The 54,759-nt window shown below is 73.0% G+C and carries 60 protein-coding genes (1 of these 60 only partly in view); 19 read left to right on the top strand and 41 right to left on the bottom strand.

Annotated elements, in window-relative coordinates; genetic code table 11:
• The 11 genes from ABD811_RS37885 to clpS all read right to left on the bottom strand — a co-directional run.
• Window positions 1-269: hypothetical protein (locus ABD811_RS37885; RefSeq protein ID WP_344957458.1), on the bottom strand; the 269-nt coding region annotated here is incomplete at its 3' end.
• A 105-nt stretch (window positions 270-374) separates the two neighbouring features.
• The gene (rdgB, locus tag ABD811_RS37890) at window positions 375-1,016 is read right to left on the bottom strand and encodes an RdgB/HAM1 family non-canonical purine NTP pyrophosphatase (protein WP_344957460.1); all 642 of its coding nucleotides are present in this window, start codon (window positions 1,014-1,016) and stop codon (window positions 375-377) included.
• Window positions 1,013-1,732, bottom strand: coding sequence for a ribonuclease PH (gene rph, locus ABD811_RS37895; RefSeq protein ID WP_344957462.1), 720 nt, complete (start codon window positions 1,730-1,732; stop codon window positions 1,013-1,015). Before rph ends, rdgB begins: the two co-directional genes overlap by 4 nt.
• A 26-nt stretch (window positions 1,733-1,758) precedes the next feature.
• A complete protein-coding gene (locus ABD811_RS37900) occupies window positions 1,759-2,508 on the bottom strand; it encodes an MBL fold metallo-hydrolase (RefSeq protein WP_344957464.1) in 750 nt (249 codons plus the stop codon).
• A gap of 30 nt (window positions 2,509-2,538) precedes the next feature.
• Window positions 2,539-3,351 (bottom strand): glutamate racemase, encoded by an 813-nt coding sequence (murI, locus tag ABD811_RS37905; RefSeq protein ID WP_344957466.1) that lies wholly within the window; start codon window positions 3,349-3,351, stop codon window positions 2,539-2,541.
• Window positions 3,352-3,517: 166 nt separating this feature from the next.
• Window positions 3,518-4,318, bottom strand: coding sequence for a thioesterase family protein (locus ABD811_RS37910; RefSeq protein WP_344957468.1), 801 nt, complete (start codon window positions 4,316-4,318; stop codon window positions 3,518-3,520).
• A 182-nt stretch (window positions 4,319-4,500) separates the two neighbouring features.
• Window positions 4,501-5,448, bottom strand: coding sequence for a PLP-dependent cysteine synthase family protein (locus ABD811_RS37915; protein WP_344957470.1), 948 nt, complete (start codon window positions 5,446-5,448; stop codon window positions 4,501-4,503).
• Window positions 5,449-5,466: 18 nt separating this feature from the next.
• Complete coding sequence (locus tag ABD811_RS37920) at window positions 5,467-5,739, bottom strand: MoaD/ThiS family protein (protein ID WP_344957472.1); 273 nt, start codon at window positions 5,737-5,739, stop codon at window positions 5,467-5,469.
• Window positions 5,740-6,131: 392 nt separating this feature from the next.
• Window positions 6,132-6,548, bottom strand: coding sequence for a M67 family metallopeptidase (locus ABD811_RS37925; RefSeq protein WP_344957474.1), 417 nt, complete (start codon window positions 6,546-6,548; stop codon window positions 6,132-6,134).
• A 75-nt stretch (window positions 6,549-6,623) separates the two neighbouring features.
• Complete coding sequence (locus tag ABD811_RS37930) at window positions 6,624-7,154, bottom strand: DUF2017 domain-containing protein (protein ID WP_344957476.1); 531 nt, start codon at window positions 7,152-7,154, stop codon at window positions 6,624-6,626.
• 12 nt (window positions 7,155-7,166) lie between these two features.
• Entirely contained in the window at window positions 7,167-7,463 is a 297-nt protein-coding gene (clpS, locus tag ABD811_RS37935) for an ATP-dependent Clp protease adapter ClpS (protein WP_344957478.1), read from the bottom strand.
• Window positions 7,464-7,586: 123 nt separating this feature from the next.
• Between clpS and ABD811_RS37940 the strand changes: the two genes are divergently transcribed.
• Entirely contained in the window at window positions 7,587-8,945 is a 1,359-nt protein-coding gene (locus tag ABD811_RS37940; protein WP_344957762.1) for a nicotinate phosphoribosyltransferase, read from the top strand.
• 50 nt (window positions 8,946-8,995) lie between these two features.
• Window positions 8,996-9,574 carry an isochorismatase family protein gene (locus ABD811_RS37945; protein ID WP_344957480.1) on the top strand — a complete coding sequence of 193 codons (579 nt, stop codon included), beginning with the start codon at window positions 8,996-8,998 and terminating at the stop codon, window positions 9,572-9,574.
• A gap of 66 nt (window positions 9,575-9,640) precedes the next feature.
• Here ABD811_RS37945 and ABD811_RS37950 read toward each other — a convergent pair whose 3' ends face one another.
• The 6 genes from ABD811_RS37950 to ABD811_RS37975 all read right to left on the bottom strand — a co-directional run bounded on the left by ABD811_RS37950 (window position 9,641) and on the right by ABD811_RS37975 (window position 14,048).
• Entirely contained in the window at window positions 9,641-11,395 is a 1,755-nt protein-coding gene (locus tag ABD811_RS37950) for a DEAD/DEAH box helicase (protein ID WP_344957764.1), read from the bottom strand.
• 36 nt (window positions 11,396-11,431) lie between these two features.
• Window positions 11,432-12,232: a zinc metalloprotease gene (locus ABD811_RS37955; RefSeq protein WP_344957482.1), complete on the bottom strand. Its 801-nt coding sequence runs from the start codon at window positions 12,230-12,232 to the stop codon at window positions 11,432-11,434.
• 372 nt (window positions 12,233-12,604) lie between these two features.
• Window positions 12,605-12,853 carry a DUF3039 domain-containing protein gene (locus ABD811_RS37960; RefSeq protein ID WP_344957484.1) on the bottom strand — a complete coding sequence of 83 codons (249 nt, stop codon included), beginning with the start codon at window positions 12,851-12,853 and terminating at the stop codon, window positions 12,605-12,607.
• Window positions 12,850-12,984, bottom strand: coding sequence for a hypothetical protein (locus ABD811_RS37965; RefSeq protein ID WP_344957486.1), 135 nt, complete (start codon window positions 12,982-12,984; stop codon window positions 12,850-12,852). Before ABD811_RS37965 ends, ABD811_RS37960 begins: the two co-directional genes overlap by 4 nt.
• Before the next feature lie 9 nt (window positions 12,985-12,993).
• Window positions 12,994-13,569 (bottom strand): YqgE/AlgH family protein, encoded by a 576-nt coding sequence (locus ABD811_RS37970; RefSeq protein ID WP_344957488.1) that lies wholly within the window; start codon window positions 13,567-13,569, stop codon window positions 12,994-12,996.
• A 119-nt stretch (window positions 13,570-13,688) separates the two neighbouring features.
• Window positions 13,689-14,048, bottom strand: coding sequence for a hypothetical protein (locus ABD811_RS37975; RefSeq protein ID WP_344957490.1), 360 nt, complete (start codon window positions 14,046-14,048; stop codon window positions 13,689-13,691).
• A 10-nt stretch (window positions 14,049-14,058) separates the two neighbouring features.
• Here ABD811_RS37975 and ABD811_RS37980 point away from each other — a divergent pair, with 10 nt between their 5' ends.
• A complete protein-coding gene (locus ABD811_RS37980; RefSeq protein WP_344957492.1) occupies window positions 14,059-14,472 on the top strand; it encodes a hypothetical protein in 414 nt (137 codons plus the stop codon).
• 63 nt (window positions 14,473-14,535) lie between these two features.
• Here the strand turns inward: ABD811_RS37980 and ABD811_RS37985 are convergent, their stop codons facing one another.
• The 3 genes from ABD811_RS37985 to ABD811_RS37995 form a co-directional block, all read right to left on the bottom strand.
• On the bottom strand, window positions 14,536-15,939 hold the full coding sequence (locus ABD811_RS37985; protein ID WP_344957494.1) for an NAD-dependent malic enzyme: 1,404 nt from the start codon (window positions 15,937-15,939) through the stop codon (window positions 14,536-14,538).
• 108 nt (window positions 15,940-16,047) lie between these two features.
• Window positions 16,048-16,734, bottom strand: coding sequence for a cytidylate kinase-like family protein (locus ABD811_RS37990; RefSeq protein WP_344957496.1), 687 nt, complete (start codon window positions 16,732-16,734; stop codon window positions 16,048-16,050).
• A gap of 141 nt (window positions 16,735-16,875) precedes the next feature.
• Window positions 16,876-17,784 carry a tetratricopeptide repeat protein gene (locus ABD811_RS37995; RefSeq protein ID WP_344957498.1) on the bottom strand — a complete coding sequence of 303 codons (909 nt, stop codon included), beginning with the start codon at window positions 17,782-17,784 and terminating at the stop codon, window positions 16,876-16,878.
• Between the two features lie 634 nt (window positions 17,785-18,418).
• On the opposite strand from ABD811_RS37995, the gene ABD811_RS38000 reads away from it, so the two are divergent.
• Window positions 18,419-19,276 (top strand): ATP-binding cassette domain-containing protein, encoded by an 858-nt coding sequence (locus ABD811_RS38000; protein ID WP_344957500.1) that lies wholly within the window; start codon window positions 18,419-18,421, stop codon window positions 19,274-19,276.
• Window positions 19,269-20,675 (top strand): hypothetical protein, encoded by a 1,407-nt coding sequence (locus ABD811_RS38005; protein ID WP_344957502.1) that lies wholly within the window; start codon window positions 19,269-19,271, stop codon window positions 20,673-20,675. The genes ABD811_RS38000 and ABD811_RS38005 overlap by 8 nt, the downstream gene beginning before the upstream one ends.
• A gap of 70 nt (window positions 20,676-20,745) precedes the next feature.
• Here the strand turns inward: ABD811_RS38005 and ABD811_RS38010 are convergent, their stop codons facing one another.
• Window positions 20,746-21,051: a DUF3817 domain-containing protein gene (locus tag ABD811_RS38010; protein ID WP_344957505.1), complete on the bottom strand. Its 306-nt coding sequence runs from the start codon at window positions 21,049-21,051 to the stop codon at window positions 20,746-20,748.
• Between the two features lie 145 nt (window positions 21,052-21,196).
• On the opposite strand from ABD811_RS38010, the gene ABD811_RS38015 reads away from it, so the two are divergent.
• The gene (locus tag ABD811_RS38015) at window positions 21,197-21,910 is read left to right on the top strand and encodes a DUF4230 domain-containing protein (RefSeq protein WP_344957507.1); all 714 of its coding nucleotides are present in this window, start codon (window positions 21,197-21,199) and stop codon (window positions 21,908-21,910) included.
• A gap of 85 nt (window positions 21,911-21,995) precedes the next feature.
• Here ABD811_RS38015 and ABD811_RS38020 read toward each other — a convergent pair whose 3' ends face one another.
• Window positions 21,996-23,186: an acetyl-CoA C-acetyltransferase gene (locus ABD811_RS38020; RefSeq protein WP_344957510.1), complete on the bottom strand. Its 1,191-nt coding sequence runs from the start codon at window positions 23,184-23,186 to the stop codon at window positions 21,996-21,998.
• A gap of 132 nt (window positions 23,187-23,318) precedes the next feature.
• On the opposite strand from ABD811_RS38020, the gene mce reads away from it, so the two are divergent.
• The 3 genes from mce (at window position 23,319) to ABD811_RS38035 (ending at window position 27,104) form a co-directional block, all read left to right on the top strand.
• The gene (mce, locus tag ABD811_RS38025) at window positions 23,319-23,744 is read left to right on the top strand and encodes a methylmalonyl-CoA epimerase (protein WP_344957512.1); all 426 of its coding nucleotides are present in this window, start codon (window positions 23,319-23,321) and stop codon (window positions 23,742-23,744) included.
• Between the two features lie 488 nt (window positions 23,745-24,232).
• Window positions 24,233-25,546 carry a DivIVA domain-containing protein gene (locus ABD811_RS38030; protein WP_344957514.1) on the top strand — a complete coding sequence of 438 codons (1,314 nt, stop codon included), beginning with the start codon at window positions 24,233-24,235 and terminating at the stop codon, window positions 25,544-25,546.
• Between the two features lie 172 nt (window positions 25,547-25,718).
• Window positions 25,719-27,104 carry an AI-2E family transporter gene (locus ABD811_RS38035; protein WP_344957516.1) on the top strand — a complete coding sequence of 462 codons (1,386 nt, stop codon included), beginning with the start codon at window positions 25,719-25,721 and terminating at the stop codon, window positions 27,102-27,104.
• Window positions 27,105-27,154: 50 nt separating this feature from the next.
• Here the strand turns inward: ABD811_RS38035 and ABD811_RS38040 are convergent, their stop codons facing one another.
• The 3 genes from ABD811_RS38040 to ABD811_RS38050 all read right to left on the bottom strand — a co-directional run bounded on the left by ABD811_RS38040 (window position 27,155) and on the right by ABD811_RS38050 (window position 30,101).
• Window positions 27,155-27,946: an alpha/beta fold hydrolase gene (locus tag ABD811_RS38040; protein ID WP_344957518.1), complete on the bottom strand. Its 792-nt coding sequence runs from the start codon at window positions 27,944-27,946 to the stop codon at window positions 27,155-27,157.
• A 153-nt stretch (window positions 27,947-28,099) separates the two neighbouring features.
• Window positions 28,100-28,432, bottom strand: a complete 333-nt coding sequence (locus ABD811_RS38045; protein WP_344957520.1) for an ATP/GTP-binding protein — start codon at window positions 28,430-28,432, stop codon at window positions 28,100-28,102.
• A 40-nt stretch (window positions 28,433-28,472) separates the two neighbouring features.
• Window positions 28,473-30,101, bottom strand: coding sequence for a 3-hydroxyacyl-CoA dehydrogenase family protein (locus ABD811_RS38050; RefSeq protein ID WP_344957522.1), 1,629 nt, complete (start codon window positions 30,099-30,101; stop codon window positions 28,473-28,475).
• Between the two features lie 55 nt (window positions 30,102-30,156).
• Between ABD811_RS38050 and ABD811_RS38055 the strand changes: the two genes are divergently transcribed.
• Entirely contained in the window at window positions 30,157-31,146 is a 990-nt protein-coding gene (locus tag ABD811_RS38055; RefSeq protein ID WP_344957524.1) for an LLM class flavin-dependent oxidoreductase, read from the top strand.
• Between the two features lie 106 nt (window positions 31,147-31,252).
• On the opposite strand, the gene ABD811_RS38060 is transcribed toward ABD811_RS38055, so the two are convergent.
• On the bottom strand, window positions 31,253-31,639 hold the full coding sequence (locus ABD811_RS38060) for an SCO5389 family protein (protein ID WP_344957526.1): 387 nt from the start codon (window positions 31,637-31,639) through the stop codon (window positions 31,253-31,255).
• 183 nt (window positions 31,640-31,822) lie between these two features.
• A complete protein-coding gene (locus ABD811_RS38065; protein WP_344957528.1) occupies window positions 31,823-32,314 on the bottom strand; it encodes a GNAT family N-acetyltransferase in 492 nt (163 codons plus the stop codon).
• A gap of 41 nt (window positions 32,315-32,355) precedes the next feature.
• Between ABD811_RS38065 and nucS the strand changes: the two genes are divergently transcribed.
• The 5 genes from nucS to ABD811_RS38090 all read left to right on the top strand — a co-directional run bounded on the left by nucS (window position 32,356) and on the right by ABD811_RS38090 (window position 36,487).
• The gene (gene nucS / locus ABD811_RS38070; protein ID WP_344957530.1) at window positions 32,356-33,036 is read left to right on the top strand and encodes an endonuclease NucS; all 681 of its coding nucleotides are present in this window, start codon (window positions 32,356-32,358) and stop codon (window positions 33,034-33,036) included.
• A 59-nt stretch (window positions 33,037-33,095) separates the two neighbouring features.
• Window positions 33,096-33,503: a DUF3224 domain-containing protein gene (locus ABD811_RS38075; RefSeq protein WP_344957532.1), complete on the top strand. Its 408-nt coding sequence runs from the start codon at window positions 33,096-33,098 to the stop codon at window positions 33,501-33,503.
• Between the two features lie 119 nt (window positions 33,504-33,622).
• Window positions 33,623-34,207, top strand: coding sequence for a TetR/AcrR family transcriptional regulator (locus tag ABD811_RS38080; protein WP_344957534.1), 585 nt, complete (start codon window positions 33,623-33,625; stop codon window positions 34,205-34,207).
• A gap of 73 nt (window positions 34,208-34,280) precedes the next feature.
• The gene (locus ABD811_RS38085; protein ID WP_344957536.1) at window positions 34,281-35,096 is read left to right on the top strand and encodes a site-2 protease family protein; all 816 of its coding nucleotides are present in this window, start codon (window positions 34,281-34,283) and stop codon (window positions 35,094-35,096) included.
• A gap of 74 nt (window positions 35,097-35,170) precedes the next feature.
• Window positions 35,171-36,487: a sensor histidine kinase gene (locus tag ABD811_RS38090; RefSeq protein ID WP_344957538.1), complete on the top strand. Its 1,317-nt coding sequence runs from the start codon at window positions 35,171-35,173 to the stop codon at window positions 36,485-36,487.
• 260 nt (window positions 36,488-36,747) lie between these two features.
• Here the strand turns inward: ABD811_RS38090 and ABD811_RS38095 are convergent, their stop codons facing one another.
• Window positions 36,748-37,743: a DUF1702 family protein gene (locus tag ABD811_RS38095; RefSeq protein WP_344957540.1), complete on the bottom strand. Its 996-nt coding sequence runs from the start codon at window positions 37,741-37,743 to the stop codon at window positions 36,748-36,750.
• A 93-nt stretch (window positions 37,744-37,836) separates the two neighbouring features.
• Entirely contained in the window at window positions 37,837-38,694 is an 858-nt protein-coding gene (locus tag ABD811_RS38100; RefSeq protein ID WP_344957542.1) for a maleylpyruvate isomerase N-terminal domain-containing protein, read from the bottom strand.
• A 216-nt stretch (window positions 38,695-38,910) separates the two neighbouring features.
• Between ABD811_RS38100 and ABD811_RS38105 the strand changes: the two genes are divergently transcribed.
• Both ABD811_RS38105 and ABD811_RS38110 read left to right on the top strand, forming a co-directional pair.
• Window positions 38,911-40,413 carry an aldehyde dehydrogenase family protein gene (locus ABD811_RS38105; protein WP_344957544.1) on the top strand — a complete coding sequence of 501 codons (1,503 nt, stop codon included), beginning with the start codon at window positions 38,911-38,913 and terminating at the stop codon, window positions 40,411-40,413.
• A 123-nt stretch (window positions 40,414-40,536) separates the two neighbouring features.
• Complete coding sequence (locus ABD811_RS38110; protein WP_344957546.1) at window positions 40,537-41,436, top strand: N-acetylmuramoyl-L-alanine amidase; 900 nt, start codon at window positions 40,537-40,539, stop codon at window positions 41,434-41,436.
• A 392-nt stretch (window positions 41,437-41,828) separates the two neighbouring features.
• Here ABD811_RS38110 and ABD811_RS38115 read toward each other — a convergent pair whose 3' ends face one another.
• Window positions 41,829-43,415 (bottom strand): GMC family oxidoreductase, encoded by a 1,587-nt coding sequence (locus ABD811_RS38115; protein WP_425549505.1) that lies wholly within the window; start codon window positions 43,413-43,415, stop codon window positions 41,829-41,831.
• A gap of 98 nt (window positions 43,416-43,513) precedes the next feature.
• Between ABD811_RS38115 and ABD811_RS38120 the strand changes: the two genes are divergently transcribed.
• Window positions 43,514-44,188 (top strand): cob(I)yrinic acid a,c-diamide adenosyltransferase, encoded by a 675-nt coding sequence (locus tag ABD811_RS38120; RefSeq protein ID WP_344957550.1) that lies wholly within the window; start codon window positions 43,514-43,516, stop codon window positions 44,186-44,188.
• 133 nt (window positions 44,189-44,321) lie between these two features.
• A complete protein-coding gene (locus tag ABD811_RS38125; protein WP_344957552.1) occupies window positions 44,322-45,260 on the top strand; it encodes a DUF4097 family beta strand repeat-containing protein in 939 nt (312 codons plus the stop codon).
• Between the two features lie 37 nt (window positions 45,261-45,297).
• On the opposite strand, the gene ABD811_RS38130 is transcribed toward ABD811_RS38125, so the two are convergent.
• The 11 genes from ABD811_RS38130 to ABD811_RS38180 all read right to left on the bottom strand — a co-directional run.
• On the bottom strand, window positions 45,298-46,839 hold the full coding sequence (locus tag ABD811_RS38130; RefSeq protein ID WP_344957554.1) for a M28 family peptidase: 1,542 nt from the start codon (window positions 46,837-46,839) through the stop codon (window positions 45,298-45,300).
• Between the two features lie 54 nt (window positions 46,840-46,893).
• Entirely contained in the window at window positions 46,894-47,325 is a 432-nt protein-coding gene (locus ABD811_RS38135) for a DUF2550 domain-containing protein (RefSeq protein WP_344957556.1), read from the bottom strand.
• A 93-nt stretch (window positions 47,326-47,418) separates the two neighbouring features.
• A complete protein-coding gene (locus tag ABD811_RS38140; RefSeq protein WP_344957557.1) occupies window positions 47,419-47,808 on the bottom strand; it encodes a F0F1 ATP synthase subunit epsilon in 390 nt (129 codons plus the stop codon).
• Window positions 47,809-47,850: 42 nt separating this feature from the next.
• A complete protein-coding gene (gene atpD, locus ABD811_RS38145; protein ID WP_344957560.1) occupies window positions 47,851-49,281 on the bottom strand; it encodes a F0F1 ATP synthase subunit beta in 1,431 nt (476 codons plus the stop codon).
• Window positions 49,282-49,283: 2 nt separating this feature from the next.
• The gene (locus tag ABD811_RS38150) at window positions 49,284-50,183 is read right to left on the bottom strand and encodes a F0F1 ATP synthase subunit gamma (RefSeq protein ID WP_344957562.1); all 900 of its coding nucleotides are present in this window, start codon (window positions 50,181-50,183) and stop codon (window positions 49,284-49,286) included.
• A gap of 7 nt (window positions 50,184-50,190) precedes the next feature.
• The gene (gene atpA / locus ABD811_RS38155; RefSeq protein ID WP_344957564.1) at window positions 50,191-51,837 is read right to left on the bottom strand and encodes a F0F1 ATP synthase subunit alpha; all 1,647 of its coding nucleotides are present in this window, start codon (window positions 51,835-51,837) and stop codon (window positions 50,191-50,193) included.
• Between the two features lie 36 nt (window positions 51,838-51,873).
• Window positions 51,874-52,692 carry a F0F1 ATP synthase subunit delta gene (locus ABD811_RS38160; RefSeq protein WP_344957566.1) on the bottom strand — a complete coding sequence of 273 codons (819 nt, stop codon included), beginning with the start codon at window positions 52,690-52,692 and terminating at the stop codon, window positions 51,874-51,876.
• Entirely contained in the window at window positions 52,689-53,261 is a 573-nt protein-coding gene (locus tag ABD811_RS38165) for a F0F1 ATP synthase subunit B (RefSeq protein WP_344957568.1), read from the bottom strand. Before ABD811_RS38165 ends, ABD811_RS38160 begins: the two co-directional genes overlap by 4 nt.
• Window positions 53,262-53,299: 38 nt before the next feature.
• Window positions 53,300-53,524: an ATP synthase F0 subunit C gene (gene atpE / locus ABD811_RS38170; protein WP_344957570.1), complete on the bottom strand. Its 225-nt coding sequence runs from the start codon at window positions 53,522-53,524 to the stop codon at window positions 53,300-53,302.
• A gap of 116 nt (window positions 53,525-53,640) precedes the next feature.
• Window positions 53,641-54,441, bottom strand: a complete 801-nt coding sequence (atpB, locus tag ABD811_RS38175) for a F0F1 ATP synthase subunit A (protein ID WP_344957572.1) — start codon at window positions 54,439-54,441, stop codon at window positions 53,641-53,643.
• Window positions 54,442-54,595: 154 nt separating this feature from the next.
• Window positions 54,596-54,759 carry the 3' portion of an AtpZ/AtpI family protein gene (locus ABD811_RS38180; RefSeq protein WP_344957575.1) on the bottom strand. It continues 25 nt past the right edge of the window, so only the last 164 of its 189 coding nucleotides appear in the window; its start codon lies off the right edge, out of view — the gene reads right to left on this strand; the stop codon is at window positions 54,596-54,598.

The following is a 54,759-nucleotide window of genomic DNA, read 5'->3' on the forward strand; positions in this document are numbered from 1 at the left end:
GTCGTCGGCGGCTGCGGCGCGGCCGTGGGCTGGGGCGGCGCCGACGGGCGGGCGGACGGCGTGGCGGGCCGGTCCGGGCGGACGGGCGGCGCCGACGGCCCGAGGGTGCCCCTGGCCGCGACCTTGGCCGCGTCCGTGGTGTCGGCGGCGTCCGTGCCCGCCGCCGCGCCGAGCCAGATGCCCGTGCCCAGCACGCCGGCACCGACGACGCCCGCGACCGCCATCGTGACCCGCCCGCGCGGACGCCGGAAACGCCCTTTTTCGCTCATGTTGCTCCTCGGGGTGAACAGAGTGACACCCCTTGAACCCGCGCGGCGCGCCGTGAGGTTGTCACGGCGCCGCTCTTTTTTTCGGCGGGTGCGGGCGAGGAGCCGTCAGCGGGACGTGGCGGCGAGGGCCTCGGGAAGCAGGGCGGCGAGGTCGCGGAAGGCGCGGCCGCGGTGGCTGATCGCGTTCTTCTCCTCGGGCGCCATCTCGGCGGTGGTGCGGGTCTCGCCCTCGGGCAGGAAGATCGGGTCGTAGCCGAAGCCGCCGCTGCCGCGCGGGGCGTCCAGGAGGCGGCCGCGCAGCCGTCCCTCCACGCAGTGCTCGGCGCCGCCGGGCAGCACCAGCGCGGCGGCGCAGACGAACGCGGCGCCCCGGTGCGGGGCGGCCACGTCGGCGAGCTGGTCCAGCACCAGGTCGAGGTTGGCGCGGTCCTTGTCGCCCGTCGCCTCGCCGAACCGGCCTGACCAGCGTGCCGACAGCACGCCGGGCATGCCGTTCAGGGCGTCCACGCACAGCCCGGAGTCGTCGGCGACGGCGGGCAGGCCGGTGTGCGCGGCGATCGCGCGGGCCTTGAGCAGGGCGTTGCCCGCGAAGGTGGCCTCGGTCTCGGGGACCTCGGGCGCGTCCGGGAACTCGGCCAGGCCGACGACCTCGACGCCGGAGCCGTCGGCGGCGCGCAGGCCGGCCAGGATGTCGCGCAGCTCGGCGATCTTCCCCTGGTTGCGTGTGGCCAGGACGAGCCGGGTCATCGGCCGAGCGCCTCCTGCTGCAGGACGGTCAGCTCGGCGCAGCCGCCCGCGGCCAGGTCCAGCAGGGCGTCCAGCTCGGCCCGGTCGAACGGCCGCCCCTCGGCGGTGCCCTGCACCTCCACGAACCGGCCGTCGCCGGTGCACACCACGTTCATGTCGGTCTGGGCGACGACGTCCTCCTCGTAGCACAGGTCGAGCCGGGCCTCGCCGTCGATGACGCCGACGCTGACCGCCGCGACGGAGGTGATCAGCGGCTCGCCCTTGGTCATGCCGCGCCCGCGCATCCAGGCCACCGCGTCGGCGAGCGCGATGTACGCGCCGGTGATCGCGGCGGTGCGGGTGCCGCCGTCGGCCTGCAGCACGTCGCAGTCGAGCTGGACGGTGTTCTCGCCCAGCGCCTTGTAGTCGACGCAGGCCCGGATGGACCGGCCGATCAGCCGGGAGATCTCCTGGGTGCGGCCGCCCGGCCGCCCCTTGACCGACTCGCGCTCGTTGCGGGTGTTGGTGGCGCGCGGCAGCATGGCGTACTCGGCGGTCACCCAGCCGAGGCCGCTGTCGCGGCGCCAGCGCGGCACCGAGTCCTGCACGGAGGCCGCGCACAGCACGCGCGTGCCGCCGAACTCGATGAGCACCGAGCCCTCCGCGTGGTCGAGCCAGCCGCGCTGGATGCGGACGGGACGGAGCTGGTCTGGTGCGCGATCGTCGGGGCGTGCCATGGGGACCACCCTAGTCCCCGGGCGCGTCACAGGTCGTAGGCGGCGCCCACGTGGGCCAGTTCGATGGTGCCCCCGAACGTGCTGGCCTTGGCCTCGGCCAGCGAGCGGTTCGCGTCGTTCCACGGCACCAGATGGGTCAGCACGAGCCGGCGGGCGTCGGCCCGGGCGGCGTGCTCACCCGCCTCGCGGGCGGTGAGGTGCAGGTCGTTGGGCAGGTCGGGCTGCTCCAGGAAGGACGCCTCGCACAGGAACAGGTCGGCGTCGCGGGCCAGTTCCACCAGCGCGGCGGACCGGCCCGTGTCGCCCGAGTAGGCCAGGACCTTGCCGTCGTGCTCGACGCGGAAGGCGTACGCCTCGACGGGGTGCGGCATCTGCGCGGTGGTCACGCGGAACGGCCCGATCTCGAACGGGCCGCGCAGCAGCGGACGGAAGTCGAACGCCTCGGCCATGCCCGGCTCGGGCTCCAGGTCGTAGGCCTTGGCCATGCGGGCCGCGGTGCCCTCGGGCCCGTAGACGGGGATGCGGGGCGCCGGGCCGTCGGGACAGTACCTGCGCGCCACCCAGTAGCCGCACAGGTCCAGGCAGTGGTCGGCGTGCAGGTGCGACAGGCACACGGCGTCGATGTCGTAGAGGCCGTGGTAGCGCTGCAGCGTGCCGAGTGCTCCGCTGCCCAGGTCGAGCAGCAGGGAGTAGTCCTCCGCCTGGATCAGATAACAGGACGCGGGGCTCTCCGGCCCCGGGAAGCTGCCGGAGCAGCCGATCACAGTGACCCGCACGCTCACTCCTCCTCTTGTGTTCCCGAGGAATCAGGTGGTCAGAGCCTTGTTCGCGGTGGGCTCCACGAGGCCGATCTCCGGGCCCAGGAATCGGCGGCCGAGCGCCGCGAACACGGCCGGGTCACCGGTCGCGCGGAACCGGTGGACGGGCGGGGGCGCGGCCTCCGCCCGGGCCAGCCCCTGGTCGTGCAGCACTCGATAGACGTCCTTGGCGGTCTCGTCGGCACTTGAGACCAGTGTGACCCCGTCTCCCACGACATACGAGATGACGCCGGTAAGCAATGGGTAGTGGGTGCACCCAAGGATGAGGGTGTCGCAGCCGGCGTCGACGACGGGCCGCAGGTATCCGCGCGCCGCCTCCAGCAGCTCGTCGCCCATGGTCACCCCGGACTCGACGAACTCCACGAAACGGGGGCAGGCGGCGGCGGTCAGCTCGATGTGCGGGGCGGCGGCGAAGGCGTCCTCGTAGGAACGGCTGGTCACCGTCGCGCGGGTGGCGATCAGCCCGACCCGGCCGTTGCGGGTGGCGCGGGCGGCCCGCCGCACCGCCGGGTTGATCACCTCGACGACCGGCACGTCGTAGCGTTCGCGGGCGTCGCGCAGCATCGCCGAGCTGGCGCTGTTGCAGGCGATGACCAGCATCTTCACGCCCTCGTCCACCAGCTGGTCGAGCATCTCCAGGGCGAAGGCGCGCACCTGCGCGATGGGCCGCGGCCCGTACGGCTGGCGCGCCGAGTCGCCGAGATAGACGATCGACTCGTTCGGCAGCTGGTCCAGGATGGCGCGGGCCACGGTCAGCCCGCCGAAACCGCTGTCGAAGATCCCGATCGGCGCGTCAGACATGAGACTCAAGGCTAGGCGAACGGACGCCGCCGAGGCGCGTCATGCGTCGGACATCACACGGTCACATGCTCGAAACCGCCGTGCGCGCGCCCCGGGCGCCCACTCCTGTGATTCCGGGCGTGTCCCGTGCCGGGTGTGACGGTCGCCGGCCCGGGATCCGCGCGGCTCAGCTGGACGGGGGGCGGCCGACGCGGGCGAGCTGGCGGCTCTGCGCGACCAGGCGGCCCGCCGAGTCCCAGACCTCGACCTCCTCGTCGAACCAGCCGCCGGTGACCATGCGGCCGCTGCCGTGCAGCGCCAGGGGGCCGGGGGCGGGGACGGCGCGCATGTGCCAGGTCATCTCGACGGTCGGGGCCCAGCCCTTGGCGCCGGTGTTGAGGACGATGGGCGGCAGCGCGTCCACGGCCAGGGCCAGGGCGAACGCGTCGGGCTCGTGCGGGTCGCGCAGCCGGAACCAGGCGCGGCACTCGGGCCGTCCGCTGGGCCGCCCGTCCAGCCAGCCCAGCGTGGCGGGGTCGAAGTGCATCTGCACCTGGTCGGCGAAGCCGCGCTCGCGGTCGCCTCCCTGGAAGTGGGTGCACCGCTCGATCGGCGGCAGCGGCGGCGTGGGCGGCTCGCCGACCCACTCGGGCTCGGCGCCGGCCTCCAGGTCGGCGGTGGTGATCAGGGCGTCCACCGCGACCCGGCCGTCCTGGACGAGGCTGACGTGGGCGGCGCTGGCGGTGCGGCCGGCCTTGCGCGGCTCCACCAGCACCTCGGCGGGGCCCGCCTTGGCGACCCGCAGGAAGTTGGCGGCGGTGGCGACGGGGTGGCGGTGCGGGGCGGCGTCGACGGCGGCGCGGGCCAGCACCGCCATCAGGTAGCCGCCGTTGAGGGCCTCGGCGAACCCGAACGCGCCGTCGAGATCGATGCGGTACCTGCCCTCGTCCACCCGCGTGACCGCCGTCGCGTCGCCGAACCTGCTCATCCGCCCTCCCGGCCGCCGCCCTGTCCCGGCTCCGTGCCGGCGCGCGGCCGGCACGGATCTAGAATGTCGTTCGAGTATGAACTCTATCCCTCAGGGCAGCCGCCACCGGCCCCGGCAGGGCGGCCGGAGCGCGCCGAGCACGCAACTTGCGGTGCAACGGACACTCCGCCGGACCTGCCCCGTCAGGCCCAGAGCTGGCCTTCGAGACGCTCCTCGGCCTCCTCCAGCGTGCCGGAGTACGCACCCGTCGACAGGTACTTCCATCCGCCGTCGGCGACGATGAACACGATGTCGGCCCGCTCCCCCGCCTTGACCGCCTTGGCGGCCATGCCGAGGGCGGCGTGCAGGGCGCCGCCGGTGGAGATGCCGGCGAAGATGCCCTCCCGCTCCAGCAGCTCGCGGGTGCGGCGCAGCGCGTCGGCCGAGCCCACCGAGAACCGGGTGGTCAGCACGGTGTCGTCGTACAGCTCGGGCACGAAGCCCTCGTCGATGTTGCGCAGCCCGTACACCAGCTCCCCGTACCGGGGCTCGGCCGCCACGATCTTGACGTCGGGTCGCTGCTCGCGCAGGTACCGGCCGACGCCCATGAGCGTGCCCGTGGTGCCCAGCCCGGCCACGAAGTGGGTGATCGTCGGCAGGTCCGCGAGGATCTCCGGGCCGGTCGTCTCGTAGTGGGCCAGCGCGTTGGCCTCGTTGCCGTACTGGTAGAGCATCACCCAGTCGGGGTGCTCGGCGGCCAGGCCCTTGGCCACGCGGACGGCCTCGTTGGACCCGCCCGCCGCCGGCGAGAAGATGATCCGCGCCCCCCACATCTCCAGCAGCTGGCGCCGCTCGGCGGAGGTGTTCTCCGGCATCACGCAGACCATGTTGTAGCCGCGCAGCTTGGCGACCATGGCCAGGGAGATGCCGGTGTTGCCGGAGGTGGGCTCCAGGATCGTGCAGCCGGGGCTGAGCAGGCCCTCCTTCTCCGCCTTGGCGATCATCCAGAAGGCGGGCCGGTCCTTGACCGAACCGGTGGGGTTGCGGTCCTCCAGCTTGGCCCACAGCCGCACCTCGGGGCTCGGCGACAGCCGGGGCAGGCCGACCAGGGGGGTGCGGCCCAGGGAGTCCAGCAGGGAGTCGAAACGCATCGGCACGGCGTCCCGGGGTCAGCCGCCGGCGACGGCCGGCAGGATGGTGACGTTGTCACCGTCGGCGACCTCGGTGTCGAGACCGCCGAGGAAGCGCACGTCCTCGTCGTTCAGGTACACGTTGACGAACTTGCGCAGCCCCTTGTCGTCCACCAGCCGCTCGCGCAGGCCCGGGTGGCGGGCGTCCAGGTCGGAGAACAGCTCGTCGAGCGTGCCGCCCTTGCCCTCCACGGACTTGGCGCCGCCGGTGTAGTTGCGCAGGATCGTCGGGATCCGGACCTCGATCGCCATCGCGATGATCTCCTTCGGGTCGTGTCTCTCTGTGGGGGGACCGCCCCCCACGCCCCCGGCTCGAGGTAAGGGCTCCCCGCCCGAGGCATCACAACCGGGCGGGAGGCGGGGGAATTCCAGGCGGGATCAGGCGCGTCAGCGACAGTCGTAGACGACCTCGGCGCGCGAGTGCCCGAACAGGAAGCTCTGCACGGGACAGGGGGACGCGGCACCCCGCGGGAACCCGGCGAGTGCGGAGCGGGCCGCCCGCGGCGGCGGCGCGAAACCGGCCGGCGCACGGCGCGCCGCGCCCGGCCCCGACCGCCCGCTCGTCCACATGACGGCCAGTTTACCGGCCGTGTCCGCGGCCCCGATCGGCCGCCCGGGCACGCCCGTCCGCATCGGAACGCCGCTCACTCGTCGCCGTCGACGATCTTCACTTCCTCTTCGGTGATCTCGCCGTCCACGATCCGGAAGGAACGGAACTCGATCTCCTCGGGGTCGCGCGTGGACACCAGCACGTAGTGCGCGTTCGGCTCGGAGGCGTAGGCGACGTCCGTGCGGGACGGGTACGCCTCGGTGGCGGTGTGGGAGTGGTAGATGACCACGGGCTCCTCGTCCCGGTCGTCCATCTCCCGCCACACCTTGAGCTGCTCGATGGAGTCGAACCGGTAGAACGTGGGGGAGCGCTCGGCGTTGGTCATCGCGATGAACCGGGTCGGCCGGTCCGATCCGGCCGCACCGGCGATCACGCCGCATGCCTCGTCGGGGTGGTCGGCGCGCGCATGCGCAACGATCTTGTCAACCAGGGCACGCTCGATCGTCAGCATGCCCCGAAGGCTACCCGCCGCCGCAGGCCGACCCGGCCCCCGCCCCACCTGCGGCCCGATCCCCCGGCCGGGCGGTCACCACACGGCTCGGACGAGGCTCTCCTGCAGCATCGTCAGCCAGTCGTAGGCGGCGAACATGGGCGTGCGCGGGTCGGCCGGGTCCAGCTCGGCGGCCTCCTCGTACCACTGCTCGGAGATGTCGAGCCGGGTGCCGAGCGCCAGCCGCACGTCGTTGAGGGCCCGCAGCCAGATCTGCGCCTCCTCGTCGTCCAGGACCGTCCGCGGGCCCCGGTCGAGCGTCTTGAGGACCGTCTGGGCGGCCTCGCGCTTGCCGTCGCGCAGGCCCAGCTCGGTGTAGCGGCGGAACTCGCCGGCCGCGCGGTCGTCCTCGCGGTAGCCGTCCGGGAACAGCCGCGCCAGCACCGGGTCGTCCGGCGGGGAGGTGCGCTCGGAGATGCCCACGGCGGCCAGCTCGTCGCCCCGGCCCGGCGCGTCCTGGTCCAGCAGCGCCAGCAGCTGCTCCATCAACGCCCGGACCAGCGCCGCCTCCTCGGGCTCCAGCCGCACGCTGACGCCGCCGCCTCGCACCCTCTTGACCGCACTCATGGATCTCGATTCTCAGTCGTCTCGTTTCACCGTCGCCCACAGGCCGTAGGAGTGCAGGATCTCCACGTCCCGCTCCATCTCCTCACGCGTGCCGTTGGCGACCACGGCCCGGCCCTTGTGGTGCACGTCCAGCATGAGCTTCTCGGCCTTGGGCCGCGTGTAGCCGAACACGGTCTGGAACACGTACGTGACGTACGACATGAGGTTGATCGGGTCGTTCCAGACGATCGCCAGCCAGGGCCGGTCGGCGCTCTGGCCCTCTCCGACGTCCGGCCGTTCGAGCTCGACCGGTGCGGGTGCTGTGCTCATCGGCTCCTCACGTCTCCCTCGTTCCCCGCGGAGTCGATTCCGCCACCGTTCCCGATGCTATGCGCGATGCCGTCGGCCGCGTTCGCCCCTCGGCCGCCGCGGTCCGCGGCGGCCCGCATCTCCATGGTGCACACACCGGGCCTTAAGGTTCCACTTGTGGACCTTGGTGACGGCACGGCTCTGCTGACCGACCATTACGAGCTGACGATGCTGCAGGCGGCGCTGCGCGAGGGCACCGCCGGACGCCGCGCGGTGTTCGAGGTGTTCGCCCGCAGCCTGCCGAACGGACGGCGCTACGGCGTGGTCGCGGGCACCGGACGGCTGCTGGACGCGATCGAGCGCTTCACCTTCGACGCCGCCCAGCTGGAGTTCCTCACCGCCCATGGCGTGGTGGACCAGCCGACCGCCGAATGGCTGGAGAAGTACCGCTTCACCGGGAACGTATGGGGTTATCCCGAGGGCGAGTGCTATTTCCCCGACTCGCCGATCCTGGTGGTGGAGGGCACGTTCGCCGAGGCCGTCCTGCTGGAGACGGTGGCGCTGTCGATCCTCAACCACGACTGCGCGATCGCCTCGGCCGCGTCCCGGATGGTGCAGGCCGCGGCGGGCCGTCCGCTGATCGAGATGGGCTCGCGCCGCACCCACGAGCGGGCCGCCGTGTCCGCCGCCCGCGCCGCCTACATCGCGGGCTTCGCCACCACGTCCAACCTGGAGGCGGGACGCCGGTACGGGGTGCCGACCGCCGGTACGGCCGCGCACGCGTTCACTCTGCTGCACGACAGCGAACGGCACGCCTTCAAGGCCCAGCTCGCCTCCCTCGGCGAGAGCACGACGCTGCTGGTCGACACCTACGACGTCGAACGGGCCGTGCGCACCGCCGTGGAGCTGGCCGGGCCGGCCCTGGGCGCGGTGCGCATCGACAGCGGCGACCTGGGGGTGATGGCGCGGCGCGTCCGCGAGCTGCTGGACTCGCTCGGCGCCACCGACACGCGCATCGTGGTCACCGGCGACCTGGACGAGTACGGCATCGCGTCGCTGGGCACCGCCCCCGTCAACGGCTACGGCGTCGGCACGTCCCTGGTGACCGGGTCGGGGGCGCCCACCGCGTCCCTGGTCTACAAGCTGGTGGCGCGGGCCGACGGGCCGGAGCCGGACGCCCCCATGCGCCCGGTGGCCAAGCGGTCCGCGGGCAAGCCCACGCGCGGCGGCCGCAAGGCGGCGGTCCGCCGCGTCGACGCGCACGGCACCGCGACCTGCGAGCTGATCACCACGGGCGAGCCGACGCCGGGGCCGCGCGACCGGCTCCTGCACGTCCCGCTGATCAAGGACGGCGAGGTGGTGGGACGCGAGCCCCTGGCCGACGCCCGCGAGCGGCACGCCCGCTCCCTGCGGGAGCTGCCCCCGACCGCCGTGCAGCTGTCGCGCGGGCAGCCCGCCATCCCCACCGAGTTCGTCGACGGCGGCGTGCGCCCGCTGGAGTAGCGTTCGCGTTGTCCGGGGACATACCGGGGGAACCTCATCGAGGAGCGCTCATGGGCAAGGCCCTGATCATCGTTGACGTCCAGAACGACTTCTGCGAGGGCGGCTCACTGCCCGTCGGCGGCGGCGCGGACGTGGCCGCCGCCATCTCCGCGCACGTCGCCGCGCACCGTGACGAGTACGCCCACGTCGTCGCCACCCGCGACTTCCATCTCGATCCCGGCGACCACTTCTCCGCCGACCCGGACTTCGTCGACACCTGGCCTCCGCACTGCGTGATCGGCACGCCCGGCGCCGACTTCCACCCCAACCTGAACCTCGCCCCGATCGAGGTGGTGTTCAGCAAGGGCCGCACCGACGCCGCCTACAGCGGGTTCGAGGGCGCGACCGACGACGAGGTGCCGCTGGCCGAGTGGCTGATCAGCCACGAGGTGGACGAGGTCGACATCGTCGGCATCGCCACCGACCACTGCGTGCGGGCCACGGCCGTGGACGCCGCGCGCGCCGGGCTGCGCACCCGCGTGCTGCTCGACCTGACGGCGGGCGTCGCCAAGGACACCGTCGACCGGGCCCTGGAGGAACTGCGCCGCGAGGGCGTCGACCTCGTCGGCAGCCCCGTCACCCGCGCCTGACCGGCCGCCGCCGCGGACGCAGGTGCAGACACGGGCGCAGGCGCGGACGCCGATCCGGCCGGCGGGTCAGGAGCGGCGCCGGGCGGCCCATTCGCGGATCTTGGCGATGCGGCGGCGGATGTCCTCGGCGCTGGCCTGGGCGATGGCGGGGCCGCCGCAGACGCGGCGCAGCTCGGCGTGGATCACGCCGTGCGGCTGGCCGGTGCGGTGGTTCCACGCGCCGACCAGGCCGTTCAGCTCCTTGCGCAGGGCGTGCAGGTCCTCGGCGGTGGTGCGGTCGTCGGCGCCGTCGGCGCGCGGGTCGCCGGTCTTGTTCTTGCGGCGGGCGCGCAGCTGGTCGGCCTGGCGCTTGCGCAGCAGCGCACTGACCTGCTCGGGCTCCAGCAGACCGGGGATGCCGAGGAACTCCTCCTCCTCGGCCGAGCCGGGCGTGGCCTGCATGCCGAACTCGCCGCCGTCGTACAGCACCCGGTCGAAGGTGGCGGACGCCTCGACGGTCTCGAAGGAGAACTCCTCCCCCACCGCGTCGGGGTTGTCGCGGCGCCGGTTGGCCTCGGCCAGCAGGTCGTCGTCGAGACCGTCCTCGCGGAGGGGTTTGTCGAGCACGTGGTCGCGCTCGGCCTCCATCTCGGCGGCGTGGCCCATCAGCGTCGGCACCGACGGCAGGAACACCGAGGCCGTCTCGCCGCGCTTGCGGGCCCGGACGAAGCGGCCGATGGCCTGGGCGAAGAACAGCGGCGTGCTGGTGGACGTGGCGTACACGCCCACGCACAGCCGCGGGATGTCGACGCCCTCGGACACCATCCGCACCGCCACCATCCAGCGCTCGTCGGTGCCGGCGAACTGCTTGATCTTCTTGCTGGCGGTGGGGTCGTCCGACAGCACCACGGTGGCGCCCTGCCCGGTGACCGCGCGCAGCATCGCCGCGTACGCCCGGGCCGACTCGTGGTCGGTGGCGATGACCAGGCCGCCCGCGTCGGGGATGGCGCGCCGCAGCTCGGTGAGCCGCTTGTCGGCGGCGACCAGCACCTGCCGGATCCAGTCGCCCTTGGGGTCGAGCGCGGCCCGCCACGCCTGCGACATCTGGTCCTGGGTGAGCGGCTCGCCGAGGGTGGCGGTCAGCTCCTCGCCCGCGCGGGTGCGCCAGCGCATCTCGCCCGCGTACGCCATGAACAGCACCGGCCGGACGACCCCGTCGGCCAGGGCCGGGCCGTAGCCGTAGGTGTAGTCGGCGCGGCTGCGGCGGATGCCGTCGGAGCCCTCCTCGTACTGCACGAACGGGATGGGGTTGACGTCGGTGCGGAACGGCGTGCCGGACAGGCACAGCCGCCGGGTGGCGGGCTCGAACGCCTCGCGCACCGCGTCGCCCCACGACAGCCCGTCGCCCGCGTGGTGCACCTCGTCGAAGATCACCAGGGTCTTGCGGGCCTCGGTGCGGTTGCGGTGCAGCGCCGGACGGGCCGCGACCGTGGCGTAGGTGACGGCGATGCCGTGGAAGTCCTTGCCGACGCGCCCCTGGGCGTTCTGGAACTCGGGGTCGATCCTGATGCCGACACGGCCGGCGGCCTCGGCCCACTGCCGCTTGAGGTGCTCGGTGGGGCACACCACGGTGACCCCGACCACCACGCGGCGGTCGAGCAGCTCGCGGGCCAGCCGCAGCGCGAAGGTGGTCTTACCGGCGCCGGGCGTGGCGACGGCGAGGAAGTCGCGCGGGCCGGTGCCCCCGTCCGCGCCGAAGTACGCCTCCAGAGCCTGCTGCTGCCAGGCACGCAGGGACGAGGCGGTCCCCCAGGCGGCCCGCTCGGGGAAGGCGGGGGGCATGCTGGAAGCGGCGAAAGTGCTCACGGTCATCGAAGGCTACCTAGACTCACCGACAAATCGCGCCCCACCGCGCGCGGAACCCGTCCGGCGCGGCTCCCGGTACGCGGCCCACAACGTGCGCAAACGTCGTCCCTGACCAGCGGTGAACTCCCGCATGCAGTCGTCCCATCCGTAGTTCATGAAATTGCGCACAGGGTCGCTGCCCGGCTCGGGGCAGGTGTCCTTCCGCCGCGGGCAGCCCTGGGCGGGCCACGCCTCGTACGGTGTGTCGCCCACGTCGTCGCCGGGGACCTCGCAGCCGTTCTCGAACGTGTGGAACAGCCCGATCCAGTGCCCGACCTCGTGCACGACGGTGTAGCCGCGGTCGAAGTGCTGGAAGGAGCCGTTGGTCACGCTGCGGTGGTCGACGACGACGCCGTCGTTGCCCGGTTCCCCCCGGTACCACTGGGGGAAGGTGGAGAAGCCGAGCACGTCGGTGCCGACGGCGGCGGTGAACAGGTTGAGGGTGCCGGGCCCGCCGCCGCGTAGATGGTGTTTGATGGCCCGTTCGTGCGCGTGCGGCTCGGCGAACCACCCGGGTTTCACGGTGACCTCGTAGCTCTTGAGCCGGAACCTGATGCCGGTGTCGGCGCCGCCCCACCTGCCGCCGTAGGCGGCGTTGAGTGTGGCGACCTGCTGCTTGGCCCTGGCCCGCGACAGGCGTCCGTTCCTGCCGTCGGTCACCACGTGGAACCGGACCGGGATGACGATCGGCCGGCGCCGCCACCGGGACTCCAGCAACCGCTCGTCGTCGGTGCCGAACCGGGCGCGCAGGGTGCGGCGGAAGTCGTCCAGCATCGCCCGCACCTGGGCGCGCCCGAGGTCGGCGCGGTCACGGACGGGGGGCTCGCCCGGTTGGCCCGGTTCGCCCGCGCTGCGCAGCGCGCCACGGCCCGGCGGTGTGCGGCCCTGCGTCCGGCCGGGCGTGTCGTCGCAGGCGGCCGTCGCCGGCGCGGCCCGGCGGACGACCCGCGCGTCGCCATACGTGAGTGAAGCACCACACAGAGTAATGACAAGTGAGCAGCAGAAGACCCTGCCGAGCCGCTTCATCGATCCCCCGAATCAGAAATTCATGATCTCGCGGCCGGTCTGCCCGCCGGCCGCGAGATCACGTCACGCCCGCCCTTGCGCCGCGCCGCCCGTCAGCACCCCGGGCGGCGCGGGCCGCGCTCACTGGTCCCCGTCGTCGCCCTTGGCCATGCCCTCGTAGATCTCCTTGCACTCCGGGCACACCGGATACTTCTTGGGGTCCCGGTTCGGCACCCAGACCTTGCCGCACAGCGCGATCACCGGGGTGCCGGTCACCGCGCTCTCGGTGATCTTGGCCTTCTTGACGTAGTGGGCGAACCGCTCGTGGTCGCCGTCGCCGTGCGAGAGATCCGGCCGGGTGTCGCTCTCGGGAAGGATCTTCGTGCTCACGTGGCCTCCTCGCCCAGCGGCTCCGAAGCCGCGTCCGCAGGGGTGCTGTGCTCATCGTGCTCGATCGGACCGACGCGGCCGATCGGCCGGGCTCGGCTGCGCGCCGCCCGGCGGCCCGTCGCCTCGCTCACCCCATCACCTTAGTTGAGGGTCGGGTCGTCGGGGAAAGTGGAGACGAACGCCAGGTCACCGCCCTGACGGCGGAGCACCTCGCGCCACAGCCGGGCGGGGTCGCCGGCGAACACGTCGCCCGCCTCGGCCGGGACCACGTACCACGCGCCCTCCTCGATCTCCGCGTGCAGCTGCCCGGCCGACCAGCCGGAGTACCCGGCGAACACGCGCAACTGGAGCAGTTCGGGCGCCAGCAGGCCGGGCGGGGCGTCCAGGTCCACCAGGCCCACCCGGGCCACCTCCGACCCGCCGTCCAGGGCGCGCCATCCCAGCGGCTCGCCCTCGCCGGGCAGCCGCGCCAGCGCCAGCGCGTTGTCGAGCGCCACCGGCCCGCCCTGGAACACCACCGACGGCCCGGTCACCAGTTCCGCCCACGGCGGCAGCACCCGGTCGACGGGCACCTCGGTCGGCCGGTTGAGGACGACGCCGAGCGTGCCGCCCTCGATGTCGTGCTCGACCACCAGGACGACGCTGCGCCGGAAGTTGGGGTCGTCCAGCTGGGGGGTGGCCACGAGCAGCTGCCCCACCCTTATGCCGTCTTCCATGGCAACCATCATGCGTTGCCCGGAGCCCCGGCGGCACGCCCCCCGCACCGTTAGCCTGTTACGCATCCCTATCGCCCGGGGTATCGGCAGAACGCGGGGCCGGGTTAAGAATGATCTACTCAGGATCGCCGAGCGCCGGGAACCAGCCGACGGGCCGGGAGGAACGCGATGCAGTTGCCGAGGGTCCTCATCGCCGCCGTATTCTTCGTCATCGGGTTGCTGCTCGCGCTGCCCTGGCTGACCGACTTCACCGGGATCACCCGGTCGGGGTCGCCCGCCGCGTCCACGTCATCGCCCAGCCCGGACGACTCGGGCTCGGCGAGCCCGACGCCGTCGGGCACCCGCACCGGGCGTGACGGCGACGGCTCGGCCAGTCCCAGCCCGAGCCGGACGACGTCGTCGCCGAGCCGCAGCGCCTCGCCGAGCCCGACGCGCACCACGCGCACCTCCGCGCCCGGCAACGCGCCGCTGACCGTCACGATCGGCGCGGTGGACTGCCCCGGCCGCACCGTGGACGTGACCGTCCGCAACACCGGCAGGGGCACCGAGGACTACGCCATCGAGCGCAACGACGGGTCGGCCGCCACGGCCGGCCGGCTCGGCGCCGGCGCGTCCCGCACCACCGAGATCACCCTGCGCGAGGACCGCCGCACCCGCGTCGAGGTCACCTGGCGCAACCGGCCGGTGCGGGAGCGGACGATCACCGCCAACTGCCGCCGCGGCACCCCCGCGCCGAGCCCGAGCGACGAGCTGCCGCGCACGGGCTCGGACTCCACGGTGCTGTGGGCGCGCGCCGCGACCGGCACCGCCGCCATGCTCACCGGCGCGATCATCTTCTGGTACGGCGGCATCTGGCCGCGGCGCCGCGAGCAGATCTTCGCCAAGAAGACCGGCGGCGAGTGACCCGTCCGGAACCCCGTCCCGAGCCCTGTCCGGAACCCCGTCCGGACGCTCGGGCGGCGGCCCTCACGCCTCGGTGCGGGGGCGGCCGCCGGCGGCCTCCCGGACGGCGCCCGCGACGCGGCCGCTGACCTCCGGGTGGAACACGCTCGGCACGATGTAGTTGGGGCCGAGCTCCTCGTCGGTGACGACCTCGGCCAGCGCCTTGGCGGCCGCCAGCAGCATGTCCTGGGTGACGCCGTCGGCCTGGGCGTCCAGCAGGCCGCGGAACACGCCCGGGAAGGCCAGCACGTTGTTGATCTGGTTGGGGTAGTCGCTGCGCCCGGTGGCGACCACGGCGGCGTGCTCGCGCGCCTCGTCGGGGGACACCTCGGGCTCGGGGTTGGCCAGCGCGAACACGATCGCGTCGTCGTTCATGGCGGCGATGTCGGCGCCGGTCAGGATGCCCGGCGCGGACACCCCGATGAACACGTCGGCGCCCTTGACCGCGCCGCGCAGGTCGCCGGCGTAGCCCTCGTCGTTGGTGTGCTCGGCGATCCAGCGCAGCGACTCGTCCAGGTCGTCGCGGCCGGTGTGCACCGCGCCGCGGTAGTCGCACACCACCACGTTCTTGGCGCCCGCGTTCAGCAGCAGCCGCAGGATCGCGGTGCCCGCCGCGCCCGCGCCCGCCATCGCGATGCGCACCGCGCCCAGCTCCTTGCCGACCACGCGCAGCGCGTTGGTCAGCGCGGCCAGCACGCAGATCGCGGTGCCGTGCTGGTCGTCGTGGAAGACGGGGATGTCCAGCAGCTCGCGCAGCCGGGCCTCCACCTCGAAGCAGCGCGGCGCGGAGATGTCCTCCAGGTTGATGCCGCCGAACGCGGGGGCCAGGATCTGCACGGTGCGGACGATCTCGTCGGTGTCCTGGGTGTCCAGGCAGATCGGCCAGGCGTCGATCCCGGCGAACCGCTTGAACAGCGCGGCCTTGCCCTCCATGACCGGCAGCGCCGCCTCCGGGCCGATGTTGCCCAGGCCCAGCACGGCCGACCCGTCGGTCACCACGGCCACGCTGTTGCGTTTGATCGTCAGCCGGCGCACGTCCTCGGGGTTGCGGGCGATGGCCAGCGACACCCGCGCCACGCCCGGCGTGTAGGCCATGGACAGCTCGTCGCGGGTGCGCAGCGGCACCTTGGACTGCATCTCGATCTTGCCGCCCAGGTGCATGAGGAACGTGCGGTCGCTGACCTTGTGGACGGAGATGTCGTCGAGCTGCTCCAGGGCGCCGACGATCGCCTCGGCGTGCTCGGTGTCGCGGGTGGCGATGGTGACGTCGATGCGCAGCGTCTCGTGCCCGGCGGTGTTGACGTCGAGGGCGGTCACGATGCCGCCGGCGTTCTCGACCACGTGCGTGATCTGGCTGACGGCCTTGCCGCCGGCCGGCACCTCCAGCCGGACGGTGATGGAGTACGACACGCTGGGCACGCTGGCCACGACTGCTCCCTCTGCTGTGGGGTCCCTCTTCGTCCGCCCCATCGTCCCATGTCAGAACGGTATGGGCGGTTCCGTCGCCCGGCCTCGCGGCGCCGCGGACCCGCCGCCTCAGAACGCCAGGGCCGCGGTCACGACGAGCTCGACGACGGTGGGCTCGGGGATGCGGGTGCTGTCGATCAGGAGGTGGTAGAGCCGCGGATCGGCGGGGTCGGCCCCGTAGAAATGCTTCACGTAGGCCGCCCGGGCGCGGTCATCGCCTTCGAGGATACGCTCAACATCGCGTTCGGAGGGCACAGTCATCGTGCTCTGTTCCGCGCGTTCGCCCCCGGCCCGCCCGCCGCGTTCTCGCCACCGCGCCCTGGCCCTGGCCAGCCTGCGCTGGCGCGAGCCGTCCAGGCGCACGTGCAGAGCCCGCGGGTGGTGGGCGAGCACCAGGGCCCCGGCGCGGCCCAGCACCACGCCGCCCCCCTCGTGCGCGACGCGCCGGATGGCCTCCTCGGTGCGTGTGACGAACTCCTCTTCCGGGATCGCCCCGCGCTCGGGCAGGGAGACGTCCATGCCGCCGAGCGACACGCCGGGCAGGCGCGCGGCGTCCACCAGGAGCCGGCCGATGCCGCTCTCGGCGCGGTCGTCGTGCGCCAGCGCCTCCTCCAGCGAGCAGCCGATCTCGGCGGCGACGGCGACGGGCACGGCGCGGTCGACGAACGGCAGCCCCAGGCGCCCGGCGACGGCGTGGCCGATGGCGGCGCCTCCGGCGCCGAACGTGGCGGAGAGGGTGACCACACGCGCGGCCATACCGACATCATGCCCATTTCGGGCACTGTTCACGGGCCAGCCGCCCGGCGCCCGCACGCCGTTTCGGCACCCGACCGGCCGGACCGCCGGAGCCGGTCCGCCTCCGGACCGCCCGGCGGGCGCCGGAAACGGCCGGGACCGTCAGAACAGGGCGGACTGCAGGCTGCGACGCGCCTTGCCGACCCTGGGGTCGTCCGGCGAGAGCAGGTCGAACAGCTCCACCAGGTGCTTGCGGACGGCGTCGCGGTCGTCGCCGGCGGTGCGCCGGACCGCGCCCAGCAGGCGGTCGAAGGCGGCGTCGATCTGGCCCGAGACCATCTCCACGTCGGCGGCCAGCAGCTGCGCCCGGACGTCGTCGGGCTTGGCCTCGGCGTCCCGCAGCGCGTCCTGGGCGTCGACCCCGCGCACGCGCAGGCTCAGCTCCACCAGGGTCATGCCGCGCTTGGCGCCCTCGTCGCGCGGGTTGCGGTCGAGGATCCGCTGGAACGCCGCCTTGGCGCCGTCCAGGTCGCCCCTCTGCAGCGCCTCCTCCGCCTCGCCGTACACCTGGTCGGCGGCGGACACGCCCGGCGCACCCGCACCGGCCTCGGCGCCCTCGGGGGCCTCCGGCAGGATGCCCTCCTTGCGCAGGGCGTCGAACAGCTGGTCGAGGGCCTGGCGCACCTGCGGCTCGGGCGCGGCGCCGTTCAGGAACGGCAGCAGCTGGCCCGCGACCACCACGGCCACGAACGGGATGCCGCGCACGCCCATCTGCTGCATGTACGCGGCCAGCTGCGGGTTGGCGTCGATGTCGACCTTGGCCAGCACCCACTGGCCGGCCGCCTCGTTCGCCAGCTTCTCCAGGATGGGGCCGAGCTGCTTGCACGGTCCGCACCACTCGGCCCAGAAGTCGACCAGCACCGGAACGGTGCGCGACCGGTCGACCACCTCGGCGTTGAAGGTCTGGTCGGTGACGTCCACGACGTACGGGCCGCCCGCGGCGCCGTTCGCGCCGCCGGCATCGCCGCCCGCGGCCTCCGCGGCCGCCTGACGCTCCTGCTGCCGCTTCACGGCCGCCTGACGGGCACCCAGATCGATGGCCCCGTGCAACGAAAAGTCCCGAGAAGGCATGGGTCCATCCTGCCCCATCGGGGCCCCGGTCCGTACGCCCGTCCGCTCCCAGCGGACCGCCCGGCGCGGCGGCCCGGCGCCCGCGGCGGGTCCCGGCCGGCCCGGCTTCTGCCGGGAATTCACGCCATATCGATCGGACGGGCGGCCGGCGGGCGATCAGCCCGGCGCGTTTTCCGACATTTCGGCGGCCGTCCGGGCGGCGCGCGCCGCGCCCGGCCCGGACAGAGCGGAACATTCTCCGAAGTCTGCTCTTGGTACGCAGAGCAAAGAATCCAGGCCGTTCCGCGCGGCAGCAAAAAGACGGCTGACAGCTATCGCCAAGCGTGGTTATAGTCACGATGTCGATGCATGGCGCGACGGCAAAGAGGCGCGCCGCCCGCCCCCGTGAGGGGTTCGGAGCGGGCGCGGCCGCGGCATCGGAGGAGACGCCGACCGGCGTCGCGCCGCGGGGGCTCGTCCCCGCGTTTTCCGGCCGCACCGTCCGCCCGCGGGGATCGTCCCGCAGGAACGGCACGACGCGACAACGGGGGGTAAGAGTTTGATCGCGGAGCATTCCGCGATCGTGGCCCGAGGGATGGGAGTCCGCCGCGGGGGGCGGTGGCTCCTGCGCCCGGCGGCCTTCGGCATCGCCGGGGGCGTGACCGGGCTGGCCGGACCGCCGGGTACCGGTAAATCCACTCTGCTGGCCACGTTCGCGACACTGCGCAGACCGCAGGCCGGGGCGCTGCGGATTCTCGGCCGCGACACCGGGAATTGCGCGGATCTGCGTGCGGCCCGAGCGCGGATCGGTTATCTTCCCGGCCGATTCCGCTGGGCGGATAATCTGACCGCCGCGGAGTTCGTCGCCTATGCCGCGTATTACAAAGGGATGCGCGGCACGGCCGTACGGCCGGCGCTGCGGCGTTTCGACATCGCCGACACCGCGGCCACCGAACTGGCGCTGCTTCCGCCCGACGTGCGGCTGCGCGCGGGGCTGGCGGCGACCTGCGTGCACGAGCCGGAACTGGTGCTGCTGGACGACCCGCTGGGCGTCGCGTCCGCGCGGCGCGGCGTGCCGGCACGGGGCTCGTCCTCCCGGCGGGGCGGCGGGGCGCACGCACGCGCGGGCACGGACGCCGACGCCCCTTACGGCGACCCGGCGGAACTGGCGGATCTCGCCGACCTTGCGGAGCTCATGCCGCTGCTGCACTCGCTGGCGCCCACGGTCGTCATCACCGCCCCCGCCCCGCAACTGCTCACCGGGTGGTGCGACCGGCTTCTCGCCCTGTCGCGAGGGCGGATCACGGATCTGCCGACGCGTTCGCACCGTCCGGTCCCCGGCGCCGGCGTGGGCGAGGCGCCGGCACCGGTAGACGCCTCCCGGGCGTCCTGGCCGGAGGTGCTGCGCGACCGCGTGCCACGGCTGCCCCTGAGGACGGGCGCCGGTGTCTGAGCTCGGCCGCGTGTCCGAGCTGGGACGGGTGCTTCGCCTGGACGCCCGCCGTACGGCGCTGCTGCTGGCCGTACCGGTGCTCACCGGCATCGGGACGGTCACCGCGTGGCTGAGCCTCGGCCCCAACGTCGGCTACTGGGACAACTCCGTGGTGGCCCTGGTCAACACGGTCCGTGTCCTGGGCCCGGCGGCGGCGGCGCTGGCGGCGTGGGCGGCCCTGCGGGAACGCAGGCTCGACTTCCTGCGCGACCTCACGACCCGGTCCCCGGCCACCGGCGCGTTGCACGACCTGTTGCTGCTGGCGGCGGCGGCGCTGACGGCGTACGGGACGGTGACCGTCGTCATCGTGGTGGAGACGCTGCTCCGTGGCGAGGCGGGCCGTCCCCATCCCCTCGGGGCGGTGGCGGGGGCGGCGGCGCTCGTCCTGCACGTGGTGCTGGGCTACCTGGCCGGACGCTTGTTCCCCCGTCCCCCCACAGCCGTGACCGTGGCCGTGGTGACGTGCCTGTGGGCCGTGTCGCGCGCCCCCGGATCGTCGTGGTGGAGCCTCCTGCCGCCCGCCGCGCTCCCCCAGGTGCCGTTGTTCACGGGCCTGCGCACGCGTGTGCTGGCCGACCAGACGCTGTGGTCGCTGGGGCTGATCGCGGCGCTGGTGCTGGCGTACGTGGGGTGGGCCACCCGGCGCGTCGTGGTGGCGGTGCCGGTGGCCGCCGCGCTGGCGCTGACCCTGGTGGGCACCGCCGGGCTGCGTTCCTCCCACGGGCAGGCGGCGGCTCCCGCGCCCGTCGCGCTCGCCTGCCGGGAATGGCCCCTCACCGTCTGCGTCCACCCGGCGTTGCGCAGTGCCCTGCCCGCCCTGTCCAACGCGACGACCCCGCTGGCGGCCCGGCTGGCGGGCACCCCGTTCGCGTTCAACCGCGTCGAGCAGCGGCCCGAACGGGAGCCCGCGCGTGTCACGGACGGCGTGGCCGTCGTCCACCTGACGGACCTGTCCCCCGGATTCGAGACGCGCGCGGTACGGCAGATCCAGGACGCCCTGGTGGACGCCCGGGCGTGCGCGGCGTCCCTCGACCCCGCGGCCGCCGAGTACCGCGCGCTGGTGGACGCCTGGCTGCTGGGACGTGAGCCGCCGGCCATCTCCGACCGGACGGCCGCGCGGCGCTTCCGCAGCTGGCGCGAGGAGACGCGCCGCGCCTGGCTGCGCCACCACTACACCGACTACCGGCACTGCGCGCTCGGCCCCGGGCACTTCCGGCCGTCCGTGACACGCCCCGGCCTCATGCGACCGTCCCTGACACGACCGTCCCTGACGCGGCCGTCGCGCCGGGCCGTGGTCCACCCCAGGGGGACCATGACGCGTCCCGGTGTGGTGACCCGCCCGTACAGCGGTCCCCGTTAGCCGGAGTTCCCCCGCGTGACCACGTCGAGCCCCCGAGCCCCGTCGTGGTCACGCGGAAGCCGGTGGACGCTCAGGCGGCCTCCTTCACCGGCGCGCCCTCGCCGGTGGGCCGGATCCAGTACCGCTCGACCAGGAACGGGGCGACCGGAAGGACCGCGGCGACCAGCGCGAGGACCGTGCGCCTGAGGTCCCAGCCGAGCTGCTCGCGCGCCACGAAGACCAGGCCGACGTAGGCCAGGAACAGCACCCCGTGGATGGGGCCGACCACGGACACGCCCTGCGGCATGTCGCCCATGTACTTGAAGGGCATGGCGATCAGCAGCAGCACCAGGAACGAGGTCGCCTCGGCGATCGAGACGACACGGAGAGCACGCACGATGTCCACGTCCGGCCAACGTCCCGGCCCCGCCGCGGGGTTTCGGCCACGGCTATGGTCCTGGTCACAGCCGTCCGGGCGGGCCGTGGCGCGATACCGCGCCGAAGTGAGGTGACCATGGGGGCACGCCGGGAATGTCCTGTGCATGGCACGCTCGGAGCCCCCCTCGAACACCAAGGACGCCCCCGAGTCGCGACCGGCCGCCGCCCCCCGGCGCGCGTCCCGGCGCGGTATCGGCGCGTCCGTGCTGCTCATAGTGGCGACCGTGGCGGTCGTGCTGGTCGCCCAGCAGGCGCTGCGCCTGCTGCCGGACTCCCTCAACCCGTTCGAAGAGGAGACCAAGGACCGCAGCGGCCCGGTGCTGCTGCAGTCCATCCGCGACCTGTCCCGCTACGAGGCCGCCAGCGGAAACTTCCAGGTCATCGTGGACCTGGAGAAGGACGCCAAGTTCCTGCCCAGCTCGGTGCGCGGGTCCCGCACGCTGTTCGTCGGGCAGGGGTCGGTGGACGCCTACGTCGACTTCTCCCGTCTCGGCTCGGGCGCGATCACCGTCAACGCCGACCGGACGGCCGCCACCGTGCGGCTGCCGCGCGCCCAGCTCGACACCGCCGCCCTCGATCCCAAGCGCAGCCACGTGTTCGCCACCGAACGCGGGCTGATCAACCGGTTCGGCGACTTCTTCAGCGGCAACCCCAACGACCAGCAGCAGCTGTACGTGCTGGCCAGTCAGAAGATCCAGGAGGCCGCGGCGCAGAGCGGGCTGCGCGAGCGCGCCGACCAGAACGCCAAGCTCATGCTGGAGAACATGCTGCGCGCGCTGGGCTTCAGGACCGTCAACGTCCAGGCCGCCGCGCAGTGACGCGCTCCGGCCCGCGCCGCCGGTTCCGGCGGCGCGGGCCGTTCCCCGCCTGAGGTGGCCGGGAACGGGCGTCAGGAGGCGGGCGTCAGGAGGCGGGCACGCGCAGGACGAGCGCGTCGCCCTGTCCGCCGCCGCCGCACAGGCCCGCGGCGCCGACGCCCCCGCCGCGCCGCTTCAGCTCGTGGGCCAGGTGCAGCGCGATGCGGGCGCCCGACATGCCGACGGGGTGGCCCAGCGCGATGGCGCCGCCGTTGACGTTGACCTTCTCGGGGCCGACGCCCAGGTCGCGCATGGACTGCACGGCGACCGCCGCGAACGCCTCGTTGATCTCGACGAGGTCCAGGTCGGCGACGTCCAGCCCCTCCTTGCCGAGCGCGTGCTTGATCGCGTTGGCGGGCTGGGACTGCAGCGAGTTGTCCGGCCCGGCGACGTTGCCGTGCGCGCCGATCTCGGCCAGCCACGGCAGGCCCAGCTCCTCGGCCTTGGCCCTGGACATCACCACGACCGCGCAGGCGCCGTCGGAGATCTGCGACGACGACCCGGCGGTGATGGTGCCGTCCTTGGCGAACGCCGGGCGCAGCCGGGCCAGGGTCTCGGCGGTGGTGTCGCCGCGCACGCCCTCGTCAGCGGAGAACACCACCGGGTCGCCCTTGCGCTGCGGGATCTCCACGGGGACGATCTCGGCGTCGAAGAGCCCGTTCTTGATCGCGTCGGCGGCGCGCTGGTGCGAGCGGGCGGCGAACTCGTCCTGCTCCTCGCGGGTGATCCCGAGCCGGGCGTTGTGGCGGTCGGTCGACTCGCCCATCGAGACGTGGTCGAAGGCGTCGGTGAGCGCGTCGAAGGCCATGTGGTCCAGGACCTCGATCGACCCGTACTTGTAGCCGCCGCGCGACTTGGGCAGCAGGTGCGGCGCCTGGGTCATCGACTCCATGCCGCCGGCCACCACGATGTCGAACTCGCCGGCCCGGACGAGCTGGTCGGCCAGCGCGATCGCGTCCAGCCCGGACAGGCACACCTTGTTGATGGTGATCGACGGGACGTTCATCGGGATGCCCGCCTTGACCGCGGCCTGCCGGGACGGGATCTGCCCGGCGCCGGCCTGCAGCACCTGACCCATGATCACGTACTGCACCCGGTCGCCGGTGATGCCGGAGCGCTCCAGTGCGGCCCTGATGGCCAGGGCGCCCAGGTCGGCGGCGCTGAAGTCCTTGAGCGATCCCATCAGGCGGCCGATGGGGGTGCGCGCTCCCGCGACGATCACGGACGAAACGGTCATGACAGGGGCCTCCACAGACGTCGGCGGCGACGTTTGTCACCATACCCAGCGGAACCCTTTCGTCCTGGGGGCGGCCCCAGGCGTCCGTCCGCCGGACGGAGAGCCCGGACGGAGAGCGGAGGAGAGGCGCGCATGCTGACGCGTATCGACCACATCGGCATCGCCTGTCACGACCTGGACGCGACGGTGGAGTTCTACCGGTCCACCTACGGATTCACCGACGTCCACTTCGAGGTGAACGAGGAGCAGGGCGTCCGCGAGGCCATGCTCAAGATCAACGAAACGGGGGACGGCGCGGCCAGCTACCTGCAGCTCATCGAGCCGATCCGGGACGACTCGCCGGTCGCCAAATGGCTGGCCAAGAACGGCGAGGGCGTGCACCACATCGCCTTCGGCACCGACGGAGACGTCCAGGACGAGGCGGACGGCATCGCGGGCAAGGGCGTGCGCGTGCTGTACGAGGCCCCGCGGCGCGGCTCGATGGGCTCGCGCATCAACTTCCTGCACCCCAAGGACTGCCACGGGGTGCTCACCGAGCTCGTCCAGAAGAAGTCCTGAGGACGTCCTGAAGACATCCTGAAGAAGTGCTGTAGACATCGGCCGCCCGCGTCCGTACGCACCCGCGGATCGCGACGGACGCGGGCGAGGCGGCGGGACGACGAGGCGCACGCGACCGCGCGCCGGGACGCGCGCAAGTGCGGCGCCGCACCTGAGACGCGGCGGCCGGCGGTGATGTTCGGCCGAACCCCCAGATCGTGATGTGTTTGATATCACCCGGCCGGAATAAGGGACGCCGAGCTCGATTCTGTGACGATTCGACCACGTTTGGTGTGTTTGGGGAGTAGACGCCCACGTATCCGGGGCACCGCGGGGCGGAGCGACAAAAACGACAAACTACGCAGCGCGTTAAGATGAGCCCCCAACACGGCAGTGGCGGGAGTACGCTTCTTTCGCCGGAAGAGGTCTGGGGCCCGCGTGCCCGTTCAGCCAGGCGATCAACCGGTCCCGGAACCCCACGTAGCCCCGTCACATCAGGATTGAGCCCTATGCAGTCCGACATCGACGCCCAGCTCAGCAACTTTTTCGAAGACACGCCCCCGCGCGAGTTCGACGTGGTGCTTCGCGGCTACGACCGGCACCAGGTCGACGAGCACATCAAGGCGCTCGACAACGAGGTCCGCCAGGCCCGCGAGCAGACGCAGGCGCTGCAGCGGGAGTTGTCGGACGCGCATCGTCAGCTGCAGGAACAGGAGCGTCCGACCTACTCCGGCCTCGGCGCCCGGATCGAGCAGCTGCTGCGGCTCGCCGAGGAGCAGGCCACCGAGCTGGTGCAGGCCGCCCGGTCCGAGGCCAACGAGATCAAGGCCGCGGCCAAGGTGGACGCCGCCGAGCTGCGCGCCACCGCCGAGAACGACGCGGCCGAGCTGCGCGCCACCGCCCAGCGCGAGTGCGACGACATGCGGGGCGCCGCCGAGCGCGAGGCCGAGGAGGTGCGCACCGCGGCCCGCCGCGAGGCCGACGAGCTGACCTCCACCACCGAGCGCGAGGTCGCCAAGCTGCGCGCCACCGCCGACCACGAGGTCGCCGAGAAGCGCGCCGCCGCCGAGCGCGAGATCGCCAAGCTGCGCACCACCACCGAGCGCGAGGTGGCTCAGCTGCGGGCCTCCACCAAGCGCGAGCGCGACGAGATCCTCACCACCGCCAAGCGGCAGGCCGACGAGATGCGCGCCCAGGCCCAGCGGATCCTGGAGGAGAGCGAGGCCCAGCGCGCCCAGGCCGAGGCCGAGTTCGAGATCCAGCTCGCCGCCCGGCGCGAGGAGGCCGACCGGCAGGACGCCGAGCGGCACGCCGCCGCCCAGGCCGCCACCCAGAAGCTGGTCGCCGAGGCCGAGCAGCGCGCCGCCTCCGCCGAGCAGCGCGCCGCCAAGGCCACCCAGCAGGCCGAGCAGACCCGGCGCGAGGCCGACTCGCACGCCAAGCAGCTCATGGCCAACGCCCGCAAGAACTCCGACCAGGTCATCGCCGAGGCCAAGGCGCAGGCCGAGCAGCTGCTCGCCGAGACCAAGGCCGAGGCCGACCGCATCCGCACCGCGGCCCAGCGCCAGGTGGACGAGCTGACCCGTCAGCGCGACAGCATCACCAGCCACCTCAACCAGCTGCGCCAGCTCATCGGCGGCGTCGCCCCGGCGATGGGCGGCGTGGACGAGATCTCCGCCCCGGCCCCCAAGCCGGAGCTGTCGGCCTCCGAGCCCGCCAAGCCCGCCTCGTCCCAGGGCCAGCAGGCGCAGGCCAAGCAGCAGCCCGCCAAGGGCCAGGCCAAGAAGTCCGACGAGGAGGACGAGGACTGGTGGCAGGAGTGACCGCCCGTCCCTGACCTGTGACACGGGCCCGAGCCCGCGACCCGCGAAAAGCCTGGAGGCGCCGGACTGCCTCTAGGCTTTTCGTCGTGTGAGCGGATGTTCGCGCAGGCCCGCCCCGCGCGAGCGCCCACGTCCCGCGCGTATCGGTTGGACTGAGCAGAAGGAGAGCGGCGTGCCCGACCAGACGCCACACGACGACCGGCCGGCGCCCCCCGCGGATCCGGGCGACCCGAGCGCGCAACCGCCGCTCCCCTCGCCCCGCCCCACCGCGCCCGGCCGCACCCCTTCCGGCGCGGGGCCCGGAGCGGCGTCCAACGGCCCGGCCGGCGCGGCCGACGCCACGTCCACCAAGACCGACGCGCCCACACAGACGGCGTCCAGCGCCTCGAACGGCGGCACCGCGACCAAGACGTCGTCCGGCGGCGGCGCGGGCGGCGACGTGGCGCTGCCGGATCCGGTGACGGACGTGGACGTGCGCAAGCAGGAGGCCGGGGTGGACGAGACGGCGCCGTTCGGGCGGCCCGGGCGGCCGCTGGGGCAGGCGCATCCGTTCGTGTTCGGCTTCACCGGGGCGCTCGGGGTGCTGACGGCGTGGCTGCTGGTCCAGGCCGTCATGAACGTGCGCCAGGTGCTGGTGCTGATCATCGTGTCGATGTTCCTGGCCGTCGGGCTGAACCCGGCCGTGGAGTCGCTGCAGCGGGGCCGGATGCCGCGCGGCGCGGCGGTCGGCCTGGTGTTCCTGGGCGTGGTGCTGGTGTTCGTCGGGGTCGGCTTCGCGATCGTCCCGCCGGTCACCAACGAGGTCAGCAAGTTCATCGACCACCTGCCCACCTACATCAGCCAGCTCCAGGGCAACCGGCAGATCCAGGAGTGGGACCGGCGCTACCAGCTGCTGGAGAAGGTGCAGGAGGCCGTGACCAACCCCAGCTTCGGGCAGGGCGCGGCGGGCGGCCTGGTCGGGGCCGGGCGGGTCGTGGTCAGCGGGGCGTTCAGCACGCTGACGGTGCTGATCCTCACGCTGTACTTCCTGGGCTCGCTGCCGACGATCAAGTCGTTCTTCTACCGGCTGGCGCCGCGCTCGCGCCGCGCCCGGGTGGCGCTGCTGGGCGACGAGATCCTGGGCCGGATCGGCGGCTACGTGGCGGGCACCGTCATGGTGGCGCTGATCGCCGGCACCGCGGCGTACATCTTCCTCAGCATCGTCGGGGTGCCGTTCGCGCTGCCGCTGGCCATCACGGTGGCGTTCACCGCGCTGATCCCGCTGGTGGGGGCGACGATCGGCGCGGTGCTGGTGAGCGTGGTGGCGTTCTTCGACGGCCTCGGCACCGGCATCGCCTGCGTGGTGTTCTTCGTGATCTACCAGCAGGTCGAGAACTACCTGATCCATCCGCGGATCATGAAGCGGGCGGTGGACGTGCCGCCCGCGGTGACCATCATCGCCGCGCTGATCGGCGGCGCGCTGCTGGGGTTCGTCGGCGCCCTGCTCGCCATCCCGACGGCCGCGGCGGTCGCGCTGATCATCCGGGAGGTCATCCTCCCGCGCCAGGAGAGCCTCTGACGGGTCTTTGACGGGGCCTCGACGGGTCCTCGGCGGGCTCCGGCGGCGCCTCAGCGGGCGGTGCGGGCCAGGGCGGCGGTGAACTCGGCGACGGCCTGGTTGAACGGCTCGGGCTGCTCGACGGCGCACAGGTGCCCGGCCTTCGGGACGACCAGCAGCTCGGCGTCGGGCAGGGCGTCCGCCATGGCGCGCGCCTCGTCCTCGGTGGTCAGGGCGTCCTCGGCGCCGACCATGACCAGCGCCGGGACGCCCAGCTCCCGCAGCGTGCCGAAGGCGGGCCCGCGGGCGGCCATGGCGCGCTGGGCCCAGGCGGCGGCGTGCGGCGGCGCCGACTGCACCAGGCCGCGCACCCGCCCGTAGACCAGCGGCCGCTGCCGCAGGGTGGTGGGGCCGACCAGGTGCGGCAGCACCTCGTCCAGCAGGACCTGGACGGTGCCGTCGCGGTCGAGCCGCTCGGCCTGCCGCAGCCGCCGCTCGCGGGCGGCGTCGGAGTCGGCGGAGGCGCGGGTGCCCGCCAGCACCAGTCCCCGCACCAGGTCGGGACGGCGGCGGCACAGCGCCATCGCCACGTACCCGCCCATGGACGCCCCGCCGACGACGGCCCGCGTGACGCCGAGGCCGCGCAGCGTGGCCGCCACGTCGTCGGCCATCGCGTCGACGGACGGCTCGCCGGCGCCGAGCGGCGAGCCGCCGAAGCCGCGCAGGTCGGGGGTGATCACCCGGCACCGGGCGGCCAGTCCCGCGCGCTGGTCCAGCCACATCGCCGAGGACAGCGGGAACGCGTGCAGCAGCACCAGCGGTGTCCCGATGCCGACGTCCCGGGCGTAGAGCTGCACGGACATGGCGACGCCCCTCCCCGTCCTCGACTCCGCGGCCGCGCGCCGTCAACACGGCGGCCAGGCAATCGTCACCCCGGGACGGCGGGGAGTGGGTGGATGTGGCCGCCACCGGCCGCCCGTGTGTGAACTAATGCCGCTTCGGGCGGCTCGGCGGCGTCAGTACCGGGGGGCGCCCCGGCCGCGGTGCAGGCGGGGGCCGCGCCGATCCCGGGCCTGCCAGCACGGCCGGTGCCAGTGCCGCCGGTCGTCGGCGCCGCCGCGTTCGTCGGCGGGCCAGGCGACCAGGTGCGGCACGCCGGGCTGGATGAGCTGGTCGCAGCCGGGGCAGCGGTACGCCTTGACGGCGTTGGCCCCGGCGACGGCCTGCACGATCCACTCGCCGTCGCCGGACTCCTCGACGTGGCGGCCGAGGCCCAGGAAGGGACCGTCGCCGCCGCCCCTGCCCTGGGGGCGTCCGGGGGTGGCACGGCGGTTCTTCCGGGGGCTCATGGCGTCCAGGATATGGGCGGGTTCGGCCGGTGAGGGGGGATCACCGCAGGGTCCGTCGTCCCGCCCTGACGTGCTCCTCCAGCAGCGGGGACGGCGCCAGCGCGGCCTCGCGGGTCTCGGCGTACAGGGCGCGCAGCACCGTCACGGCGCGGTCGAGGCCGAGCCGGTCGAGGTCGGCGATCGGGCCCGCGGGGTAGCCGCAGCCGAGGGTCATCGCGGCGTCGATGGAGTCGGCGTCGGCGTAGCCCGCCGCGAGCATGGCGGCGGCGTCGTTGAGGTAGGGGAAGCGCAGGGCGTCCACGATGAACCCGGCCCGGTCGCGGCACCGCACCGCGGTCAGGCCGAGCGCGGCGACCAGGGCGGCGGCGCGGTCGGCCGCGCCGGGCGCGGTCAGCACGGTCGTGGCGATCTCCACCAGCGTGCCGCCGGGCTCGGGCAGGTGCAGGCCGACCGTGTCGCCGGGGCGTCCGGTGGCGGTGGCGTGCTCGACGACGGGCCCGGTGGCGGACGCGACGGCCAGCACGGCGTCCGGTCCGGCGGCCTCGCCGAGGGCGGCGAGCGGCGCGGAGGCGTCGGCGACGATCAGGTCGCAGTCGGCGAACGACGCCGGGGCGCCGGTCTCGACCCGCGCGAGCGCGTCGGCGCCGTCCAGCAGCGCGCGCACGCCGCTCTCACCGTCGGCCGTCACGCGCACCCGGCCGCCCGCACGCGCGCACGCGGCGGCGACGGCGAGGGCGGACGGATCGGTGCCCGCGACGCCCACCACCGGCGGCGTCGCCTCGGACGGCTCCCCACCGGAGGCGGGCGCGGCGCCGTGGTCGTAGAAGCCGCGACCGGTCTTGCGGCCCAGCAGCCCGGCGGTGACCAGCTCGCGCAGCAGCGGTGAGGGGGCGTGCCGCCGGTCGCGGGACTCGGCGTGGACGGCCTCCAGCACCTCCAGGCAGGTGTCGAGGCCGATGAGGTCCATGAGAGTGAACGGGCCCATCGGCAGCCCGGCGCCCTCGGTCATCGCGGTGTCGATGTCGTCGCGTGTGGCGTGCCCGTTCTCCAGCATGGACGTGGCCTGGTTGAGGTAGCCGAACAGCAGCCGGTTGGCGACGAACCCGGCGCGGTCGCCGATCGTCACCGGCGTCTTGCCGAGCCCGGACACCAGCTCGGCCACGCGCGTCACCGCCGCCGGGTCGGTGAGCACGGTGCGGATGACCTCCACGAGCTTCATCACCGGCGCCGGGTTGAAGAAGTGCACCCCGACGACCTGGGCGGGACGCGCGGTGGCCGCCGCGATCTCGGTGACCGACAGCGAGGAGGTGTTGGTGGCCAGCACCGCGTCGTCCCGGCACACCCGGTCCAGCTCGGCGAACACGCGGCGCTTGAGGTCCAGCCGTTCCGGCACGGCCTCGATGACCAGGTCGCAGTCGCCCAGGTCGGCGAACTCGGTGGACAGCGCGACGCGCCCGAGGATCTCGCGCCGCGCCTCCTCGGTGAGGCGGCCCCGCTTGACGGCGCGCCCGGTGGAGGACTCAAGATGTCCGCGTCCCCGTTCCAGGGCCTCCGGGCCCACCTCGATCCCGACGACCGCCAGACCGCCACGGGCCAGGACCTCCGCGATGCCCGCGCCCATGGTGCCCAGCCCCACGACCCCGACCTTGCCGAACGAACCACCAGTCATGGCCCGAAGTCTCCCAGAACCGTCCCGCCGCGCCACGCCGGGGTGCGACCCGCGCGTGCGCTTCGGCGTGTTCCTGCTCGCCGCCCGCTATCCCGGCCAGGACGACGCGGCGGCCCTCGCCCGTACGGTCGAGGCCGCCGTCGCCGCCGAACGCGCCGGTTTCGACGACGTGTGGCTGGCCGAGCACCACTTCATGTCCTACGGCGTCGTGCCGTCGGCGGTGACCCTGGCGGGGCATCTGCTGGGGCTGACGTCGCGCGTGCACGTGGGCACGGCCGTGAGCGTGCTGTCCACCCAGCATCCGGTGGCGTTGGCCGAGCAGGCGGCGCTGCTGTCGCTGGTGTCGGGAGGACGGTTCCGTCTGGGCGTGGGACGCGGCGGCCCCTGGCGCGACCTGGAGGTGTTCGGCACGGGCCTGCCGCGTTACGAGGAGGGGTTCGCCGAGGCGCTCGACCTGCTGCTGGCCTGGCTGCGTTCCGAGCGTGTGGCGTGGGAGGGCGAGCACTTCCGGTTCCGTGAGGTGCCGGTGGTGCCGCGCGCGCCTGAGCCGCCCCCGGTGGCGGTGGCCTGCACGTCACCGGCCACCGAGTCCATGGCCGCCGCCCGCGGGCTGCCCATGCTGCTGGGGATGCACGTCGGTGACGAGGAGAAGGCCGCCGCCGTGGCCCGTCATGGCGACGCCGACGCCCCGCACGTCTCCACGCACCTCGCCCAGGTGGCCGACACCCGCGCGGACGCGGTGGACACGCTGCTGCGGGAGATGCCGCGCTGGCTCGGCCCCGGGTTGGAGGGGTACGTGCCCGTGGACGACCGGCCCCGCCCCGAGCGTGACGCGCCGGCCTACACGCGTCACCTGTGCGATCTGCATCCGGTCGGCTCCCCCGACGACTGCGTGGAGGCGCTCGTCACGACGGTGGAACGCACCGGTATCCGGCATCTCATCCTGCTGGTGGAGGCGGCCGGTTCCCGGGAGGCCACCCTGGCGAACATCGCGCGGCTGGGAACCGACGTCCTCCCCAAGGCCCGCGCCGCCCTGTCGGTGTGAGCCCGCCCCGCCCACGTGACAGCCGCCCACCCGTGCGCGAGGCGACCGCCCGCATGACGAGGGCCCGGCCCGTCCGTGGGACGGGCCGGGCCCTGTGGCGCGCCGGTCAGCAGTCGCGCAGTTCCGGGGACTGGTTGAGGATCTGCTCACGGGCCGTGACGAAACGGCGGTAGGCCACCGACTCGTCCGTGGGGAAGACCGCGACCCGGTGGCAGTTCTGGAAGGCCAGCTTGACGCCGAAGTACCGTTCGAGCGCCCCGCGCATGGCGTCGCTGGCCAGCACGCGCAGCAGCTGGCCGCGGGCCTTCTCGTCGGGCGGCGGGGTCTGGTTGTCGGCGAAGTCCCCGCCGTCCACCTGCAACCGGGCCACCAGCCCGCTGATCATTTCCCAGGCGTAGGGGAGGGACGTGCGCACGCAGTCGACGAACGCCTTGTCGTCGACCTCGCCGCGCCGCGCGGTCTCGAGAAGCTCGGGGGACACGTCAAGAGACATGGACGGGGTTCCTTTCACCGCGTGTGATGAGCACCCACACCCCGTGACGCTAAACAGGCCCGTCCGAGAATTCCAGGCTTGACAGGACGCCCGCTTCGGTCAAGAGCACCGGTAAGCCCGTCCCCTGCCTGCGGGTTCGGGCCGCCACGTCCGGGGAGTGGCGCGCGTCACCCTGCCCGGGCCTCACGGCAGCGACCGGCCCATCAGGACGTCGTCGACGTAGCGGCCGTCCAGGAAGAACTCGCCCGGCAGCACGCCTTCGACGGCGAAACCCGCCGCCTCGTACAGCCGCCGCGCCGCGCCGTTGCCGGCCAGCACGCGCAACGTGACGCGCCTCGCGCCCTCCTGTGCCGCCCGGGCGCAGGCGGCGTCGACCAGTGCCCTGGCCACGCCACGGCGCCGTTCGTCCGGGTCCACGGCCAGGCCCTGGATCTGCCGCACGTGTTCGGCCGAGGCCAGATCCCTGTAGGCGCGCACCAGGCGGACATAGCCGACGACCCTGCCCGCGCGTTCGGCCACGAGCACGTCGTCCGCGGGATGGGCCGCGTCGAAGAACGGCGTGCCGGGAGCGGGTTGGGGCATCACCGCGTGCGCCGGGGACCAGGTGCGGCGGTCCAGTTCGGCCAGGGCGCGGTCGTCGGACGCCACGGCCCCGCGAATCTCGATGTCGCTCATAGGACGCAACCCTGTCATCGGAGTCACTAAGGTTAGGCCGCGTGCGTCTGGTCATCGCTCGTTGCAGTGTCGATTACGTCGGCAAGCTCACCGCCCATCTGCCGATGGCGCCCCGGCTGGTGCTCATCAAGGCCGACGGGAGCGTGAGCATCCACGCCGACGATCGCGCCTACAAGCCCCTCAACTGGATGAATCCGCCCTGTACGCTCCGCGAGGAGCCGTACGAGGACAACGGCGCGATCGCCCGGTGGACCGTCACCCACGGCAAGTCCGGCGAGCGGCTCATCCTCACCATCGAGGAGATCCTGCACGACTCCAGCCACGAGCTGGGGCTCGACCCGGGGCTGCAGAAGGACGGCGTCGAGGCCCACCTGCAGGAGCTGCTGGCCGAGCACATCACCACGCTCGGCGACGGGTGGACGCTGATCCGCCGCGAGTACCCGACCGCGATCGGGCCGGTGGACATCCTGTGCCGGGACGACGGCGGCGCCACCGTGGCCGTGGAGATCAAGCGGCGCGGCGAGATCGACGGGGTGGAACAGCTCACCCGCTACCTGGAGCTGCTCAACCGCGACCCGCACCTGGCCCCGGTGCGCGGCATCTTCGCGGCACAGGAGATCAGGCCGCAGGCGCGGGTGCTGGCCGCCGACCGCGGCATCGACTGCGTGACGCTCGACTACGACGCGCTGCGCGGCATCGAGCACGAGGGCACCCTGTTCTGACCCGTGTCGCGTCCGGTGTCCGGCCCCCGCCGCGGCCGTCCACGGGCATGATGACGTGCATGACCTCACATGCCAGCGGCACGTTCGACATCGACGCCTGGGAGGCCGGCGAGCCGTACGCCAAGCACGACGGCACCACGCTGACGCGGGTGCGGGTGCGCAAGACCTTCCACGGCGACCTGGTGGGCACCAGCACCGCCGACCTGATCACCGTGGAGACGGCCGCGGGCCCCGCCGCGTACGTGGGGATCGAGACGGTCACGGGCATCCTCCACGGCCGGGAGGGCACGTTCGTCCTGCAGCACAGCGCGGGCAGCGAGGACGGCACGCCCGCCACGCAGTGGCTGCGCTGGCTGATCGTGCCGACCTCGGGCACCGGCGAGCTGTCCGGGATCCGCGGCCACGGGCAGATCAGCGTCGAGTCGGGCGGCGGCCACAGCTGGTCGCTGGAATACACCCTGGACTGACGCCGCCACGCGCCGAACCGCCGGGCTCCGGCCCGCCCCACCGGAGCCGCACGCCGCACCGCCGCGAGCGCTCAGCGCGGCCGCCGGGCGTGGTGCGGACGGCCGGTAACCTTCAAGTCATGCCCCCGCCCACCGCCGACGCCACGCGCGAGCGCATCATCGACGCGGCCGAGGAGTGCTTCGCCCGTCTCGGCGTCGCCAAGACGACGGTGGAGCACATCGCGACCGCGGCGGGGCTGAGCAGGGCGACGGTGTACCGCAGCGTCACCGGCGGGCGGGACGAGCTGATCCTGGCCGTGCTGCTGCGCAACCTGCGGCGCTTCCTGGACGGGCTGGCCGAGCGGCTGCGGCGGCAGCGGTCGGTGCCCGAGGCGGTCGTGGCGGGCACCATGGACGCGGTGGCGTTCGTGCGCGCCGAGCCGACGATCGGCCGGTTCCTGGCCCCGGAGGCGGCCGGGCACATGCAGGCCGCGGTGGCCGGGGCCGTCGAACAGGTGCTGGCCCTGTGCTGCGACTACGTGCGCCCCTACTTCGAGCGGGCGCAGCGCGGCGGCATGCTGCGGGCCGACATCGAGGTGGAGGGCACGGTGGAGTTCCTCTTCCGCGTCATCACCTCGCTGATCGTCATGGACCGCGACCGCGACGACGAGGACACCCGCCGGTTCCTGCGCACGTACGTGGTTCCGGTCATCGCCGGGCCCTGAGGACGGGGCCGGGCACAGTCGACAGGCAGGATCGGGGCGCGGGGGCGCCCGCCGAACGGGAGGGACCCGGAGGATGGGGACGGTGTACCAGCGCGGACGCTCGGCGGTTCAGCCGAGTCCGGTGTTCCTCGTGATCGTGGCGGTCACCGTCGCGTGCGGCCTGGTCGCCTGGCGGTACGGCACGTCCATGGAGACGGCCGCGCGGTTCGCCGTGTTCGGGTTCGTGCTGGCGGGCTGGGTGGTGTCGCTGTGCCTGCACGAGTTCGGGCACGCCTACCTGGCGCACCGGTCCGGCGACCACGGCGTGGCCACCCGCGGTTACCTGACCCTCAACCCGTTCAGGTACGCCGACGTGACGCTGAGCTTCGCGATCCCGCTGCTGTTCATCCTGCTCGGCGGGATCGGCCTGCCCGGCGGCGCGGTGTGGATCGACCGCGGCGCGATCCGGGGGCGGCTGCGGCACAGCCTGATCTCGGCGGCGGGCCCGCTGGCCAACGTGCTGTTCGCGGCGCTGCTGGCGGTGGCGTTCGTCAGCCTGGCCGACCGGGGGCACGCGGTGTTCTGGTCGGCGCTGGCGTTCCTGGCGTTCCTCCAGGTGACCGCGGCGCTGCTCAACCTGCTGCCGATCCCCGGGCTGGACGGCTTCGGGATCGTCGAGCCGTACCTGCCGCGGGCGTGGGTGGAGCGCGTCGGCGCGTACGGCGGGTACGTGTTCCTGGCGCTGATCGCGCTGCTGTGGATTCCGGCGGTCAACCGGGAGTTCTTCGGCCTGATCTACCACATCACCGACGCGATGGGGCTGGGCGAGTTCCCGTTCGAGGTGGCGATCCCGGTGGACAACTTCCCGATCAAGCTGGGCCACGACCTGTTCCAGGTCTGGCGCGGCTGAGCCGTGCGGCCCCGCCGGGCGGCGATCGACGCCCCCGCGGTGATTGTGTCAGTGACTGCCGACATACTGGACGCATGAGCGACGGCGCCCAGGCGGCGATGCCCGCCGTCACGCCCCCCGCTGCCGTGGATGCCGCCATGGACGCCGCCATGGACGCCGACGGGCCGCACGCCTGGCAGCGCCTGCCCGTGTGGGACGCCTACACGCTGGTCGTGCTGGCGGGCACGATCACCCTCACGTTCGTGATGCCGGCGGCGTCCGACCACCCGTTCGCCGCGTCGGTGCTGCTGTCGGCGATCGTGCCGCTCTACCTGACGCTGGGGCACCGCGCCGTCCGCGCCGGCGTCGACGACACCCGCCACGCCTACGGCTACCTGGGCGGCGCGCTGGCGCTGTTCGGCACGGCGTCGTTCGTGGCCGGGACGAGCTGGTACGCGGCGTTCGCGCTCGTCCCGCACTGCTTCCAGATGCTGTCGCTGCGGCGGGCGTGCACGGCCGCGATGGTGGCGAACATGGTGCCGCTGGCCGCGCTGCTGCGCTACCGGCACGAGTCGTCGGTCATCGTGATCATGGCGGCGATCGGCGTGCTCGGCACGATCTCCGCGGTGTTCTTCGGCTCCTGGATCGACCGGATCATCACCGAGAGCCGCGAGCGGGCCCGGCTGATCGAGCGGCTGCGCTCCAGCCAGGCCGAGGTGGCGCGGCTGTCGCACGCCGCCGGGGCCGCCGCCGAGCGCGAGCGGCTGACCACCGAGATCCACGACACGCTCGCGCAGGGCTTCCTGACCATCCTGACGCTGCTGCAGGCGGCCGAGCGGCGGCTGCCGCCGGACGATCCGATGCGCGCCGCCGTCGAGCCGGCGATCCGCACCGCGCGCGACAACCTGGCCGAGGCCCGGGCGCTGATCGCGGCGCGCCCGCCGGTGGCGCTGGACGCCGCCCCGGTCGCCGAGGCGCTGCGCCGCCTGACCGCCACGTTCGGCGAGGAGACCCGCGTCGACGCGACGTACCGGATCGAGGGGGAGCCGCGTCCGCTGTCCCCCGCCGCCGACGTGGTGCTGCTGCGCGCCGCGCAGGAGGCTCTGGCGAACGTCCGCAGGCACGCCTGCGCCCGCGCGGTGACGGTGCGGCTGGCCTTCGACGAGGCCGCGGCCCGGCTCACGGTGACCGACGACGGCGTGGGCTTCGACCCCGACCACGTCGTCCAGCCCGATTTGGGCACCGGCGAGCACTTCGGCCTTGCCGGCCTGCACCGACGCGCCGAGACCCTGGGCGGCACGGTCTCCATCCGCAGCGCCCCCGGCGAGGGCACGACGCTGACGGTGCTCCTGCCCGACGAGCCCGTCGATCCCGCCCATCTCAGGGAACCCGCGGCCGGAACCCGCGGGTGAGCGGTGCCCCGCGGACGCGGAAAGGGCCCCACGGGAGGTCGTCCCGTGGGGCCCTCCCCACGTTGGTACCGGTGTGCGGGTCGCCTCTCGGCGAAAGGCACAACGCGGCTCCAAGCGATCGATGCCGCCCCGCCGGAGCGGGGAACACCGACCCGGTATTCCGCGAAGGCGATAGGTGAGGCCCGGGGACACCAGGCACACCGGCCACGAAGAGTGTAACTGCCGGCCGTCCGGGATTGTTCCCGCCGCGCCCCGGGTTCTCAGGCGCCGGTGGACTGCCTGGTGGAGGCGAAGTGCGCCTGGACGTTGCGGCGCCACAGCTCGTAGGCCGGGACGGGGCCGCCCCCGTCGGAGTCGACGGCGGAGCGGTCGGCCAGGTCGACGGCGCCCTGCACGGGCATGCCCGCCATGGCCTCGATCGCGGCCCCGGTGTGCCACGGCACGAAACCGGCGTACGAGCGCGCCTTGGCCGCGAACACCGCGCCCTGGGCCAGCTCGGGACGGTGGTCGCCCGCCTCCCGCGCCAGCGCGTCGAACTCCTCGCGTCCGCAGCCGCCGGCGAAGGCGGCGGCCAGGCCCACCCCGCTCCACAGGTCCGCCCGGCGGGACGCGGCGAAGCTCCGCACCGCGGCTGCCACGTCGGGCACCCGCGCGGCGTGGATGAACCACAGGGCGCGCCCGACGCCCTGGTCCAAGGCGCGGGGGAAGTAGTCGGGGAAGCCCTGCCAGGGGTAGGCGGCGGGGATCTCCTGGCGGTCCACCCAGCGCGCGGTGTCGAAGTAGGCGCGGTCGAACCCGTAGCCGTCGACGGCCAGCCAGGTCATCGCCGGGTAGTACGCCGATCCGGGCAGGTCGGGGATCACCTTGCCCCACAGCGCCCTCGGCAGCCGCGCCATCGCGAACCCGATGCCGATGTAGGCCAGGAAGATGTGCCGCTCCCCCGGCCCGGTGAGCAGGCGCCTGGTGCGGTCGCGGCGCCGGCCGGGCATGACGTCCAGGACGGTGCAGGCCATGGTGGCGCCCTCGTAGGCGAAGCCCCGCAGCTCCGGGTCGGTCAGGCTGAGCAGCCGTTCCAGCTCCCATTCGCCGCGTCCCTCGATGCCCCATTCGAACCCGCAGACCACCGACTGGGGGATGGCCTCCAGGTGCGGCGCGGCCTCGGCCCCCGCGCCGGGGAATCCTCGTTTGGCGAAGGTGACGTCGGCCATCGACGGGGCCAGCACGGTCCTGCGAAAGGAACCGAGAACGGTCGGCATCGCCCCTCCTGAAGGCTGCACGGGCCGGACAGACTCATGGTCACACCGGGTCCCGGCCGCGGCATCTTCACCGATGCGAACCCCAGGGGACGGTCACGAGGGCAGGCGGACCTTACTCATGAAGGCGGGCAGCAGCCAGGGACGGCGGCCGCCCCGGACGGTGAGGCCTCCGGTCAGAGCCGCGCGGACCCGGCTGAGCCGGCCGAACAGCATGAGGTTGAGCACGACCGGGTCGAAGAACAGCCGGACGTCGATGTCGCGGCCGGGAGGCCGTTCGGCCGTCACGAACCCGTCGGTCAGGATCATCGCGGCGGGCGCGGTGTGGCGGGAGCGGAACTCCACGGCGATGCGTCCGGCGCGTTCGGGGCCGTCGCGGTCGAGCAGGCGGCCGTAGCCGTAGGTCGTCACGCCCAGCAGGAACAGCTCGAAGAACAGCGCGGCGTCCGCCCGCGACACCGGCCAGGAGGCGCCGGTGGCGCGGGCGATGTCGCGTCCGTGGATCTGCAGTTCGTTGACCAGGTGGGCCAGCAGGCCCGCGGCGGGGACGCGGGAGGCGCCGAGCCAGTCGATCGGCTCGCCCGGGTCCATGGCGGCGCTGACGCGCAGCATCTCGGCGATGTCGTCGCGCAGCCGCCCGGCCAGGGCGCGGGGGTCGCGTTCGCCGACGTGGGTCAGCAGGACCTCGTTGAAGTCGACCACGGTGTCGACCGTCGTGGCGTTGAGCACGGCGGTGAACTCGGGGTCGAAGCCGGGGCCGGCGGGCGAACGCAGCATCGCCGCGTACTTGCCGGAGATCCCGACGACGTGCGCGGCGGTGTCGGCGACGGTCCAGTCGGCGGTGGCCATCGCCCCGGGCGGTACGGACAGCAGCAGGTCGGCGAACTGGTCGCCGACGTTCTCGACCGCCGCCCGGACGGCGGGCCACTTGCCGGTCAGCACAGGCGCAAGCACGGGGCGCCCCCTTCCGAGGAGTTGCGGGGAGTTGCGGCACGAGGCGCCCTGGAGGTGGGCGGGGGGCGCCCGGCTGGTAGTCGTATACCCGTCCGGCGGTGCGCGCGTTTCTCGCCACGTGCGATCCCGCCGGAGCCGTATCGTCGGTCCAGTGGTTGACTAGTCGGTAACGAAAGCGACCGCTTACTACCGCGGCCGAGCCCCCGGGAGGTTCCGATGTCCGTGGACACGCAGAGCAGCGCGACGTTCGCCTCGCTGAACCCGGCGACCGGCGAGGTCGTCGCCGAGCATCCCGTCCACGACCGCGCCGCGGTCGAGGAGGCGGTGCGCCGGGCCCGGGAGGCGGCCGAGTGGTGGGCGGCGCTGGGCCGCCGCGAGCGCCGGGTGCGGCTGCTGAACGTCAAGGGCTCGCTCACCCGCAACCTGAACCGGATGGCCGAGCTGATCCACAACGAGACCGGCAAGCCGCTGCAGGACGCCCAGCTCGAGACGATCATGGCGATCACGCATCTGGACTGGGCCGCCCGCAACGCCGACAAGGTGCTCGGGCCGCGCACCGTGTTCCCCGGCATGATCGCGCTGAACCACAAGTGCGTCCTGGAGTACCAGCCGCTGGGCGTGGTCGGCGTGATCGGCCCGTGGAACTACCCGATCTTCACCCCGATGGGCTCGATCGCCTACGCCCTGGCCGCGGGCAACGCCGTGGTGTTCAAGCCGTCGGAGTTCACCCCGGGCGTGGGCGTGCTGCTGGCCGAGCTGGTCGCCGCGGTGATCCCCGAGCAGCCGGTGCTGCAGGTCGTCACCGGGCTGGGCGAGACGGGCGCCGCGCTGGCCTCCTCCCCCGGCGTCGACAAGATCGCCTTCACCGGGTCCGCCCGCACCGCCAAGAAGGTGATGGCGGCCTGCGCAGAGAACCTCACGCCCATCGTGGCCGAGTGCGGCGGCAAGGACGCCTGCATCGTCGACGCCGACGCCGACCTGGACGCCGCCGCCGACGCCGCGCTGTGGGGCGCGATGTCCAACGCGGGCCAGACCTGCATCGGCGTCGAGCGCATCTACGTCGTGGACGGCGCCTACGACGCGTTCCTGGCCAAGCTCACCGAGAAGGCCCGCGATCTGCGCCCCGGGTTCGACCGCGAGGCCGCCTACGGCCCGATCACCATGCCCGCCCAGCTCGACATCATCGAACGCCACATCAAGGACGCCCTCGACAAGGGCGGCCGGGCCGTCGTCGGCGGGCCCGAGTCGGTGCGCAAGCCGTACGTGGAGCCGGTCGTCCTCACCGACGTGCCGGACGACTCGGCCGCCGTCTGCGAGGAGACGTTCGGCCCGACGATCACCGTGCACCGGGTCGCGGACCTGGAGGAGGCCCTGGACAAGGCCAACCGCACCGGCTACGGCCTGGCCGGGACGATCTTCTCCCGGAACCGGGGCCGCGCCATGGAGCTGGCCCGCCGCATGCGCTCGGGCATGACCTCCATCAACGCCTTCGCCGCGTTCGCCACCGTGGCGGCGCTGCCGTTCGGCGGCGTCGGCGAGTCCGGGTTCGGGCGCATCCACGGCGCCGACGGGCTGCGCGAGTTCGCCCGTCCCAAGGCCATCACCCGCCAGCGCTTCGCCCTGCCGACGAACCTGACCTCCTTCACCCGGACCGACAAGGACATGGCCCGCGTCCTGCAGCTGGTCACGCTCCTCCACGGCCGCAACTACCGGCGCTGATTCCCCACCTTCCCGACAGGGTGTGGCATAGGGCGCATTTCCCCGGACACCCCACCAGGTGGTGAGCGGGCCGCTAGCGTCGCTGACGGCGCCGCTGGTACCCGCTCACCACAGGGAGGCTCCGTGGACATCATCAGCCGCGCGGAATGGGGCGCCCGCGCCCCGCGCTCCCGTACCACCACCACGTGGTCGCGGCGGACCGAGTTCATCGTGCACTACTCCGAAGGCCCCACCACCCAGACCCCCCGCCAGATCCAGGACTTCCACATGGACTCCAACGGGTGGGCCGACATCGGCTACAACTTCCTGGTCGACGTCCAGGGGCGGATCTACGAGGGACGCGGCTGGCTTGTCGTGGGCGCGCACGCCCCCGACCACAACACCTCGGGCATCGGCGTGTGCATGATCGGCCGCAACGGGGACGCCACCCCCGCCGCCAAGAACGCGATCCGGTGGCTGTACGACGAGGCGGGCCGACGCGCGGACCGGTCGCTGAAGAAGCTGGGGCACCGCGACGTGTACGCGACCACGTGCCCGGGGGACCAGCTGTACGCGTGGGTGCGGGCCGGGATGCCCGCCGGATCCATCCAGGAGGACGACATGCCCGAGTACGTGTCCGTCGGCGTGACCGACGCCCAGGACCTGCCGCCCAACACCTGGACGACGGTCGACTGGCCGAAGGAGTTCGCCGACTCCGCGCACCACCACTGGAACCAGGGCGGCCCCAGCCTCGTGCACGGCCCGGCCCGTTACTCCCTGACCGCCAACGTCCGCATCGAGGGCCTGCCCGCGGGAACGGAGCTGCAGGCCCGCGCCATCGAGCGGCGCGAGTCGGACGGCAAGGTCGAGGCCGGCCCCATCGCCGAGTACATCGCCACGAACGGGGACACGTTCCTGCACTACTCGCTGCCGGCCGACACGGTCAACGACGGTTTCCGGGTGCGGTTCCAGGTCATCCACTACGGCACCCAGACCGCCCAGATCACCGCCGGGTCCGCCAAGGCCCTCATCTGGGAGCAGTAGGCCGCCCATGGGCGTCGCCTAGGCCGTCTCATAAGGCGCCGCCGCACGCGTAAGACGTCCTAGGCGCGGCTAAGGCGGTGGCAGGCCACGCAGATAAGGCGTCGTCCCGATGTGGGGCGTACGGCCTTAGCGCGAACCTTGAACATGTCGGGCCGGGAAGGCCGGCCCGCGAAACCGAGGAGAGCGCGAATGCTGCACCACGACGTGGCCAGGGCCATCGCCGCCGAGCGCGTACGGCGTCTGCAGGCCGAGGCGAAGGCCGCCCGCCGGGCCGCCAAGGCCCGCAAGCGGTGAGCCGTAGGCAGGCGCGGCCGTCACTCCCTGACGGCTGCCGCTCCGGCCGACGCCCCCGCCCGGTCCCCCGAGGACCACGGCGGGGGCGTTCTCGCGTCTCAGGGCGTGACGGGGTCCAGGGGGGCGCGGCCCCGGATGAGGTCGGCGGCGCGTTCGGCGATGGCGATGGTGGGGGCGTTGGTGTTGCCGCGCGGCACCGACGGCATGACGGAGGCGTCCACGACGCGCAGGCCCTCCACGCCGCGCACCCGCAGTTCGGTGTCGCAGACGGTGCCGTCGCCGCCCATGGCGCACGTGCTCGTCGGATGGAACAGCGTGGCGACCTGGCGCCGCGCGAACTCGGCCAGCGCCGCGTCGCCGGACGCCTGCTCGCCCGGGGCGAACTCGCCGCCGACCAGCGCGGCCAGCGGCCCGGTCGCGGCGATCTCCCGGGCCTGGCGGATCCCCGCCACCAGCACGTCCAGATCGGCCTTGTCGGCCAGGTAGGCCGGGTCGATGAGCGGCTTGGCGTACGGGCTGGCCGACCGCAGCCGCAGCGCGCCCCGGCTGCCCACCGCGATCGCGGTGACCAGCACCGACATCACCCGCTGCCGGGCCTCCGTCAGCCCCTGGTCGACCAGGGGCGTGGGCAGCACGTGGTACTGCAGGTCGGGGGCGGGCAACCCCTCGACCGTACGGACGAATCCGCCCGCCTCGGCGACGTTGGAGGCGTACGGGCCGCGTCCCAACGCCTGCCATAGCGCGAGGCTGCCGGCCCCTGCCAGCTCCCACAGCGCCTTCTTGCGGGGCGCGGCGAACATGACGTTCACGTACGGGTGGTCCTGGAGCCCCTGCCCGACCGGGGAGTCGGCCACCACGTCGATGCCGTGGTCACGCAGATGGTCCGCCGGGCCCACGCCGGACAGCATCAGCAGCTGCGGGCTGTTGACCGAGCCGCCCGACAGCACCACCTCCGCCTCGGCCCGGACGTCGACGCTCTCCCCGCGCCGTTCGTACCGCACCCCCACGGCGCGTCCGTTCTCGATGAGGATCCGGTGTGCCAGTGCGTCCGTCACCACGGTGAGGTTGGGACGCGCCATGGCGGGACGCAGGTACGCGTCGGCGGTGGACCAACGCCGTCCCCGCTTGTGGGTGACCTGGTAGAAGCCGACGCCGTCCTGCTCGGGCCCGTTGAAGTCGCTGTTGGCGGCCAGCCCGTACGCCTTGGCCGACTGCACCCACGCCGTGGTGAGCGGATGCTTGTACCGCAGGTCCTCCACGCGCAGGGGCCCGCCCACCCCGTGGTAGGGGGACTGCCCGCGCTGCTGGTCCTCGGCCCGCAGGAAGTACGGCAGCAGGTCGGCGTACCCCCAGCCCGCGCAGCCGTAGGAGTCGCGCCAGGTGTCGTAGTCGTACCGGTGGCCGCGAATGTAGATCATCGCGTTGGTGGACGAGCTGCCGCCCAGGGTGCGTCCACGCGGCCAGTACACGCTGCGTCCGGCGGCGTGCTCCTGGGGGACGGTCCCGTAGTCCCAGTCGTAGGGCCCCCGGGCCATGGTCGCCACCGCCGCCGGGATGTGGATCTCCGGGGCGTCGTCGGGCGGCCCCGCCTCCAGCAGCAGCACCCGGGTGCCGGGGTCCTCGGTGAGCCGGGCGGCGAGCACGCATCCCGCGCTGCCCGCGCCCACGATGATGTAGTCGTACACCACTGGCGCCTCCGGTACTGCGGGGGTCTCGGCGGGGGCGTCCCCCTGAGACACCTCGCACCCTACCGAGCGTTCATCGACGGCTTAGTGTGAGGGTCATGGCGAAGAACAGGGAGACCCCCGTCGTGCTGTCCCGGATCTACACCCGGACGGGGGACGACGGCACCACCGGGCTCGGCGACGGGTCGCGCACCGGCAAGACCGACCCGCGGCTGGCGGCCTACGCCGACGTGGAGGAGGCCAACGCGGCCATCGGCGTGGCGCTGGCGATGGGCGACCTCCCCGAGCCGATCAAGGCGCTGCTGACCCGGGTGCAGAACGACCTGTTCGACGTCGGCGCCGACCTGTGCGCCCCTGTGACGCCGAATCCGCCGTACCCGCCGCTGCGGGTGGACTCCACCTACATCGACCGCCTGGAGGCCGCCTGCGACGAGCACAACGCCGAACTGCCGCCACTGCGCAGCTTCATCCTCCCGGGAGGGACGCCCGGCGGGGCGCTGCTGCACGTCGCCCGCACGGTGACGCGGCGCGCCGAGCGTTCGGCGTGGGCGGCGATCGAGGTGCACGGCGCCGCCCCCGTCGACACCGACACCGCCGCCCCCGCCGACACCGCCTCCGACGCGGACACCGCCGGCGCCGACGCGGTGGAAGGCGGCGTCAACCCGTTGACGGCGCGCTACCTCAACCGCCTGTCGGACCTGCTGTTCATCCTCTGCCGCGTCGCCAACGCCGAGCACGGCGACGTCCTGTGGAAGCCCGGCGGCGAACGCTAGCCTCCCGCCGAGCACGCCGGGGGTGGGGTTAGCCCCACCATGGGAACGCCGGGCCGCCTCCTGGTACCGGCCCCCTCCCCCGGGCGAAGCTGGGCCGACGGGGATTCGACCACCGACGGGCGGGAGACGACGAGTGAACACCCTCACGACCGTGGCGCTGGCGACAGGGGCCGCCGCGGCCGCCGCGCTCGCACTGACCGGGTGCTCGGTGGACTTCGGCACCCACCGGGAGACCCGGGCCTACGACGTCCGCGACGCCGTCACCACCGTCAAGCTGTCCTCCAGCAACGGCCGCGTCGAGATCGTCGGCTCCGACTCCCCCGGCGTCCACGTGCAGGAACGGCTGCGCTGGTCGAACTCGCGGAACAAGCCCGCCCCCCGGCACTCGGTCGCGGGCGGCACGCTGACGCTCGGCGCCTCCTGCGGCCACACGGTGCTCGGCCCCAGCTCCTGCCAGATCACCTACCGGCTGCGGGTGCCGCGCGGCCTCGCCGTGCAGGTGACCACCGACAACGGGGCCATCGAGACGACCGGCCTCGGCGGACGCCTGACCCTGCGCACCGACACCGGCTCGATCACCGCCCGCGACCTGCGCGCCCCCGCCCTGTCGGCGCGCACCGAGGACGGCTCCATCCGGATCAGCGGCCGGGCCGACACGGCCGACCTCACCACCGACACCGGCGGGATCAGCGCCACCGCACTGCGCTCCGGACGCCTCACCGCGCGCACGGCCGACGGCTCCATCCGGCTCACCGGTCACGCCGACACCGCCGACCTCACCACCGACACCGGCAGGATCGACGCCGCCGAGCTGCGATCGCGGCGGCTGGACGCGCGCACCGCCGACGGCGGCATGCGGATCACCCTGACCGCACCGCCCGACAGCGTGCGGGCCCGCACCGACACCGGCCCGATCAGGCTCATCCTGCCCGCCGAGCAGTCCTACGCGATCACGATGGACAGCGACAACGGCGCGCGCCGGATCGAACCCGGCGTGCACAACGACAACCGCTCGTCCCGCCGGGTGAACCTGAGGACCAACGACGGCTCCATCACCGTCGCCGCCGCGTAAGGCACCGGACGCACAGCTCGTCAGCGCGGGACGGGCGTCAGCGCGTCCACCGCACGTCGCCGTCCGGCCCCCACGTCACGGACGCGGCGGTACGCCCGGAGACCAGCCGCCGGCCGGGCCCCTTCGCCGGCAGCGGCCCGGCCGCCAGCCGCCGTGTGACGTACGCGGCGCCGTCGACGTTGGTGTCCAGCAGCCGGAGGTCGACGTTCTCGCCGGTGTCGCAGGCGGCGTGGTAGCAGGGGTCGTACGGCTTGCCCGCGGTGCCGCCGAACGTCGCGGCCTCCGCGGCCGTCTTGACCTCACCGGCGCCGGTGGCCATGCCGCCCGCCGGGATGCCGCGCACGACGAACGACCCGTAGTCGGAACGCCCGTCGAACGCCTGCTCGGCCGTCGGCAGCCGCCGCGCCGCGAAGTACCCGCGGAACAGCTTCTCGATCTCCGCCGACCCCGGCGGCGGCGCGAACTCCCTGACCGGCGTGCCGCCGGAGGCGTCCCCGTCGTACACCCCGCGCACGCCGTTGGTCGAGCCGAGCATGTCGAAGTTCAGGGCGGCGGCGATCCGGTCGCGTTCGGCGGCGGCCAGCGTCCGGACGTAGTGGTCGGAACCGCGCAGCCCGTCCTCCTCGGCGCCCCACCACGCGAACCGCACCCGGTTCCGCAACGCCTTGCCGGACAGCGCGCCGAAGCGTTCGGCCACCGCGAGCACCGCGGCCGCCCCCGTGGCGTTGTCGTTGATCCCCGGCCCCGTGCGGACGCTGTCCAGATGCGCCCCGACCACCACGACCCGGCGGGCGTCACCCCCCGGCGTGTCGGCGACGATGTTGGCCGACCGCCGCTCGGTGTTGACGGCGTGGGCGGCGATCCGCAGCCGCAGCCGCCCGCCCGCCGCCGCCTTGACCAGCCGCGCCCCGACCGCGTGGGACGCCCCCAGCACCGGCAGCGTGAACGGCCGTCCCAGCGACCCCGCCAGAGCCTCCTTGCTCCCGGGTACGTCGAAGATGACCACGGCCGACGCACCCGCCGCCTGCGCGTTGGCCGCCTTCTCCGTGAACCGGCACGTGCCGCGCTGCAGCAACGCGATCGCGCCCCTGGGGAAGCGCTGGAAGTCGCCCCGTTCGCACCCGCTCGTGGCGGTCGTGCCCTCGGGCGGCACGTCGACGGCGACGGCCCGCGCCGTGACGTCCCCCGCCCCCGAGTACAGCATCGTCTGGAAGTCGGCGTTCGCCGTGAACGCCGCCCGCTGCGGCTCGACCTGCGCGAACTCGGCCGGTTTCGTCTCCTCGAACCGGACGTAGGCGAAGCGCTGCACCCGGGGCGCGTACCCGGCCCGCCGCAGCCTGCCGGCCACGTACGCCACCGAACGCTCCTCCCCGGGGGTCTGCGCCGCCCGGTTGCCGCCGCTGCGCTCGGCGATCCGCTGGAACTCGGCCAGGTGACGGCGCACGTCCCCGATCGCCACCGGATCCGCCGGACCGGCCGGATCCGCGGGGACGGCCGCGGCCGTCCCCGTGAGTCCCGTCGCGGCCACTGCCAGCGCCACCGTCCCCCCGACGGCCCCCGACGCGGCGAGCTTGCGCATGTGTCCCCCCGAACACGTGTCACTCGATGCGGCCCGAACGCCCGCCCCCGCGGGTCACTCGGACTGGTGGATGTCCACCGGAAAACCCGGCGGCGCGGCCTCGAGCCAGGCCAGGAACCCCGTCAGCGCCGAAGCGCTCATCGCCAGCTCCACGGTGAGGTCCCCGTCGCGCACCTCGATGATGCTGGCGTCCGGCAGCAGCCCGTCGGCCTCCCCCGCCTCGGGCTCGCGCCGGTTGGACACGACAAGGCCCCGGCGGTGAATCACCTGCCGGGGCCTGGTCCTGAATCCGAAGACGCGGTGCCAGTGCAGCACGTCCCCGCGGTAACGGCCGATGCCCAGCCGCCACGGGCCGGGAGCGCCCTCCCCGGGAATCACCCGCAGGCTGCACTCCACCGTGCCGCCGCCGCGCACGAACAGCCAGCGGCGCACGGACACCACGACGAACACCAGCGCGACCAGCAGCACGACCGCGGCGAGCGCCACGCCCGCATCCACTGCCAGCTGCCCGCCCAACTACCCCCGCCGTTTCCGTGTCCGTCCCGGTCGTCCGTGCGCCGCCCGGCTCTCGTCCCGTCGCTAGGCGTCCTGCCCCGCGGCGCGCAGCCGCGCCCGGGCCCGCCGCTCGGCCGTGGCGTCGGAGCCGCCCTCGGCGGCCAGCGCCTCCTCCAGCGCCTGCCGGGCGGCCGCCACGTTCACCTCGGCGCCCAGCTCGGCCTGCTCGGCGAGGATCGAGACCTCGTCGTTCGCGATGGAGAAGAAGCCGCTGCCCACCATGGCGGTGATCCACTCGCCGTCGTCGGCGGGCTGGACCTTCACCACGCTGCCGTCGAGCAGCACGCCGAGCACCGGGGCGTGCCCGGGCAGGATGCCGAGCTGGCCCTCGATGGTCTGCGCGACCACCATCTTGGCCTCGCCGGCCCACACCTCGCGCTCCGGCGAGACGAGCCCGACCTTCAATGTCGCCACGTGTTCATCCTCCGCGTCGAGCGGCCCCGCGCCGGGGACCGGCTACTTGGCCAGCTCCTTGGCGTTGCGCTCGGCGTCCTCGATCCCGCCGCACATGAAGAACGCCTGCTCGGGCAGGTGGTCGTACTTGCCCTCGGCGATCCCCTTGAACGACTCGATCGTCTCCGACAGCGGCACCGTCACACCCGGCTGGCCGGTGAACTGCTCGGCCACGTACATCGGGTGCGACAGGAAACGCTCGATGCGCCGCGCCCGGTTGACGGTGACCTTGTCCTCCTCCGACAGCTCGTCGATGCCGAGGATGGCGATGATGTCCTGCAGCTCCTTGTACTTCTGCAGGATCCGCTTGACCTCCTGGGCCACCTCGTAGTGCTGCTGCCCCAGGATCTGCGGGTCCATGATCCGCGAGTTGGAGTCCAGCGGGTCCACCGCGGGGTAGATCCCCTTCTCGGTGATGGCCCGCGACAGCACCGTCTGGGCGTCCAGGTGGGCGAACGTGGTGTGCGGCGCCGGGTCGGTGATGTCGTCCGCGGGCACGTAGATCGCCTGCATCGAGGTGATCGAGTGACCCCGGGTCGAGGTGATCCGCTCCTGCAGCACGCCCATCTCGTCGGCCAGCGTCGGCTGGTAGCCCACCGCCGACGGCATGCGGCCGAGCAGGGTCGACACCTCCGAGCCGGCCTGGGTGAACCGGAAGATGTTGTCGATGAACAGCAGCACGTCCTGCTTCTGGACGTCACGGAAGTACTCGGCCATGGTCAGGCCGGACAGGGCGACCCGGAGCCGGGTGCCCGGCGGCTCGTCCATCTGGCCGAACACCAGCGCGGTGTCCTTCAGGACGCCCGCCTCGTCCATCTCGACCCACAGGTCGTTGCCCTCGCGGGTGCGCTCGCCCACGCCCGCGAACACCGAGGTGCCGCCGAAGTTCCGCGCGACACGGGTGATCATCTCCTGGATCAGCACGGTCTTGCCCACGCCCGCGCCGCCGAACAGACCGATCTTCCCGCCGCGCACGTACGGGGTGAGCAGGTCGATGACCTTGATGCCGGTCTCCAGCATCTCGGTCTTGGACTCCAGCTGGTCGAACGCCGGAGGCTTGCGGTGGATCCCCCACCGCTCGGTGACCTGCAGCGACGCGGTCGGCACGTCCAGGGACTCGCCGAGCGCGTTCCACACGTGGCCCTTGGTGACGTCGCCCACCGGCACGCTGATCGAGTCGCCGGTGTCGGTCACCGCCACCCCGCGCACCAGGCCGTCGGTCGGCTGCATGGAGATCGCGCGGACCATGTTGTCGCCCAGGTGCTGAGCGACCTCGAGGGTCAGCGTCTTGGTCTCGTCGCCCATCGTGACGTCCACGTGCAGGGCGTTGTAGATCTCCGGGAGGGCGTCGGCGGGAAACTCCACGTCGACGACCGGACCGATGACGCGGGCGACGCGCCCGGTCGCGGTCGCCGTCTCTACCTGTGCAGTCATTCTCACTCCCCGCCAGAATCGGCCAGCGCGTCAGCGCCACCGACGATCTCGCTGATTTCCTGGGTGATCGCGGCCTGCCGCGCCTGGTTCATCTGGCGCGTGTAGACCCCGAGCAGTTCGTTGGCGTTGTCGGTGGCCGACTTCATCGCCCGGCGCACCGCCGCCCAGTAGGACGCCGCCGACTGGAGCTGCATGTGGTAGATGCGGCTCTCGATGTAGTTCGGCAGCAGCAGGTCCAGCGCGGCCTCGGCGGACGGCTCGAAGTCGTAGGCCGGCGGCACCGCGGTGCTCTCCCTGCTCTCGGTGACCTCCACCGGGAGCAGGCGGCGCACCTGGACCCGCTGGGTGAGCATCGAGAGGAACTCGGTGTAGACCACGTGGATCTCCCCGACCCCGCCCTCGGCGTCGGTCTTGAGGAAGTCCTCGGTCAGCCGCCGTCCGATCCGCTCGGCGTTGGCGAACTCGGGGCGGTCGCTGACGCCCTGCCACTCGGCCGCCATCTCCCGGTCGCGGAAGCGGTACCAGGTGATCCCCTTGCTGCCGACCACGTAGGGCACGGGCTCACGGCCCTGCTCGCGCAGGGCCGTGATCAGCTCCTCCGCCCCACGCAGCGCGTTGGCGTTGTAACCGCCGGCGAACCCGCGGTCGCTGGTGATCACCAGCACCGCCGAACGCTTGTCCTCCGGCTGCTCGACCAGCAGCGGGTGGCTGATCCCCACGTTGTGGCTGATCAGCGCGGACAGCGCCCGGGTGATCTGGTCGGCGTACGGCTTGGACGCCTCCACCGCCTGCTGGGCCTTGACGATCCGCGAGGTCGCGATCATCTCCTGGGCACGCGTGATCTTGCCGATCGACTTGACCGACCTGATCTGCTGCCGCAGTTGGCGAAGCTGTACAGCCATCGGTGCGTCAGTCCTTCTTGGCGGTGCTGACGCGCTCGATGGTCTCCTGCTCCACGCTCTCCTCGTCGATCGCCTCCACCGGCTCCTCCTCGCCCAGCAGCGCGCCCGCACTGGTCTGGAAGCCCTTCTTGAACTCGGTGATGGCGTCCTTGAGGGCGGTCAGCGCGTCGTCGGACAGCTCCCCGGTCTCACGGATACCGGTCAGCAGCCCGCCGTGCTCGCGCGCGACGTACTCCAGGAACTCGGCCTCGAAGCGGCGGACGTCCTCCACCGGCACGTCGTCCAGCTCGCCGGAGGTACCCGCCCACACCGACACGACCTGCTTCTCCACCGGCAGCGGGGCGCCCTGCGGCTGCTTGAGCAGCTCCATCAGGCGGGCGCCGCGGGCCAGCTGGGCGCGGGAGGCCGCGTCCAGGTCGGAGGCGAACGCGGCGAACGCCTCCAGGTCGCGGTACTGCGACAGCGCCAGCCGCAGCGTACCGGCGACCTTGCGCATCGCCTTGATCTGCGCCGAGCCGCCGACTCGCGACACCGAGATACCGGGGTTCATGGCCGGGCGGACGCCCTGGTTGAACAGGTCGGTCTCCAGGAAGCACTGCCCGTCGGTGATGGAGATGACGTTCGTCGGGATGTAGGCCGACACGTCGTTGCCCTTGGTCTCGATGACCGGGAACCCGGTCATCGAGCCGCCGCCGAGGTCGTCCGACAGCTTGGCGCACCGCTCCAGCAGCCGCGAGTGCAGGTAGAACACGTCGCCCGGGTAGGCCTCACGGCCCGGCGGACGGCGCAGCAGCAGGGAGATGGCGCGGTACGCCTCGGCCTGCTTGGACAGGTCGTCGAAGATGATCAGGACGTGCTTGCCCTGGTACATCCAGTGCTGCCCGATCGCCGACCCGGTGTAGGGGGCGATGTACTTGTAGCCGGACGGCTCGGACGCCGGGGCGGCCACGATCGTGGTGTACTCCATGGCGCCGGCCTCTTCGAGGGTGCGGCGCACGTTGGCGATCGTGGAGCCCTTCTGGCCGACGGCGACGTAGATGCAGCGCACCTGCTTCTTCTCGTCGCCGGACGCCCAGTTGGCCTTCTGGTTCAGGATGGTGTCGATGCCGATCGTGGTCTTGCCGGTCTGCCGGTCACCAATGATCAGCTGCCGCTGGCCCCGGCCGATCGGCGTCATCGCGTCGATCGTCTTGATGCCGGTCTGCAGCGGCTCCTTCACCGACTGCCGCTGCACCACCGAGGGGGCCTGCAGCTCCAGGGCGCGACGCTCGGACGTCTCGATCGGGCCCTTGCCGTCGATCGGGTTGCCCAGCGCGTCCACCACGCGGCCCAGGAACGCGTCGCCCACCGGCACCGACAGCACCTCGCCGGTGCGCCGGACCTTCTGGCCTTCCTCGATCTTGGAGAAGTCGCCCAGGACGACCGCTCCGATCTCGCGCACGTCCAGGTTCAGCGCCAGCCCGCGCGTCCCGTCCTCGAACTCCAGGAGCTCGTTCGCCATGGTCGAAGGCAGCCCCTCGACGTGGGCGATACCGTCGCCGGAATCGACCACGGTGCCGACCTCTTCGCGCGCGGCTGCCTCGGGCTCGTACGACTGGACGAAGCGCTCCAGCGCGTCCCGGATCTCGTCCGGACGGATCGTCAGCTCCGCCATGATTCCTCTCTTGCTCCCTTTGGTGGGGTGGTCAGCTCAGCTCGCGAGCCGCCGGCGCACGTCGTCCAGACGCCCGGCGATCGTGCCGTCGATGATCTCGTCCCCGATCTGGATCGACAGGCCGCCGATCGTGTCCGGGTCGATCACGATGTTCAGATGTACCTCGTGCCCGTACGCCGCGGCCAGAACCGCGGCGAGCCGGGTCCGCTGGTCCTCCGACAGCTCCACCGGAGTGCGCACCAGCGCCACCAGGCGTTGCCGCCGCTGGGCGACGAGCCGGCCGTACTCGGCCAGCCCGCCTTCCAGGCTACGGCCTCGCGGGCGCAGCACCAGCTCGGTGACCAGCGCCAGCGTGGCCGCCGTCACCTTGCCTTCCAGCAGCGAGGCGACCAGCCCCTGCTTGCGGTCGTCGGGCAGCGCGGGACCGGAGAGCGCGGCGCGCAGCTCTGGCTCGCCCTCGAGGACCCGGGAGAACCGGAACAGCTCGTCCTCCAGGTCGTCCAGGCTCCCCTCGGCCTCGGCGCGCGCGGCCTCGGCGGTGACCGCCAGGACCTCGATGGCGTCCGACAGCTCCGAGGGGGTGGACCAGCGCAGCCGCACGGTGTCGGCCACCAGGTCCAGCGCGGCCGGCGAGACCTTGCCCTCCAGCAGCACGTGCATGAGCTGGGCCTTGTCGGCCCCGTCGCGCGCCGGGTCGGAGAGCGCCCGGCGCAGCCCGTGCTCGCGGTCGATCAGCTGCAGCACGGCGAACAGGTCGCCGCCCAGCGCCGTGAGGTCCGCGGAGGGGATGGTCGCCTCCAGCCGCTCGCGCACCTCGGCCAGCGAGGCCCTGCTCACCGCTCCCGTGATGGTCATGACGAGATCCGCTCCTGGGTGCGGGCGCGCTCCTCCAGCTCCTCGAGGAACCGGTCGACCACGCGGCTCTGCCGGGCGCTGTCCTCAAGGGACTCGCCCACCACACGGCCGGCCAGCTCGACCGACAGCGCCCCGATCTCGGCCCGCAGCTGCTGAAGCGCCTGCTGCCGGTCGGCCTCGATCTGGGCGTGCGCCGCCTCGACGATCCGGCGCGCCTCGGCCTGGGCCTCCTCGCGCATCTCGGCGATGATCTGCGCGCCCTGCTCCTTGGCCTCCTCGCGGAGCCGCGACGCGTCGTGCCGCGCCTCGGCGAGCTGGCGCTTGTAGGCCTCCAGCGTCTCCTTGGCCTCCTGCTGCACCTCCTCGGCGCGCTTGAGGCCGCCCTCGATCGCGTCGGTGCGCTCCTCGAGGGTCTTCTGGATCTGCGGGACCAGCTTCCAGCCGACGAGGATCAGCACGATCGCGAAGGAGATCGAGCCGAACACCAGCTCGGAGGCGTGCGGCAGCAGCGGGTTGCCGTGCCCGCCCTCCTCGGCCGCCACGGCGGCGGCCGCCAGCAGGTTGCTCATGAGGGTTCCGCCTTCCTGTCAGTACGGGTCAGGAGGCTTCAGCGGTGCACGAACGGCACGACGAAACCGATGAGGGCCAGCGCCTCGGTGAGGGCGAAGCCCAGCAGCATGTTCTGGCGGATGGTGTTGTACAGCTCCGGCTGGCGGGCGATGGCCTGCACACCCTGGCCGAAGATGATGCCCACGCCGATACCCGGGCCGATGGCGGCCAGACCGTACGCGACGGAGCCAACGTTGCCGGACACTTCGGCGAGAACGCCCATTCTTTTTCCCTTTTCAGTCGGCCGGTGGGGCTCCCCACCGGAGCTCTTGCCGGTTGCGGTTGCGAAGTCTGTGCGGTGTTGTCGGGGGTCGTCGGTGCCCGCCGCGGCGGGCCGCGTCAGTGGTCGGGGTGCAGCGCGCCACCGATGTAGGAGGCGGCCAGCAGCGTGAAGATGAACGCCTGCAGCGCCTGCACGAAGATCTCGAAGCCGGTCATGACGAGGCTCATCACGAACCCGAGCACGCCGAGGCCGGCGCCGAGCGGGGTGAGCTTCTCGATCAGGAACCAGTAGGCGACCGAGGCGAAGAACGCGATCAGCAGGTGGCCGGCGAACATGTTGGCGAAGAGCCGGACCGCGTGCGTGAAGGGCCGCAGGATCACGGTCGACAGCAGCTCGATCGGCGACAGGATGATGTACAGCCACTTGGGCAGGCCGGGCGGGAACATCATGTTCTTGAACCAGCCGCCGAGGCCCTGGTGCCGGATGCTCAGGAAGACCATCAGCACGTACACCACCGCGGCCGGCACGATCGCGAAGGCGATGTGCGACGGGGCGGGCAGCTGCATCACCGGGATGACGCCCATCAGGTTCATCACCAGGATGAAGAAGAACGTCGACAGCAGGAACGGCATCCACTTGTCGCCGTCCTTGCCGATCATCGGCCGGGCGACCTGGTCGCGCACGAACAGGTAGCCGACCTCGCCGATGTTCTGCACGCCGCGGGGCACGAGCTTGGGCTTGTTGAACGCCGCCCAGAAGAAAGCGCAGACGATGACCACGGACAGGGCCACGATCAGCGTCGGCTTGGTCAGCCACGACGGGGCACCGTGCCAGAGGGGACCCCAGTCGAAGATCTCGGTGCCCGGGGCCTGGAATTCGTTTCCGCCCTCGGCGGCGAGGAGTTGTCGCGCGATCACGCGGCAGTCCCTTCGTCAGTGACTCGCAGGTCGGTCAGTACTACACGTGCGTGCCCGAGGACGGTGCCATGCCCGTGGTGGACGTGGCCGCGGTCGGCCGGTCCACGGTCGGCAGGTCCACAGTCGGCGGCGGTCGACTCCGCCGTGGGCGCCGTCAGCGACCGTAGCGGTGGTAGACCAGGTAGAGCGCTAGAGCAAGGCCCACCAGGACGCCGATGGGGAGCAGCGCCGAGGTGCCCAGCCAGCGATCCAGCAGCCAGCCCAGTCCGCCGTAGACCGCCATCCCGCTCAGCAGGTAGCTGGGGATGGACCAGGCGG

It is taken from the genome of Actinomadura miaoliensis (assembly GCF_039536785.1).
GTDB lineage: Bacteria > Actinomycetota > Actinomycetes > Streptosporangiales > Streptosporangiaceae > Spirillospora > Spirillospora miaoliensis.

Excerpts from the sequence above, each read along its gene's own strand:
- rdgB (WP_344957460.1), bottom strand. The coding sequence starts at position 1,016 with ATGACCCGGCTCGTCCTGGCCACACGCAACCAGGGGAAGATCGCCGAG.
- rph (WP_344957462.1), bottom strand. The coding sequence starts at position 1,732 with ATGGCACGCCCCGACGATCGCGCACCAGACCAGCTCCGTCCCGTCCGC.
- murI (WP_344957466.1), bottom strand. The coding sequence starts at position 3,351 with ATGTCTGACGCGCCGATCGGGATCTTCGACAGCGGTTTCGGCGGGCTG.
- ABD811_RS37910 (WP_344957468.1), bottom strand. The coding sequence starts at position 4,318 with ATGAGCAGGTTCGGCGACGCGACGGCGGTCACGCGGGTGGACGAGGGC.
- ABD811_RS37915 (WP_344957470.1), bottom strand. The coding sequence starts at position 5,448 with ATGCGTTTCGACTCCCTGCTGGACTCCCTGGGCCGCACCCCCCTGGTC.
- ABD811_RS37920 (WP_344957472.1), bottom strand. The coding sequence starts at position 5,739 with ATGGCGATCGAGGTCCGGATCCCGACGATCCTGCGCAACTACACCGGC.
- ABD811_RS37925 (WP_344957474.1), bottom strand. The coding sequence starts at position 6,548 with ATGCTGACGATCGAGCGTGCCCTGGTTGACAAGATCGTTGCGCATGCG.
- ABD811_RS37930 (WP_344957476.1), bottom strand. The coding sequence starts at position 7,154 with ATGAGTGCGGTCAAGAGGGTGCGAGGCGGCGGCGTCAGCGTGCGGCTG.
- clpS (WP_344957478.1), bottom strand. The coding sequence starts at position 7,463 with ATGAGCACAGCACCCGCACCGGTCGAGCTCGAACGGCCGGACGTCGGA.
- ABD811_RS37940 (WP_344957762.1), top strand. The coding sequence starts at position 7,587 with ATGGTGCACACACCGGGCCTTAAGGTTCCACTTGTGGACCTTGGTGAC.
- ABD811_RS37945 (WP_344957480.1), top strand. The coding sequence starts at position 8,996 with ATGGGCAAGGCCCTGATCATCGTTGACGTCCAGAACGACTTCTGCGAG.
- ABD811_RS37950 (WP_344957764.1), bottom strand. The coding sequence starts at position 11,395 with ATGCCCCCCGCCTTCCCCGAGCGGGCCGCCTGGGGGACCGCCTCGTCC.
- ABD811_RS37955 (WP_344957482.1), bottom strand. The coding sequence starts at position 12,232 with ATGCTGGACGACTTCCGCCGCACCCTGCGCGCCCGGTTCGGCACCGAC.
- ABD811_RS37970 (WP_344957488.1), bottom strand. The coding sequence starts at position 13,569 with ATGGAAGACGGCATAAGGGTGGGGCAGCTGCTCGTGGCCACCCCCCAG.
- ABD811_RS37990 (WP_344957496.1), bottom strand. The coding sequence starts at position 16,734 with ATGGCCGCGCGTGTGGTCACCCTCTCCGCCACGTTCGGCGCCGGAGGC.
- ABD811_RS38000 (WP_344957500.1), top strand. The coding sequence starts at position 18,419 with ATGGGAGTCCGCCGCGGGGGGCGGTGGCTCCTGCGCCCGGCGGCCTTC.
- ABD811_RS38015 (WP_344957507.1), top strand. The coding sequence starts at position 21,197 with ATGGCACGCTCGGAGCCCCCCTCGAACACCAAGGACGCCCCCGAGTCG.
- ABD811_RS38020 (WP_344957510.1), bottom strand. The coding sequence starts at position 23,186 with ATGACCGTTTCGTCCGTGATCGTCGCGGGAGCGCGCACCCCCATCGGC.
- mce (WP_344957512.1), top strand. The coding sequence starts at position 23,319 with ATGCTGACGCGTATCGACCACATCGGCATCGCCTGTCACGACCTGGAC.
- ABD811_RS38030 (WP_344957514.1), top strand. The coding sequence starts at position 24,233 with ATGCAGTCCGACATCGACGCCCAGCTCAGCAACTTTTTCGAAGACACG.
- ABD811_RS38040 (WP_344957518.1), bottom strand. The coding sequence starts at position 27,946 with ATGTCCGTGCAGCTCTACGCCCGGGACGTCGGCATCGGGACACCGCTG.
- ABD811_RS38045 (WP_344957520.1), bottom strand. The coding sequence starts at position 28,432 with ATGAGCCCCCGGAAGAACCGCCGTGCCACCCCCGGACGCCCCCAGGGC.
- ABD811_RS38050 (WP_344957522.1), bottom strand. The coding sequence starts at position 30,101 with ATGACTGGTGGTTCGTTCGGCAAGGTCGGGGTCGTGGGGCTGGGCACC.
- ABD811_RS38060 (WP_344957526.1), bottom strand. The coding sequence starts at position 31,639 with ATGTCTCTTGACGTGTCCCCCGAGCTTCTCGAGACCGCGCGGCGCGGC.
- ABD811_RS38065 (WP_344957528.1), bottom strand. The coding sequence starts at position 32,314 with ATGAGCGACATCGAGATTCGCGGGGCCGTGGCGTCCGACGACCGCGCC.
- ABD811_RS38075 (WP_344957532.1), top strand. The coding sequence starts at position 33,096 with ATGACCTCACATGCCAGCGGCACGTTCGACATCGACGCCTGGGAGGCC.
- ABD811_RS38080 (WP_344957534.1), top strand. The coding sequence starts at position 33,623 with ATGCCCCCGCCCACCGCCGACGCCACGCGCGAGCGCATCATCGACGCG.
- ABD811_RS38085 (WP_344957536.1), top strand. The coding sequence starts at position 34,281 with ATGGGGACGGTGTACCAGCGCGGACGCTCGGCGGTTCAGCCGAGTCCG.
- ABD811_RS38090 (WP_344957538.1), top strand. The coding sequence starts at position 35,171 with ATGAGCGACGGCGCCCAGGCGGCGATGCCCGCCGTCACGCCCCCCGCT.
- ABD811_RS38095 (WP_344957540.1), bottom strand. The coding sequence starts at position 37,743 with ATGCCGACCGTTCTCGGTTCCTTTCGCAGGACCGTGCTGGCCCCGTCG.
- ABD811_RS38105 (WP_344957544.1), top strand. The coding sequence starts at position 38,911 with ATGTCCGTGGACACGCAGAGCAGCGCGACGTTCGCCTCGCTGAACCCG.
- ABD811_RS38120 (WP_344957550.1), top strand. The coding sequence starts at position 43,514 with ATGGCGAAGAACAGGGAGACCCCCGTCGTGCTGTCCCGGATCTACACC.
- ABD811_RS38130 (WP_344957554.1), bottom strand. The coding sequence starts at position 46,839 with ATGCGCAAGCTCGCCGCGTCGGGGGCCGTCGGGGGGACGGTGGCGCTG.
- atpD (WP_344957560.1), bottom strand. The coding sequence starts at position 49,281 with ATGACTGCACAGGTAGAGACGGCGACCGCGACCGGGCGCGTCGCCCGC.
- ABD811_RS38150 (WP_344957562.1), bottom strand. The coding sequence starts at position 50,183 with ATGGCTGTACAGCTTCGCCAACTGCGGCAGCAGATCAGGTCGGTCAAG.
- atpA (WP_344957564.1), bottom strand. The coding sequence starts at position 51,837 with ATGGCGGAGCTGACGATCCGTCCGGACGAGATCCGGGACGCGCTGGAG.
- ABD811_RS38160 (WP_344957566.1), bottom strand. The coding sequence starts at position 52,692 with ATGACCATCACGGGAGCGGTGAGCAGGGCCTCGCTGGCCGAGGTGCGC.
- ABD811_RS38165 (WP_344957568.1), bottom strand. The coding sequence starts at position 53,261 with ATGAGCAACCTGCTGGCGGCCGCCGCCGTGGCGGCCGAGGAGGGCGGG.
- atpE (WP_344957570.1), bottom strand. The coding sequence starts at position 53,524 with ATGGGCGTTCTCGCCGAAGTGTCCGGCAACGTTGGCTCCGTCGCGTAC.